The 55,541-nt window shown below is 43.5% G+C and carries 66 protein-coding genes and 2 riboswitches (1 of these 68 running past the window's edge); of the genes, 19 read left to right on the top strand and 47 right to left on the bottom strand.

Annotated elements, in window-relative coordinates; all coding sequences use genetic code 11:
* Together ABWP14_RS06945 and ABWP14_RS06940 are read right to left on the bottom strand one after the other, a co-directional pair.
* Positions 1-16, bottom strand: the beginning of a protein-coding gene (locus ABWP14_RS06945) for a complex I NDUFA9 subunit family protein (protein ID WP_353202244.1). It extends 893 nt beyond the left edge of the window; 16 of the gene's 909 nt are visible here — the first part of the coding sequence; it begins with the start codon at positions 14-16; its stop codon lies off the left edge, out of view.
* Between the two features lie 28 nt (positions 17-44).
* On the bottom strand, positions 45-2,003 hold the full coding sequence (locus ABWP14_RS06940; RefSeq protein WP_353202243.1) for a lytic transglycosylase domain-containing protein: 1,959 nt from the start codon (positions 2,001-2,003) through the stop codon (positions 45-47).
* An 80-nt stretch (positions 2,004-2,083) separates the two neighbouring features.
* Here ABWP14_RS06940 and ABWP14_RS06935 point away from each other — a divergent pair, with 80 nt between their 5' ends.
* Positions 2,084-2,701: a 5-formyltetrahydrofolate cyclo-ligase gene (locus tag ABWP14_RS06935; RefSeq protein ID WP_353202242.1), complete on the top strand. Its 618-nt coding sequence runs from the start codon at positions 2,084-2,086 to the stop codon at positions 2,699-2,701.
* Here ABWP14_RS06935 and metF read toward each other — a convergent pair.
* The 3 genes from metF to metK all read right to left on the bottom strand — a co-directional run bounded on the left by metF (position 2,684) and on the right by metK (position 6,395).
* On the bottom strand, positions 2,684-3,520 hold the full coding sequence (gene metF / locus ABWP14_RS06930) for a methylenetetrahydrofolate reductase [NAD(P)H] (RefSeq protein WP_353202241.1): 837 nt from the start codon (positions 3,518-3,520) through the stop codon (positions 2,684-2,686). The genes ABWP14_RS06935 and metF overlap by 18 nt on opposite strands.
* A gap of 28 nt (positions 3,521-3,548) precedes the next feature.
* The gene (ahcY, locus tag ABWP14_RS06925) at positions 3,549-4,994 is read right to left on the bottom strand and encodes an adenosylhomocysteinase (protein ID WP_353202240.1); all 1,446 of its coding nucleotides are present in this window, start codon (positions 4,992-4,994) and stop codon (positions 3,549-3,551) included.
* Positions 4,995-5,055: 61 nt separating this feature from the next.
* A riboswitch (S-adenosyl-L-homocysteine riboswitch) is annotated at positions 5,056-5,161 on the bottom strand.
* 67 nt (positions 5,162-5,228) lie between these two features.
* The gene (metK, locus tag ABWP14_RS06920; RefSeq protein ID WP_353202239.1) at positions 5,229-6,395 is read right to left on the bottom strand and encodes a methionine adenosyltransferase; all 1,167 of its coding nucleotides are present in this window, start codon (positions 6,393-6,395) and stop codon (positions 5,229-5,231) included.
* A gap of 202 nt (positions 6,396-6,597) precedes the next feature.
* Between metK and ABWP14_RS06915 the strand changes: the two genes are divergently transcribed.
* On the top strand, positions 6,598-7,479 hold the full coding sequence (locus ABWP14_RS06915; protein ID WP_353202238.1) for a lysophospholipid acyltransferase family protein: 882 nt from the start codon (positions 6,598-6,600) through the stop codon (positions 7,477-7,479).
* A gap of 173 nt (positions 7,480-7,652) precedes the next feature.
* On the top strand, positions 7,653-8,507 hold the full coding sequence (gene dapF, locus ABWP14_RS06910) for a diaminopimelate epimerase (protein WP_353202310.1): 855 nt from the start codon (positions 7,653-7,655) through the stop codon (positions 8,505-8,507).
* A gap of 13 nt (positions 8,508-8,520) precedes the next feature.
* On the opposite strand, the gene pyrE is transcribed toward dapF, so the two are convergent.
* The gene (pyrE, locus tag ABWP14_RS06905) at positions 8,521-9,189 is read right to left on the bottom strand and encodes an orotate phosphoribosyltransferase (protein ID WP_353202237.1); all 669 of its coding nucleotides are present in this window, start codon (positions 9,187-9,189) and stop codon (positions 8,521-8,523) included.
* An 8-nt stretch (positions 9,190-9,197) separates the two neighbouring features.
* Between pyrE and ABWP14_RS06900 the strand changes: the two genes are divergently transcribed.
* The gene (locus ABWP14_RS06900; RefSeq protein ID WP_353202236.1) at positions 9,198-9,980 is read left to right on the top strand and encodes an exodeoxyribonuclease III; all 783 of its coding nucleotides are present in this window, start codon (positions 9,198-9,200) and stop codon (positions 9,978-9,980) included.
* A 9-nt stretch (positions 9,981-9,989) separates the two neighbouring features.
* On the opposite strand, the gene ABWP14_RS06895 is transcribed toward ABWP14_RS06900, so the two are convergent.
* The 12 genes from ABWP14_RS06895 to gatC form a co-directional block, all read right to left on the bottom strand.
* Positions 9,990-11,312 carry an AmpG family muropeptide MFS transporter gene (locus ABWP14_RS06895; protein WP_353202235.1) on the bottom strand — a complete coding sequence of 441 codons (1,323 nt, stop codon included), beginning with the start codon at positions 11,310-11,312 and terminating at the stop codon, positions 9,990-9,992.
* 4 nt (positions 11,313-11,316) lie between these two features.
* Entirely contained in the window at positions 11,317-11,910 is a 594-nt protein-coding gene (gene metW / locus ABWP14_RS06890; RefSeq protein WP_353202234.1) for a methionine biosynthesis protein MetW, read from the bottom strand.
* A complete protein-coding gene (gene metX, locus ABWP14_RS06885; RefSeq protein ID WP_353202233.1) occupies positions 11,907-13,046 on the bottom strand; it encodes a homoserine O-succinyltransferase MetX in 1,140 nt (379 codons plus the stop codon). The genes metW and metX overlap by 4 nt, the downstream gene beginning before the upstream one ends.
* Complete coding sequence (slmA, locus tag ABWP14_RS06880) at positions 13,043-13,693, bottom strand: nucleoid occlusion factor SlmA (RefSeq protein ID WP_353202232.1); 651 nt, start codon at positions 13,691-13,693, stop codon at positions 13,043-13,045. The genes metX and slmA overlap by 4 nt, the downstream gene beginning before the upstream one ends.
* Before the next feature lie 9 nt (positions 13,694-13,702).
* Positions 13,703-14,605, bottom strand: coding sequence for an acetylglutamate kinase (argB, locus tag ABWP14_RS06875; RefSeq protein ID WP_353202231.1), 903 nt, complete (start codon positions 14,603-14,605; stop codon positions 13,703-13,705).
* Positions 14,606-14,617: 12 nt separating this feature from the next.
* Positions 14,618-14,995 (bottom strand): RNA polymerase-binding protein DksA, encoded by a 378-nt coding sequence (gene dksA / locus ABWP14_RS06870; RefSeq protein WP_353202309.1) that lies wholly within the window; start codon positions 14,993-14,995, stop codon positions 14,618-14,620.
* A gap of 229 nt (positions 14,996-15,224) precedes the next feature.
* The gene (locus tag ABWP14_RS06865) at positions 15,225-16,265 is read right to left on the bottom strand and encodes a CobW family GTP-binding protein (RefSeq protein ID WP_353202230.1); all 1,041 of its coding nucleotides are present in this window, start codon (positions 16,263-16,265) and stop codon (positions 15,225-15,227) included.
* A gap of 65 nt (positions 16,266-16,330) precedes the next feature.
* Positions 16,331-17,332 carry a tyrosine recombinase XerC gene (locus ABWP14_RS06860; protein WP_353202229.1) on the bottom strand — a complete coding sequence of 334 codons (1,002 nt, stop codon included), beginning with the start codon at positions 17,330-17,332 and terminating at the stop codon, positions 16,331-16,333.
* Positions 17,313-17,987 (bottom strand): DUF484 family protein, encoded by a 675-nt coding sequence (locus ABWP14_RS06855; RefSeq protein WP_353202228.1) that lies wholly within the window; start codon positions 17,985-17,987, stop codon positions 17,313-17,315. The genes ABWP14_RS06860 and ABWP14_RS06855 overlap by 20 nt, the downstream gene beginning before the upstream one ends.
* Positions 17,988-18,021: 34 nt before the next feature.
* Positions 18,022-19,491, bottom strand: coding sequence for an Asp-tRNA(Asn)/Glu-tRNA(Gln) amidotransferase subunit GatB (gatB, locus tag ABWP14_RS06850; RefSeq protein ID WP_353202308.1), 1,470 nt, complete (start codon positions 19,489-19,491; stop codon positions 18,022-18,024).
* Positions 19,491-21,008: an Asp-tRNA(Asn)/Glu-tRNA(Gln) amidotransferase subunit GatA gene (gene gatA, locus ABWP14_RS06845; RefSeq protein WP_353202227.1), complete on the bottom strand. Its 1,518-nt coding sequence runs from the start codon at positions 21,006-21,008 to the stop codon at positions 19,491-19,493. The genes gatB and gatA overlap by 1 nt, the downstream gene beginning before the upstream one ends.
* Entirely contained in the window at positions 21,005-21,298 is a 294-nt protein-coding gene (gatC, locus tag ABWP14_RS06840; RefSeq protein WP_353202226.1) for an Asp-tRNA(Asn)/Glu-tRNA(Gln) amidotransferase subunit GatC, read from the bottom strand. The genes gatA and gatC overlap by 4 nt, the downstream gene beginning before the upstream one ends.
* A gap of 61 nt (positions 21,299-21,359) precedes the next feature.
* Between gatC and ABWP14_RS06835 the strand changes: the two genes are divergently transcribed.
* From ABWP14_RS06835 to rodA, 5 genes are read left to right on the top strand one after another with little or no spacing between them, the layout of a single operon-like run.
* Positions 21,360-22,403 (top strand): rod shape-determining protein, encoded by a 1,044-nt coding sequence (locus ABWP14_RS06835; RefSeq protein WP_353202225.1) that lies wholly within the window; start codon positions 21,360-21,362, stop codon positions 22,401-22,403.
* A gap of 24 nt (positions 22,404-22,427) precedes the next feature.
* A complete protein-coding gene (mreC, locus tag ABWP14_RS06830) occupies positions 22,428-23,357 on the top strand; it encodes a rod shape-determining protein MreC (RefSeq protein ID WP_353202224.1) in 930 nt (309 codons plus the stop codon).
* Positions 23,354-23,878 (top strand): rod shape-determining protein MreD, encoded by a 525-nt coding sequence (gene mreD / locus ABWP14_RS06825; RefSeq protein ID WP_353202223.1) that lies wholly within the window; start codon positions 23,354-23,356, stop codon positions 23,876-23,878. Before mreC ends, mreD begins: the two co-directional genes overlap by 4 nt.
* Positions 23,879-23,886: 8 nt before the next feature.
* Positions 23,887-25,794 carry a penicillin-binding protein 2 gene (gene mrdA / locus ABWP14_RS06820; protein ID WP_353202222.1) on the top strand — a complete coding sequence of 636 codons (1,908 nt, stop codon included), beginning with the start codon at positions 23,887-23,889 and terminating at the stop codon, positions 25,792-25,794.
* Positions 25,776-26,927: a rod shape-determining protein RodA gene (gene rodA, locus ABWP14_RS06815; protein WP_353202221.1), complete on the top strand. Its 1,152-nt coding sequence runs from the start codon at positions 25,776-25,778 to the stop codon at positions 26,925-26,927. The genes mrdA and rodA overlap by 19 nt, the downstream gene beginning before the upstream one ends.
* 69 nt (positions 26,928-26,996) lie before the next feature.
* On the opposite strand, the gene ABWP14_RS06810 is transcribed toward rodA, so the two are convergent.
* The 3 genes from ABWP14_RS06810 to ABWP14_RS06800 form a co-directional block, all read right to left on the bottom strand.
* On the bottom strand, positions 26,997-27,317 hold the full coding sequence (locus ABWP14_RS06810) for an HU family DNA-binding protein (protein WP_353202220.1): 321 nt from the start codon (positions 27,315-27,317) through the stop codon (positions 26,997-26,999).
* Positions 27,318-27,392: 75 nt separating this feature from the next.
* On the bottom strand, positions 27,393-27,758 hold the full coding sequence (locus tag ABWP14_RS06805) for a DUF8785 domain-containing protein (protein ID WP_353202219.1): 366 nt from the start codon (positions 27,756-27,758) through the stop codon (positions 27,393-27,395).
* A 137-nt stretch (positions 27,759-27,895) separates the two neighbouring features.
* Positions 27,896-28,192: a DUF167 domain-containing protein gene (locus tag ABWP14_RS06800; RefSeq protein WP_353202218.1), complete on the bottom strand. Its 297-nt coding sequence runs from the start codon at positions 28,190-28,192 to the stop codon at positions 27,896-27,898.
* A gap of 22 nt (positions 28,193-28,214) precedes the next feature.
* Here ABWP14_RS06800 and can point away from each other — a divergent pair, with 22 nt between their 5' ends.
* The 4 genes from can to ABWP14_RS06780 all read left to right on the top strand — a co-directional run bounded on the left by can (position 28,215) and on the right by ABWP14_RS06780 (position 32,266).
* On the top strand, positions 28,215-28,880 hold the full coding sequence (gene can / locus ABWP14_RS06795; RefSeq protein ID WP_353202217.1) for a carbonate dehydratase: 666 nt from the start codon (positions 28,215-28,217) through the stop codon (positions 28,878-28,880).
* A gap of 7 nt (positions 28,881-28,887) precedes the next feature.
* Positions 28,888-29,775 (top strand): LpxL/LpxP family acyltransferase, encoded by an 888-nt coding sequence (locus tag ABWP14_RS06790; RefSeq protein ID WP_353202216.1) that lies wholly within the window; start codon positions 28,888-28,890, stop codon positions 29,773-29,775.
* A 67-nt stretch (positions 29,776-29,842) separates the two neighbouring features.
* Positions 29,843-30,580 (top strand): pseudouridine synthase, encoded by a 738-nt coding sequence (locus tag ABWP14_RS06785; protein WP_353202307.1) that lies wholly within the window; start codon positions 29,843-29,845, stop codon positions 30,578-30,580.
* A 117-nt stretch (positions 30,581-30,697) separates the two neighbouring features.
* On the top strand, positions 30,698-32,266 hold the full coding sequence (locus ABWP14_RS06780) for a peptide chain release factor 3 (protein WP_353202306.1): 1,569 nt from the start codon (positions 30,698-30,700) through the stop codon (positions 32,264-32,266).
* On the opposite strand, the gene ABWP14_RS06775 is transcribed toward ABWP14_RS06780, so the two are convergent.
* Positions 32,263-32,496 carry a hypothetical protein gene (locus ABWP14_RS06775; protein ID WP_353202215.1) on the bottom strand — a complete coding sequence of 78 codons (234 nt, stop codon included), beginning with the start codon at positions 32,494-32,496 and terminating at the stop codon, positions 32,263-32,265. The two genes, ABWP14_RS06780 and ABWP14_RS06775, sit on opposite strands and share 4 nt — an antisense overlap.
* On the bottom strand, positions 32,493-32,717 hold the full coding sequence (locus ABWP14_RS06770) for a DUF2798 domain-containing protein (RefSeq protein WP_353202214.1): 225 nt from the start codon (positions 32,715-32,717) through the stop codon (positions 32,493-32,495). The genes ABWP14_RS06775 and ABWP14_RS06770 overlap by 4 nt, the downstream gene beginning before the upstream one ends.
* 127 nt (positions 32,718-32,844) lie before the next feature.
* On the opposite strand from ABWP14_RS06770, the gene ABWP14_RS06765 reads away from it, so the two are divergent.
* Positions 32,845-33,027, top strand: coding sequence for a hypothetical protein (locus ABWP14_RS06765; protein ID WP_353202213.1), 183 nt, complete (start codon positions 32,845-32,847; stop codon positions 33,025-33,027).
* Positions 33,028-33,062: 35 nt separating this feature from the next.
* On the opposite strand, the gene ABWP14_RS06760 is transcribed toward ABWP14_RS06765, so the two are convergent.
* Complete coding sequence (locus ABWP14_RS06760) at positions 33,063-33,935, bottom strand: DMT family transporter (protein WP_353202212.1); 873 nt, start codon at positions 33,933-33,935, stop codon at positions 33,063-33,065.
* 140 nt (positions 33,936-34,075) lie between these two features.
* Here ABWP14_RS06760 and ABWP14_RS06755 point away from each other — a divergent pair, with 140 nt between their 5' ends.
* Positions 34,076-34,471: a GNAT family N-acetyltransferase gene (locus ABWP14_RS06755; RefSeq protein ID WP_353202211.1), complete on the top strand. Its 396-nt coding sequence runs from the start codon at positions 34,076-34,078 to the stop codon at positions 34,469-34,471.
* 21 nt (positions 34,472-34,492) lie between these two features.
* The gene (locus ABWP14_RS06750) at positions 34,493-35,137 is read left to right on the top strand and encodes a histidine phosphatase family protein (RefSeq protein WP_353202210.1); all 645 of its coding nucleotides are present in this window, start codon (positions 34,493-34,495) and stop codon (positions 35,135-35,137) included.
* Between the two features lie 62 nt (positions 35,138-35,199).
* On the opposite strand, the gene ABWP14_RS06745 is transcribed toward ABWP14_RS06750, so the two are convergent.
* Complete coding sequence (locus ABWP14_RS06745; RefSeq protein ID WP_353202209.1) at positions 35,200-35,388, bottom strand: hypothetical protein; 189 nt, start codon at positions 35,386-35,388, stop codon at positions 35,200-35,202.
* Between the two features lie 182 nt (positions 35,389-35,570).
* Positions 35,571-35,674, bottom strand: a riboswitch (glycine riboswitch).
* Between the two features lie 143 nt (positions 35,675-35,817).
* Complete coding sequence (locus ABWP14_RS06740; RefSeq protein WP_353202208.1) at positions 35,818-36,606, bottom strand: substrate-binding domain-containing protein; 789 nt, start codon at positions 36,604-36,606, stop codon at positions 35,818-35,820.
* A gap of 305 nt (positions 36,607-36,911) precedes the next feature.
* Between ABWP14_RS06740 and ABWP14_RS06735 the strand changes: the two genes are divergently transcribed.
* A complete protein-coding gene (locus ABWP14_RS06735) occupies positions 36,912-37,607 on the top strand; it encodes an outer membrane protein (protein WP_353202207.1) in 696 nt (231 codons plus the stop codon).
* Between the two features lie 213 nt (positions 37,608-37,820).
* Here the strand turns inward: ABWP14_RS06735 and ABWP14_RS06730 are convergent, their stop codons facing one another.
* The 8 genes from ABWP14_RS06730 to ABWP14_RS06695 form a co-directional block, all read right to left on the bottom strand.
* Positions 37,821-38,204 carry a hypothetical protein gene (locus ABWP14_RS06730; protein ID WP_353202206.1) on the bottom strand — a complete coding sequence of 128 codons (384 nt, stop codon included), beginning with the start codon at positions 38,202-38,204 and terminating at the stop codon, positions 37,821-37,823.
* An 11-nt stretch (positions 38,205-38,215) separates the two neighbouring features.
* Positions 38,216-39,046, bottom strand: coding sequence for a Dph6-related ATP pyrophosphatase (locus ABWP14_RS06725; protein WP_353202205.1), 831 nt, complete (start codon positions 39,044-39,046; stop codon positions 38,216-38,218).
* Positions 39,043-39,876, bottom strand: coding sequence for a CgeB family protein (locus ABWP14_RS06720; RefSeq protein ID WP_353202204.1), 834 nt, complete (start codon positions 39,874-39,876; stop codon positions 39,043-39,045). Before ABWP14_RS06720 ends, ABWP14_RS06725 begins: the two co-directional genes overlap by 4 nt.
* Positions 39,877-40,278, bottom strand: coding sequence for a nuclear transport factor 2 family protein (locus ABWP14_RS06715; protein WP_353202203.1), 402 nt, complete (start codon positions 40,276-40,278; stop codon positions 39,877-39,879).
* A gap of 91 nt (positions 40,279-40,369) precedes the next feature.
* Entirely contained in the window at positions 40,370-40,627 is a 258-nt protein-coding gene (locus ABWP14_RS06710) for an EF-hand domain-containing protein (RefSeq protein WP_353202202.1), read from the bottom strand.
* Between the two features lie 49 nt (positions 40,628-40,676).
* Positions 40,677-41,384 (bottom strand): haloacid dehalogenase type II, encoded by a 708-nt coding sequence (locus ABWP14_RS06705; protein WP_353202201.1) that lies wholly within the window; start codon positions 41,382-41,384, stop codon positions 40,677-40,679.
* 24 nt (positions 41,385-41,408) lie between these two features.
* A complete protein-coding gene (locus ABWP14_RS06700; RefSeq protein ID WP_353202200.1) occupies positions 41,409-41,855 on the bottom strand; it encodes a hypothetical protein in 447 nt (148 codons plus the stop codon).
* A 151-nt stretch (positions 41,856-42,006) separates the two neighbouring features.
* Entirely contained in the window at positions 42,007-42,702 is a 696-nt protein-coding gene (locus ABWP14_RS06695; RefSeq protein ID WP_353202199.1) for a fumarylacetoacetate hydrolase family protein, read from the bottom strand.
* Between the two features lie 169 nt (positions 42,703-42,871).
* On the opposite strand from ABWP14_RS06695, the gene ABWP14_RS06690 reads away from it, so the two are divergent.
* Positions 42,872-43,858, top strand: a complete 987-nt coding sequence (locus ABWP14_RS06690) for a Bug family tripartite tricarboxylate transporter substrate binding protein (RefSeq protein ID WP_353202198.1) — start codon at positions 42,872-42,874, stop codon at positions 43,856-43,858.
* A gap of 73 nt (positions 43,859-43,931) precedes the next feature.
* On the opposite strand, the gene ABWP14_RS06685 is transcribed toward ABWP14_RS06690, so the two are convergent.
* From ABWP14_RS06685 to ABWP14_RS06645, 9 genes are all read right to left on the bottom strand, one after another.
* A complete protein-coding gene (locus tag ABWP14_RS06685; protein ID WP_353202197.1) occupies positions 43,932-44,405 on the bottom strand; it encodes a cupredoxin domain-containing protein in 474 nt (157 codons plus the stop codon).
* Complete coding sequence (locus ABWP14_RS06680; protein WP_353202196.1) at positions 44,392-44,781, bottom strand: hypothetical protein; 390 nt, start codon at positions 44,779-44,781, stop codon at positions 44,392-44,394. The genes ABWP14_RS06685 and ABWP14_RS06680 overlap by 14 nt, the downstream gene beginning before the upstream one ends.
* Positions 44,782-45,082: 301 nt before the next feature.
* Positions 45,083-45,751 carry a glycosyltransferase family 2 protein gene (locus tag ABWP14_RS06675; protein ID WP_353202195.1) on the bottom strand — a complete coding sequence of 223 codons (669 nt, stop codon included), beginning with the start codon at positions 45,749-45,751 and terminating at the stop codon, positions 45,083-45,085.
* A gap of 137 nt (positions 45,752-45,888) precedes the next feature.
* Positions 45,889-46,257, bottom strand: coding sequence for a phosphate-starvation-inducible protein PsiE (locus ABWP14_RS06670; protein WP_353202194.1), 369 nt, complete (start codon positions 46,255-46,257; stop codon positions 45,889-45,891).
* A gap of 200 nt (positions 46,258-46,457) precedes the next feature.
* Positions 46,458-47,567: a dienelactone hydrolase family protein gene (locus ABWP14_RS06665; RefSeq protein WP_353202193.1), complete on the bottom strand. Its 1,110-nt coding sequence runs from the start codon at positions 47,565-47,567 to the stop codon at positions 46,458-46,460.
* Between the two features lie 145 nt (positions 47,568-47,712).
* On the bottom strand, positions 47,713-47,994 hold the full coding sequence (locus ABWP14_RS06660) for an HU family DNA-binding protein (protein WP_028818776.1): 282 nt from the start codon (positions 47,992-47,994) through the stop codon (positions 47,713-47,715).
* Between the two features lie 171 nt (positions 47,995-48,165).
* Positions 48,166-49,008, bottom strand: coding sequence for a hypothetical protein (locus tag ABWP14_RS06655; protein ID WP_353202192.1), 843 nt, complete (start codon positions 49,006-49,008; stop codon positions 48,166-48,168).
* Positions 49,009-49,192: 184 nt separating this feature from the next.
* A complete protein-coding gene (locus ABWP14_RS06650; RefSeq protein ID WP_353202191.1) occupies positions 49,193-49,504 on the bottom strand; it encodes a helix-turn-helix domain-containing protein in 312 nt (103 codons plus the stop codon).
* A 67-nt stretch (positions 49,505-49,571) separates the two neighbouring features.
* The gene (locus ABWP14_RS06645; RefSeq protein ID WP_353202190.1) at positions 49,572-51,017 is read right to left on the bottom strand and encodes a sensor histidine kinase; all 1,446 of its coding nucleotides are present in this window, start codon (positions 51,015-51,017) and stop codon (positions 49,572-49,574) included.
* A gap of 240 nt (positions 51,018-51,257) precedes the next feature.
* Here ABWP14_RS06645 and ABWP14_RS06640 point away from each other — a divergent pair, with 240 nt between their 5' ends.
* Positions 51,258-52,124, top strand: coding sequence for a DUF6268 family outer membrane beta-barrel protein (locus tag ABWP14_RS06640; RefSeq protein ID WP_353202189.1), 867 nt, complete (start codon positions 51,258-51,260; stop codon positions 52,122-52,124).
* A 56-nt stretch (positions 52,125-52,180) separates the two neighbouring features.
* Here the strand turns inward: ABWP14_RS06640 and ABWP14_RS06635 are convergent, their stop codons facing one another.
* The 4 genes from ABWP14_RS06635 to ABWP14_RS06620 form a co-directional block, all read right to left on the bottom strand.
* Positions 52,181-53,221, bottom strand: a complete 1,041-nt coding sequence (locus tag ABWP14_RS06635) for an NAD(P)H-dependent flavin oxidoreductase (RefSeq protein ID WP_353202188.1) — start codon at positions 53,219-53,221, stop codon at positions 52,181-52,183.
* A gap of 156 nt (positions 53,222-53,377) precedes the next feature.
* Positions 53,378-53,815 carry a CBS domain-containing protein gene (locus tag ABWP14_RS06630; protein WP_353202187.1) on the bottom strand — a complete coding sequence of 146 codons (438 nt, stop codon included), beginning with the start codon at positions 53,813-53,815 and terminating at the stop codon, positions 53,378-53,380.
* Between the two features lie 165 nt (positions 53,816-53,980).
* Entirely contained in the window at positions 53,981-54,481 is a 501-nt protein-coding gene (locus ABWP14_RS06625) for a DUF2165 family protein (RefSeq protein WP_353202186.1), read from the bottom strand.
* Between the two features lie 130 nt (positions 54,482-54,611).
* Complete coding sequence (locus ABWP14_RS06620) at positions 54,612-55,463, bottom strand: LpxL/LpxP family acyltransferase (protein WP_353202185.1); 852 nt, start codon at positions 55,461-55,463, stop codon at positions 54,612-54,614.
* Between the last annotated feature and the right edge of the window lie 78 nt (positions 55,464-55,541).

Genomic DNA, 55,541 nt, shown 5'->3' with positions numbered 1-55,541 from the left:
GAATGTCGTATTTCATTTGAGACCTTTTTATTAATGGGGTATCTTTATGGTAATTCAGTTTGGGTGGCGGTCTTGGGGGCAATCGTGCCAAGTCGCTGCTTCAATGATTGTTCTTTTCCATGCATTACCGATGAATAGTAATTTGCATTTGAGAGTACGTTTTTTACATAGACACGCGTCTCAGTGAAGGGAATGGTTTCAGCAAAGATGGCACCTTCAGTTGGACTAGTTAATTTTTCTCGCCACAGCTTTGAGCGGGATGGGCCTGCGTTATATGCCGCAGATGCCAAGACCCATGATCCATCCAAATCTATCAACACCATATTTAAATAGTTGCTGCCTAAAGTTAAATTCGTATTGGTATCGCTTAATTTGTCATTGGTGTAATTAGTCATCCCAATTTTCTTGGCAACATACTTAGCCGTATTAGGCATGACCTGCATTAAACCAGATGCTCCCACAGAAGAAGATGCATTAATGATAAAACGAGACTCTTGACGAATAAGGCCATAAGCCCAAGCTAAATTTAAATCGATCTGCCGTGCAATAGGAGATAACTCATCTCGAAAAGGAGTTGGATAGCGCAAACTAAAATCATGCTCTTCCTTTGTACGGTCAGCAGTATTAACAACACGATCATACAAATGAATACGTTTGGCATATTCCGATGCTGCAAGTAATTGCTTATCAGTCATATTGCGCAATTCCCAATTCCACTCTCGATTACCCTCGAAGCGCAAATTCATGGCATAAAGCCGCTCACCCCTAATGAAACCTTTACGACTTGCCATCGTATCGATTTCTTGATCACCAACCTTGGTTCGTGCTGGAGCTTGATTCGATTTACCCAGCTCTTCTCGTGCAAGTTGGCCATAAAAGTTGTATTGGTTTTCTATCAACTCAAAACTCTCTTTGGCTTTAGCGTCCTGACCCTCAACTTTTAAAGCGCGCCCATACCAGTAGGTCCAAGCAGGATCTCGACCTCTCACTACAGGATTCATACCCTCAATGGCATTCTTGACTAAGGTCCAATCTTTGGCGCGTAAGCCTGCTCGCACTTTCCATTCCTGACTTTCAGCGGATAACAATTCGTTGTATCCAAGCTCTTGTTGGAAACGATAAGCATCATCAGCCTTAGGATCTAATTTCTTTGCTAGGAATTGGCCAATCACACCCCACGCTACTGCTTGATTCTCTTTGCTATACCGAGAAGCGCTCTGAGAAAAATCTCGATACGTCTTGGCAGGGTCTGCTTTTGCAGCCTTTACAATCTCGGTAATTGGATCCTCACCACCAAGGCGCCTAGCCATAGTATCAAAGCCTTTTTCACTCGCAGCTCGCCCAATTGCTTTAGCCTCACTTGGAGTCATGCCACCAGCAGCAACTAATGAAGGAACCAACTCTTGGCATGCCTGTCCAAAATAACTAGGATCTAATAACACCGAACGCGAATCTATTGCCAACTTTGTGGGATTTTCACCTTGAGATAATTTAGAAAGTAAGGAATAGCATTTCACTTGAGTGTCATCATCTAAAACAAACTTGGCATACTCTGAATCAAAACGTGCCCAGTCTTTTCTCTTACCCAAAACCAATAACCAATCATTACGCATACGATCAGCCAAAGCTGTACCTTGGTATTGATTCAAAAATGCTACTACCTGAGCATCCGCACTATAGTCACCTCTTGGGCCGCCAGCACTATCAAACATTTGGGGTTTGATGCGAAAGTACGCCACGTAATCGTCAAATGGATAGTTCACTAGATTGCTTGCAAGTTGCTGGGCCCGAAACACATCATTCTTTTTTGCTGCTTCACGCAAATCAATAAACATCCGGTCTGCATCAGTAATCTCTATCGAGGCTACCTTACTCTCGTAGGACTTCGGTAGTTTGGGCTTTTTTATTTTTTCAGCAAAAGCGCTATTAGCAGCTAAAGCCAGGCCCAAAATGAGGGCTCCCGCGATGCGCTGATATTTGCTTTTCTGAACAGCAGACTTCATATTCACAATCTAGCCCTATATATTTACTTGGTGGTAAGGTACTTACTATAAATGGTAATTTTCGCCTGATAATCATAGATATGCACGGTAATTCGCCAAAAACTCTAAGGCAGGATTTGTTAAGACGACGCAAAGAATTTGCGGCCGGGGAAAATCATGCCCGTACAACTGAAAACCTGATCGCAAAACTCAATCAATTCCTAATCGGCGCTGGTAACTCCTTGCAATCTATCGCCCTTTACTGGCCTATTCAGGATGAAGTGGATTTACGTCCCGCCTTATTAGCATGGGCAAATTCAGAATCGAATAGACAGCTAGCCTTGCCATTTGCGCGTCCTGACAAGCATCTCGATTTTTATCAATGGCAATATGGTGATCGCCTCATCCCCAGTCAGCACGGGGTACCAGAGCCCGATCCAAGCAATTCCAAAAGACTAGCCTTCACCCCAGATTGCATTTTGATCCCTTGCGTAGGGTGGTCTAGCTCAAATCTTGGCTTAAATACACACTACTGGCGTCTAGGGTATGGCGGAGGATATTTTGACCGCACCTTAGCTCAACTGAGAAAGGATAAGCCAACCCTAATCTGTATCGGGATTGGCTATGATTGGCAAAAATTAGATGATGCTCAGTGGACAGCCCAAACACATGATGAGCCGCTCGATATTCTGATTACCGAATCAGGGATTTTTCGTTAAATCCAGATTATCAGCAATCGCTAAAATTGCGTCTGCTTGATTTAAAGAATAGAAATGCAGCCCAGGAGCACCCGCTACTAAAAGCTGATCACATAAATCAGTTACTACCTCTTCACCAAAAGCACGGATCGAGGCAATATCATCTCCATATGACTGGAGGCGCAAACGTATCCAGCGCGGAATCTCTGCACCGCAAGCATCAGAAAAACGCAGCAACTGAGTACTATTTGTAATGGGCATAATGCCAGCGATCACCGGTTGTCCTGCACCTAGGTGATAAGCTTCATCCACAAAGCGAAAATAAGCATCACTATTATAAAAGTACTGAGTAACAGCTGAATTTGCCCCTGCCTTCATCTTCTGCACAAAAAAATCAACGTCGCTCGCAGGAGATTTAGCTTGAGGATGGGTTTCTGGATAGGCAGCTACGTCAATATGAAACCAATCGCCCGTTTCAGCACGAATAAATTCAACCAATTCATTGGCATGATGAAACTCTCCGTACTGACCCATGCCAGAAGGCAAATCACCACGCAAAGCCACAATCCGTTTAACACCTAAGTCTTTGTACTGCTGTAATATTTGACGAACACTATCTCGAGAACTACCCACGCAAGATAAGTGTGGCGCTACAGCAGCACCAGCCGCGTGAATTTCACTCACTACTTTTAAAGTGCCAGACTGTGTAGAGCCACCAGCACCAAAAGTCACAGAATAAAACGCGGGCTTGAGAGTTTCACTCAAACACTCGCGTACGAGATGCAACTTCTTCTCGCCTTCAGGCGTCTTGGGCGGGAAAAATTCGACGCTTAATTCCATGATCTTGGGCCTATTTTTCTAGAATGGGTTAATAACGATAGTGGTCGGTTTTGTATGGGCCTTCCTTCGTTACGCCAATGTAAGTAGCTTGCTGATCTGACAATTCGGTTAACTCGGCATTCAAGGTCTTCAACTGCAAACGGGCTACTTTTTCATCCAAGTGCTTAGGCAATGTATAAACACCGACGGGGTATTTATTTGTGCCAACCGCACTCCATAATTCAATCTGCGCAATCACTTGATTGGCGAATGATGAGCTCATGACATAAGAAGGGTGACCAGTTCCACAGCCCAAATTCACTAAACGGCCTTTTGCCAAAATGATGATGCGCTTTTCAGGCAAGCCATTCGCTGCTGGGAAAATCACATGGTCAACTTGTGGCTTAATTTCTTCCCACTTGTATTTTTCGATACCAGCAACATCGATCTCATTATCAAAGTGGCCAATATTACAAACAATCGCCTGATTCTTCATTTTCGCCATATGATCATGGGTAATAACATGGTAGTTTCCAGTTGCTGAAACAAAAATATCGGCTTTATCAGCGGCATAATTCATGGTGACAACACGGTAGCCTTCCATCGCCGCTTGTAATGCGCAAATTGGGTCTACTTCAGTTACCCACACCTGAGCAGATAAAGCACGTAAAGCTTGTGCAGATCCCTTACCAACGTCGCCGTAACCACACACCACAGCCACCTTACCAGCAATCATGACGTCCGTTGCGCGCTTGATCGCATCAACTAAAGATTCACGGCAACCGTATAGGTTATCGAACTTACTCTTTGTTACTGAGTCGTTCACGTTAATTGATGGGAACTTCAATTCGCCTTTTGCAAACATTTGATACAAACGATGCACGCCAGTAGTCGTTTCTTCTGTAACGCCTTTTACTTTTTCTAAGCGAGTGGAATACCAAGTTGGATCTTGTGTTAATTTTTTCTTGATAGCAGAAAATAAAATGGTTTCTTCTTCGCTGGTTGGATGATTCAAACAGGCTTGGTCTTTCTCTGCGCGCGCGCCAAGATGCAATAGCAGAGTGGCATCGCCACCATCATCCAAAATCATATTGGTATAACCGCCATCAGCCCATTCAAAAATGCGATGCGTAAAGTCCCAGTATTGCTCCAAGGTTTCACCCTTGATAGCGTATACAGGGGTGCCATTAGCAGCAATTGCAGCAGCAGCGTGATCTTGGGTTGAGAAAATATTGCATGAAGCCCACTGCACTTCAGCACCTAGTGCTTCTAGCGTCTCAATCAGTACTGCTGTTTGGATGGTCATATGTAATGAACCAGTAATGCGCGCACCACGAAGGGGCTGCCCTGCAGCAAACTCATCACGGATGGCGATCAAACCAGGCATCTCCGTTTCTGCAATGGCAATTTCTTTACGGCCAAAGTCAGATAGAGAAATATCGGCAATTGCGCAACGAGTTGCAACAAAATTATTCAAGTCAGTTACGGTATTCATTAATGCTCCAGCTAATAACGATCCAATGCTGGAGTAGAAACTCGCTAGCCATTGAATCATGGGTTAGCGAGCGCGGTTGCAATGAGTAAACCCCGTTTAGGAACCTACTCCCTTCAAGCCTGGGGAAGTACTGGGATTCAGCACTCCTTGCAACGCTCCTTGAAGGTATGGAGAAATTGTAATCAATTTCTCCATATTTTGCTTCAAAACAACTCAATACTGCCTACTTGATGCTCAGAGCCCAGCAGCTGCGCGTAATGCTGGCGCCTTATCGGTCTGCTCCCAAGTAAATTCTGGCTCCTCACGACCAAAATGGCCATAAGCAGCGGTCTTACGATAAATAGGACGCAACAGGTTCAACATCTTCACAATGCCTTTTGGACGCAAGTCAAAGTGATCCGATACCAATTGCGCAATCTTTTCATCTGACACTTTTCCAGTGCCAAAGGTGCTCACCATCACAGAAGTGGGCTTAGCAACGCCAATCGCATAGGAAATCTGAATTAAGCACTTACTTGCTAAACCTGCAGCAACAATATTCTTAGCAACATAGCGACCTGCGTAGGCAGCGGAACGGTCAACCTTAGACGGATCCTTGCCTGAGAAAGCACCTCCGCCGTGAGGAGCAGCACCACCGTAGGTATCCACAATAATTTTACGGCCAGTTAAGCCACAATCGCCTTGTGGCCCGCCGATAACAAAACGGCCAGTTGGATTCACTAAGAAGTTAATCGCGCCTTTAATTAAATGCTTAGGCAGTACCGGTTTGATGATTTCCTCAATGACTGCTTCTCGCAATTTTTCAAGGCTAATATCTTCATCGTGTTGGGTTGATAAAACAACTGTATCAATTGAATCGGGTTTGCCATCAACATAACGTAAGGTTACTTGTGACTTAGCGTCAGGACGCAACCATGTCAAACGACCATCACGGCGCAATTGAGATTGACGCTCAACTAAACGGTGCGATAAATGAATTGGCAAAGGCATGAGCTCTGCAGTCTCATCACACGCATAGCCAAACATCAAGCCTTGGTCTCCGGCTCCTTGATCCAAACCATCGTCATGCGCCTTATCAACGCCTTGAGCAATATCAGGACTTTGCTTGTCATAAGCTACTAGCACTGCACAACCTTTGTAATCAATACCGTAGGCAGTATTGTCGTAACCAATTTCACGCAAGGTATTGCGTGCTACTTGAATGTAGTCAACGTTAGCGTTAGTAGTAATTTCGCCAGCTAAAACAACAAGGCCAGTGTTACACAAGGTTTCTGCCGCAACACGTGCAGTAGGGTCTTGAGCCAAGATGGCATCTAAGATTGCATCAGAAATTTGGTCTGAAACTTTGTCGGGGTGACCTTCAGAAACAGATTCTGAGGTAAAGAAGTAATCGTTTGCCATTGCATATTCCTTAAAAAATTAACACAATCAATTGGACAACTCGACGTGCCAGGAACCACAACGGCGACGCTTTAGCAGTATTTTTGAATCGCTCTGCAAGTTGTCTTAACTCAGCGATAAGTGAATTTTATCTGAAAAACGTCAAATCCACCAAGTCCCAATCAAATTTGGCCCTTACGTCATCATTGAATATCATTAGGAGGTGCGAAAACCCCTACAAAAACTGAGCCTCAATCTGATTGCTGGGCTTCCCTTATCAATCGTTCAGGTAATTGGCGCCTCTTTGGGGGTCTTGGCGTACTTAGGGTCTCGCCAATATCGCTCCCTCTTTCGCCCTCAATACCAAGCAGTTGTAACTGCTAAAAACCTGCCTTTTAAGTTATGGGGGGCCATTAGAGCATCTGGAATGCTGTTTTCTGACAGCTTATGGATTTGGCGTAACCCGCAAAAAGCACTCGCTTTAGTGGAAGTGCAAAACTGGGATTTAGTCGAGGCGGCCATCAATGAAGGTCATGGACTAGTGATGTTGACCCCGCATCTGGGTGGTTTTGAAATTATTCCCCGTGTCTTGGCGCAGCATTTTCCAGCAACCATCCTTTACAGGCCATCACGCCAAGATTGGTTAAATGAAGTGGTTGAGGAAGACAGAGCCTATCCCAATATGCACTTTGTACCAACGAACTTAAATGGGGTTCGTCAAATGACTCGCGCTTTAACTCGTGGTGAGGCCATCGGCATGCTTCCCGATCAAGTGCCCAGTGGGGGTGAAGGAGTATGGGTGCCATTCTTTGGGCGACCCGCATACACCACGCCGCTACCCGCACGTTTAGCTAACCGAAACAACACACCAATAGTGATGTTTACTGCCAAGCGTAAAGGCTTAGGTCAGGGCTGGTTAATGCAAGCCACAAGACTCTTGCCTTTATCAGAAGATGCGACGATTGGCGCCGCTGAAATGAACATCGCCATTGAGCATGCGGTCTTAGTTGCACCCGAACAATTCATTTGGTCCTACAACCGCTACAAGCATCCAACTGATGCAGAATTACCTCCATCACATCCGTCTCATGCCCAGCAAGACTGAGCGCGTCAGAGAATGGATTCATCGCCGAGCTTGTTCGCCAAAGACCAGCAGAGTAATATTGAGTTCATAAGCGTTTTAAACATAGACCGCCTAGTGAACCCAGCCTTTACAAGTAAACGGAAATACTTTTGAGCACAACTTCAAGGATCGCACGCAAGCTTCGCTTCACCAAAATGCATGGAGCTGGCAATGACTTTATTGTGCTCAATGGAATCGATCAAGATCTCAGTGGTATCACTCGTGAGCAATGGCAAGCCTTAGCGCATCGTCAATTTGGTATCGGCGCCGATCAAATTCTGCTGATAGAAAAAGCCACTCGCCCAGATGCTGACTTTCGCTATCGTATTTTTAATGCTGATGGCGGCGAAGTAGAGCAATGCGGCAATGGTTCGCGCTGCTTTGTCCGCTATGTATTAGAACATGGGCTATCCACTAAAAATCCACTGCGGGTGGAGGTAGCTCATACCATTCTGACTCTTACATCTCAAGCCGATGATCAAGTTGAAGTAGATATGGGCGCTCCTATTTTTGAACCTGCTCTTATTCCCTTTAATCCTGAGGGATTAGCAAGTTTGCAAGAATTTCATGAAATGCTGTATGCCCTTGCTCTTAAATCGCCTGCTGAACATGACGATTGGGTCGCCGTATTGTCGATGGGAAACCCCCATGCTGTCCAAGTGGTAGGCGATGTCGATAGCGCCCCCGTTTTAGAAGAAGGCCCTGCGATTGAAAATCATCCTGCTTTTCCAAATAAGGTGAATGCAGGGTATCTGCAAATCATCAACCGCAATGCAATTAAGTTGCGCGTATATGAACGTGGCGCCGGCGAAACCTTAGCTTGTGGCACCGGTGCTTGTGCAGCTGTGGTTTCAGGAATTCGTAGAGCCTTACTCGATTCACCAGTCACAGTCCACACTCGTGGGGGAGATTTACAAATAGCTTGGGGTGGAATGGTTGATGATGTAGCACAAGCAGTGATCATGACCGGCCCTGCGACAACCGTGTTCGAGGGTGAAACAGAAATCTAAAGAGTACTTCTGTTTAGATGCCGAACTGCTCTCGATAGGCTTTAACTGCTGGTAGATAGGCTGTCAACTCCGTATCGCTTGAGGCAGTTAAAAAAGACATTAAGTCGGCCAAGTTCGCAATTGCAATCACGGGCAAAGCAAACTCTTCTTCAACCGCCTGTACCGCAGACTGATCACCAAGCTCAGTTGCATTGCCAGAGCGCTCCATGCGATCTAAGGCAATCAGAACAGCCGCAGGCTCTGCCCCTGCTCCACGAATGAGGTCAACAGATTCGCGCACAGAGGTTCCGGCTGAAATGACATCATCAATGATCACTACTTTGCCCTTAACAGGAGCACCAATGAGTGAACCACCTTCACCATGGTCTTTGGCTTCTTTGCGGTTATAGGCAAAGGGCACGTTGATTCCATCATCTGCTAAAGCGATGGCAGTAGCTGCTACCAGTGTGATTCCCTTGTAGGCAGGCCCATACAGCATATCGAATTCAATCTTCGATTCTTTTAAGGCATTAGCATAGTAACGACCTAATGCACTTAATCGTGTTCCATCGTTAAAACCACCGGCATTAAAGAAATAAGGTGAAAGTCGTCCCGCTTTGGTTTTAAACTCCCCAAACGACAAAACCTTTGCCTCTAAGGTAAAACGAATAAAGTTATCTTGATTAGAATTTTTTGAGCCCATAGGACTACATGTTACGCATCATTTCCGCGAACCTCAACGGTATCCGTTCTGCAGTTAAAAAAGGCTTTTTGCCATGGGCGGCAAAGCAAAAAGCAGACTTCATTTGCATGCAAGAGCTTAAAGCTCAACAAGATGACCTGGAAGATGCCATTCTGAACCCAGATGGTCTGTATGGCTTTTTTCATCATGCCGAGAAAAAGGGCTACAGCGGCTGCGGGATCTATACCCCGCACAAACCAGACGAAGTACTTTATGGCTATGGCAACCAAGAATTTGATGCCGAAGGTCGTTATGTTGAGGCGCGCTTCAAAGGGCTTTCTATCATCTCGGTTTACATGCCCTCAGGTTCGAGTTCGCCTGAAAGGCAAGAAGCTAAATACCGCTACCTCGATAGCTTCTTACCCCACCTCGTCAAGCTCAAGAAATCCGGGCGTGAGATTGTTCTGTGCGGCGATGTAAATATCGCTCATCAAGAAATTGATCTTAAGAACTGGAAAGGTAATTTGAAAAATTCTGGGTTTCTACCAGCAGAGCGCGCATGGCTTACCAATTTATTTGACAAGGTGGGCTATGTGGATGTGTATCGCAAGCTAGAACCTAAAGCAGCGGAGTCTTGCTACACCTGGTGGAGCAATCGCGGTCAAGCCTACGCCAAGAATGTTGGGTGGCGCATTGATTACCATATCAGCACGCCTGGTATCGCTAACTCTGCCAAAAAAACAGCTGTGTATAAGGATGAGCGCTTTTCAGATCATGCGCCTCTGATCGTAGATTACGACTGGAAAATCTAACTCTTATTACTAGTCAGAATCTTTTTTAATCTGCACTACTTTGAAATGAATCGTCGCCCAAATTAATAAGAGCACAGGTGCACCAATAATGGCAGTGCCATAGAAGAATGCTGGATAACCAAATGAGTCTACAAAGACACCGGAAAATCCAGCTAACCACTTGGGAAGCAACAACATCATCGAGCTAAATAAAGCATATTGCGTGGCTGAATAACGAATATTGGTTAGTGCTGACAAGAAGGCTATAAAGGCTGCGCTGGCAATGCCAGAACTCAGATTATCTGCTGAGATGACCCAAATTAAGCCTTGTAAATCATGACCTTGGGTTGCTAACCATGCAAACAGTACATTACTGAGGGCCGACAGTACTGCCCCCAAAAATAAAATTCTTAGGACACCAAATCGTAGCGTTAAGACGCCGCCTATAAAAGCACCGACTAAAGTCATGATGACGCCAAACACTTTACTGACTGCTGCAACTTCATCTTTGGTGTAACCCATATCTACATAAAAGGGGTTGGCCATAATACCCATCACGACATCGCTAATCCGATAGATCGCAATCAAAGACAGAATTAAAATAGCATGCCAATGATAACGGTGAATAAATTCGGCAAAAGGTTCAATTAAAGTTTGGTGAAGCCAAGCTTTGGCATTACGTGCTTTGGGAAGATCAACACGAGCAGGCTCTTTACTCAACAGAGTAGTCAGAACACCAACACCAATAGAGGCGGCCATGCAAAGATACGCAAACTGCCAAGCGCCTGGATCATAGGTTCCCGAACCAGCTTCAGCACGAGCAGCCAGCCATAAAACGCCTGCACCGGCCCAGATTAAAGCCAATCGATACCCAGTTTGATAAGTGGCTGCAAGCGCAGCTTGATGATCGCTATTGGCAGATTCAATGCGAAATGCATCCAATGCAATATCTTGTGTGGCAGATCCAAATGCAACCAATAGTGCACACCAGACCACCATGTTTAACTCAAGCTTTGGATCAACGCTAGACATTCCTACCAGCCCAATCACAATTAATGCTTGAGCAAAAAGCAACCAACTACGCCTGCGGCCGAATAATTTGGTTAACACCGGAATTTGCAGGCGATCCACCAAAGGCGCCCACATCCACTTGAAGGCGTAAATCAACCCAACCCAAGTGAGATAGCCAATAGTGCTTCTATCAATACCGGCTTCACGCAACCAAAAGCTGAGCGTTCCCAGTATGAGTAAAAGTGGTAGACCTGCAGAAAAGCCTAGAAATAACATCCGCAAACAGGGCCATTCAAGGTAAACCCGAAAATCTTTTAACCAAGAATGGACTGCTTTGGGCACGATGCTAGGCACTACGAATACGGAACAGCGCCAAACTACCAAAGAAATTAGGCAAGAGAGTCACTTGTCGACCCTCGTGCAAAATACATTGATCTAATATTTGCAAGCCAATGCTGGAGGCTAGCTTTTCAAAATCTTCAACCGTGAGTACACGTACATTAGGAGTGTTGTACCACTGATAAGGCAAGCTCTTAGAAATTGGCATACGGCCCAATCCAACCGCCATACGATGGGACCAATGGCCAAAGTTTGGAAAAGAAATAATGGACTCCTTTCCGACTCGCACTACCTCACGCAGGATTTTTTCAGTTTGATGGATCGTCTGAAGGGTTTGCGAGAGTACCACTGTATCAAAACTGCTATCTTCAAAAAGAGCCAAACCGCCTTCCAAGTCCTGCTGAATAACGTTCAAGCCTTTTTGCACGCAAGACAGCACGCGCGCATCATCAATCTCTACCCCATAGGCATGTACTGGTTTTTGTTTTTGTAAAAATTCCAAAAAACTGCCATCGCCGCAACCCAAGTCTAAAACCTTAGAATTTGGTGCAATCCAGTTCGCTATTGCAGTAAAGTCAGCACGAATATTCTTGGTGATCATGACTGAACCTCAAGCATTTGCTCAAAATAAGCACGTACAAGGTCGTGATACCTCGGATCATCCAGCAAGAAAGCATCGTGGCCATGAGGTGCATCAATTTCTGCATAACTCACTTCACTCTTATTACTTAGAAGCGACTGCACAATCTCACGACTACGATCAGGCGGGAAACGCCAGTCTGTAGAAAAACTCACTACTAAAAATTTAGCCTGTACTTCAGCTAAGGCACGATCCAGACTGCCCTCATAGCGACGAGCAGGATCAAAATAATCCAGAGCTCGGGTAATTAGCAAATAGGTATTAGCATCAAAGTAGGTTGAAAACTTATCGCCCTGATAACGCAAATAACTTTCAACTTCAAATTCCACATCAAAACTAAATCGGTAGTCATTAGACTCACCATTGGGTCGCTGTAACTCGCGCCCAAATTTTTCAGCCATATCATCATCAGACAAATAGGTTATGTGTCCAACCATACGCGCCAAGCGCAAACCACGCTTTGGTACTACGCCATATTCATAGTAGTTGCCCCCATGAAAATCAGGGTCAGACAAAATAGCATTGCGCGCTACTTCATTAAAAGCAATATTTTGTGCACTTAACCTAGGGGTAGAGGCCACTACTACGCAATGATCCAAGCGTTTGGGGAACTGAATGGCCCAAGCCATAGCCTGCATACCGCCTAGACTTCCACCCATCACTGCAGCAAATTTACGAATTCCTAATTTATCAGCTAAGCGTGCCTGAGTATTGACCCAGTCCTCAACTGTAACAACCGGAAAGTCAGCGCCATAGGGCTTTCCAGAGACTGGATTAATACTCATTGGACCCGTTGATCCAAAGCATGAGCCCAAATTATTAACACCTATGACAAAAAAATGATTGGTATCGACTGGTTTACCAGGGCCAATCATGTTGTCCCACCAACCAATATCTGTTGGGTCGTTAGGGCTAGGGCCGGCAACATGATGTGACGCATTTAATGCATGGCAAACTAATACAGCATTACTTTTATCAGCATTCAATTTGCCATATGTTTCAATCACTAAATCATAGCCAGATAACATGGCGCCACTCTGCAAAGGTAGTGGCTCGGCAAAGTGGATAGTATTTCTAGAGAGATTTAACTCGCTCATTCTGAAAGAAGGATGCGCAAACTAATATCGGAGGCTTCGGTTGGCAGCTTCTTAAAGCCGCTACGCGCAAATCGATGCCAGCGCCCTAAAACATAGCCCATCAACATCGCAGCTCGGATGCTGACCTCTTCTGGGCCTACTTGCGCCCATGCACCCCCTTGGGTTTGAGCAATCCGCAATGCTTGTTTAAGTGAAGTCTCAACCCGATCTAGTACCTGAGTAATACGTTCTTGTAAGCGATCATCTTCCTGTAACAATGCATCACCCAATAGAACTCGAGTCATTCCAGGATTCTTTTCAGCAAAGAATAAGAGCATTTGTAAAATACCGCGCGCCTGCGCAAGGCCAGATTCTTCTTTTTGATTGATTTGGTTTATCAAGCCAAAAACAGTTTGCTCAATAAAAGAAATAAGGCCTTCAAACATTTGCGCTTTACTTGCGAAATGGCGATATAAGGCTGCTTCAGAAACTTGAATTTTGGCAGCTAGGGCGGCCGTTGTTACGCGCTCTCCTTTGGGGTTTTGCAGCATTTCTGCAAGTACTTGCAAGATTTGCAAGCGACGTTCGCCAGGACGTGGGCGCTTGCGTGCCTTACCAGCATCAGCAATACCGTCATCAATATCTTTGGGCTGTAAAGATTCGCGCATAGTCTCTACTTATCTTGAACGAATCATGGTTCCGAATGCTTGCTCGGTCAAAATCTCTAACAACAAGGAGTGTTCAATTCGCCCGTCGATGATATGAACCGAATTCACACCACTCTTGGCGGCATCCAAGGCTGATGAAATCTTGGGCAGCATGCCTCCAGAAATCGTGCCGTCAGCAAACAGAGCATCGATCTCTCGTGCAGTTAAGTCAGTTAAGAGCGTACCGTTCTTATCCATCACGCCTGGAATATTAGTCATCATGACCAATTTCTCTGCATGCAGAATTTCAGCCATCTTCCCGGCAACTAGGTCAGCGTTAATGTTGTAGGCTTGGCCCTCTTCACTAAAGCCAATAGGGGAGATGACTGGAATAAAAGCATCGTCTTGCAAGGCTTTAACAACTGCTGGATTAATTGCATCAATCTCGCCGACGAAACCTAAATCAATCAAGCCACCAGGGTTCTTTTCATCAGCAACCAACATTTTTTTAGCACGAATGAGTCCGCCATCTTTACCTGTCAAGCCAACTGCCTGACCACCAAAGTGATTAATGAGCATCACGATATCTTGCTGCACTTCACCACCAAGAACCCACTCTACAACTTCCATGGTTTCTTCATCGGTGACACGCATACCCTGAATAAAAGTTCCAGTCTTACCAATCTTCTTTAACGCCTCATCAATTTGTGGGCCACCGCCATGAACTACTACAGGATTCATGCCTACTAGCTTAAGCAAAATGACATCGCGCGCAAAACTTTCTTTGAGGCGATCTTCTATCATGGCATTTCCACCGTACTTAATCACAATAGTTTTACCGTGATAAGAGCGGATGTAAGGCAAAGCCTCAGCAAGAATCTCTGCCTTTAATAAAGGAGAGATGTCACTAATAGTAGGTAATGGCTTAGTCATCGCAGCTTGAATTTATTCGCCAAATAATTTTTGACGGAGTTCGCGACGCTCTTGGGCCTCAAGAGATAGGTTGGCGGTAGGCCTCGCAATTAAACGATTCAGGCCAATAGGCTCACCTGTTTCTTCGCACCAACCATAGTCACCAGACTCTATACGAGCCAATGCTTGCTCTACTTTTTTCAGTAACTTACGTTCACGATCACGCGTCCGCAGTTCTAAAGCGTGCTCTTCTTCAATTGTTGCGCGATCGGCTGGATCTGGCACCAAAATATTTTCACGAAGATGTTCTGTGGTCTCTGAAGCATTCTTCAAAATGTCATTCTTTAAGGTCAACAACTTTTGACGGAAAAAATCTAACTGCCCAGCATTCATGTAGTCCTTTTCGGACATCTTAAGCAATTCAGCCTCAGTGGAAGGTCCACCCTTGTGGGCCTTAGGACTCGTTGCCTTAGTGCTTGTTTTTGCTGTAGTAGTTGTTTTTGTTGCTGTTTTTACCGTCATTTCATTCTTTCCTGGATTTGAAGCATTATTGCCTCATTCTGCCAAAGTTTTACAGCCCCTCAATCAATATTGTTCAATATTCATCAATAATGACCATGGCGGCGGATTGTACCCGAATCTACTGCACCAAACATCCCTCAAGCCCTGCCAATAAAGTGTCTTTAGGTAAATCAATGCCAATGAAGACCATCCTGGTTTGTTTGGGCTCAACACCCCAGGGGCCAGCCATATCGCTACCCATCATCTGATGAACCCCCTGGAAGACCACTTTTCGGTTGCTACCCTTGACATAGAGAACGCCTTTATAGCGCAGCATCTTCTCGCCAAAGACTTCCAAGATACCCCCTAAGAAGTCTTCTAACTTTTGATGATCAAAGGGTTTATCACTACGAAAAACGAATGACTGGATACGATCTGTGTGCCCTGCATGGCCATGATGATGGTCATGGCTATGATCATGCCCACAAGTGCTGTGATCATGATCATGTTGATGGTTATCCTGCTCCAGGAAATGGGGGTCAATATCTAATTTGGCATTGAGGTTGAAGCCTTTGAGATCCAAAACAGCATTCAGAGGTACAACCCCTTTAGAAATACCAGTAATAGGGGCCCTTGGGTTCATATTCATCAAACGATTACGTAAAGACTCTACTTCGGCGGGCGTCACCAAATCTGTCTTTGTAATAAAGATTTGATCTGCAAAGCCAACTTGACGTTGGGCCTCTTCATGCTCAGTCAGTTGTTGTGGGCCATGCTTGGCATCCACTAGCGTGACAACGGCGTCTAAAACATAATGATCTGCAACGTCATCATCCATAAAGAAGGTTTGCGCAACCGGCCCCGGATTAGCAACGCCTGTAGTTTCAATCACGACCCGATCAAAATAAATCTTTTTGTCTTTGCGCTGCTCCCATAGTGTATTTAGAGCCTCCACAAGATCGCCACGAATGGTACAACAAATACAACCATTACTCATCTGGACGATATTTTCTTGATTGTTTTGAACCAGAATATCGTTATCAATATTTTCTTCGCCGAACTCGTTTTCAATGACCGCAATTTTTTTGCCATGCTCTTCTGTAAGAATGTGCTTTAACAATGTAGTTTTGCCGCTGCCTAAAAAGCCCGTCAAAATGGTTACTGGAATTAATGCCATCAACGATCCAATCAAAATCTAAAAAAATGCATGCCCAAAGCGGGAAATCTTGTATCTTACCGAGTTCCTCAACCTTTACCAGCCTTTGCACGTGGATGGGCTTTATCGTATGCCTGAGCTAGGTGCTGGAAGTCAAGAGAGGTATAAATTTGGGTACTCGCAATGCTGGCGTGGCCCAACATCTCCTGAACGGCACGTAAGTCCTGGGATGACTGCAATACATGGCTTGCAAAGCTGTGTCGCATCATATGGGGGTGTACATGGGTTGGCAAGCCAGCGCGGATGGCTAAAGTACGCAACCTTGCCTGAACAGTACGCGGGGAAAGTCTTTTGCCGGTAGCAGACAGAAATAAACCGATAGATTGTTCTGGGTAACTTCCTGCATCTCGAACCTCTCGCCATGCCAATAAAGATTTCATGGCTGGCCCTCCAACAGGCACGGAGCGCCTTTTACCTCCCTTACCCAAGACGGTTACTTCAGCCGCATCCCAATCTAACCAACCGGCAGATTCATGCTGGCGATCTTTGCTTTGCATAACATCTATGCCTAGTAGCTCTGAAAGACGCAAACCCGATGAATAGAGCAAATCAATCATGGCTGCATCTCGGATGGACTCCATATCTTTTTTTTCATTGGCTTCTGTTAGCGCCTGATTTACTAGGGCTAGTGCTTGCTCAACTGATAAAGCTTTTGGTAGAGATTTGAGTCGCTTAGGTGCCTTAACATCATCTACTGGATTAGCAATCAGATTTTTTGTCACCTTTCCGGCACGTGCATCACGTCTGGCATCTTTCTCAGTTAACCATGAATACCAACCACGCCATGCAGAGAGCGCCCTAGCGATACTTCGAGACGATTTACTTTGAGAGTGCAAACGACCGGCCCAACGACGCACATGGCCATTAGTCACTCTTAGTAAGTCGATTGAGTCTTCCTGTGCAAAATTTTGTAGTTCACTTAAATCTAATCGGTACGCAGTCAGCGTATTTTTAGAAAGTTGACGAAGCACATGCAGCTCATGCAAATACTCTTGCATGAGGGGGTGTAAGTCAGTCGACTGTAACTTCATATGCTTGGATACGATCCAAAGCTGCTGCTGTTAATTCAGCAATCTGGCGTAAATAGAATGCGCCCATATCAGCAGTAAAGCGTGTTTCATCCTTGCTGGCTAACAATAGGACTGCGGGAGATTGATTTATCCCGATGCTTTTCCCTAAAGGCAAACCAATTGCAACCATGCTGTGCCATTCGGGATCAATATTAGTCTGACTAGCCAATAAATCGACACTTGCTGCGGCTAATTCTTTAGCTGATCCACACAAAGGAGCATCAATCCATGGGCCAAAAGCAGAATTGGGAGAAAGTAATTTCGCCGCATCAACTTCAAATACTTCAGCCAATCCGACAGTAATCGCTGCCTCAATATCCGCTTGCTTATTTGCCTTCATCATGCGCAATAGCCAGGCCACTAAACTTTGTTGGGTTTTATCGTTACGAGTTCCAAAGTGCAGCATCTCACTTAAACGTCGATTGAGCTCTTGATTTTGAGTGCGCAAAACAGTCATTTGACGCTCTTGCAAAGAAATAGCGCGATCCTCATGCGGATGTTTGATCCGAATTTCATTAAAAAGATCCGCATAGCGCTCAAAAAATGCGGGGCTTGCACGCAACCATTCAGCGACTAATTCTTCTTGCTCTGCTTGTTTTGGATCAATTGCACTCATTTATTTCTTTCTTGATTTTTTGCAGTCGAATGTATCAACCTAATTTTTTACGTAACAGCTCATTCACTTGGCCAGGATTTGCCTTGCCCTGAGAAGCTTTCATGATCTGTCCAACCAGGGCATTAAAGGCTTTCTCTTTGCCAGAACGAAACTCTTCAACTGACTTCTGATTAGCTGCCAGCACTTGATCAATAATTGCCTCTATTGCGCCGCTATCGTTGATCTGCTTCAAACCCTTGGCGTCAATCATTTGATCCACTGAACTGATGGCCTTAGCAGCAACAGCCTCTTCCCACTGGAGGGCAAAAATATCTTTAGCAATCTTATTGGAGATCGTTCCGTCTGCAACACGAGTCAGCAGGGGCGCAAAATGTGCTGCCTTGAGTGGTGCATTTGCAGTAGCAATTCCTGCACGGTTTACAGCAGAGGCGAATTCACCAGCGATTAAATTAGCGGCTGCCTTAGCCAATGGCTTGCCAACGATTGCCAATACCTCTTCAAACACTTTGGCAGTGTCACGATCTTGGGTTAACAATTGGGTATCGTAGGCACTCAAACCATACTCAGCCTGCCATTGCTCACGAAGCTGGGCAGGAAGTTCTGGCATTTGATTGCGAACTTCAGCTATCCATGCATCATCAATGACTACCGGTAGCAAATCTGGATCGGGGAAATAGCGATAGTCATTTGCGTCCTCTTTACTTCGCATACTCCGAGTTTCCTGGCGATCAGGATCGTACAAACGCGTTTCCTGCACCATAGTACCGCCATCTTCAATCAGCTCAATTTGACGACGTACCTCATACTGAATCGCTTCTTCTAAAAAGCGGAAAGAGTTCAAGTTTTTAATTTCACAACGCGTACCAAACTCTGTCTGGCCTTTAGGGCGCACTGATACGTTGGCATCACAGCGGAAAGATCCTTCTTGCATGTTTCCGTCGCAAACTCCGAGCCAAACTACTAAGGTATGTAAAGCCTTGGCATAAGCCACTGCTTCAGCTGCGCTGCGCATGACAGGCTCAGTCACAATCTCAAGAAGCGGCGTGCCCGCTCTATTGAGATCAATGCCACTAGAAGCTTCTCCGTGCGGGCCAATATAGCCCTCTTCATGAACTGACTTACCGGCATCTTCTTCCATGTGGGCGCGAGTCAGTTGAACTACTTTGACCTCGTCACCAACCAAAATTTCAAGATGTCCGCCTATGACAACCGGAATTTCCATCTGACTAATCTGATAGCCTTTTGGTAAATCAGGATAAAAATAATTCTTGCGCGCAAAGATGCTCGTGGGTGAAATCTTTGCATCCACCGCCAAACCAAAACGAATAGCATGCTCTACTGCTTGACGATTGAGTACAGGTAAAACGCCAGGCAAAGCTAAATCAACTGCACAGGCCTGTGTATTGGGTTCAGCTCCAAAACGGACGCTTGCGCCACTAAATATTTTGGACTGAGTTTGTAACTGTGCGTGAGTCTCTAGACCAATGACGACTTCCCATTGCATCATGCCACCCCACTTGCTTGACGTAAATGCCAATCACTGGCTTGCTGATATTGATGAGCAACCTGCAATAAGCGCGCCTCACTAAAATAGTTACCAATCAATTGCATGCCAATCGGTAAGTTGTTTGCATTAAACCCACAAGGCACACTCATCGCCGGTAAGCCTGCCAAATTGGTTGAGAGCGTATAAATATCCTCTAAATACATCTGCACTGGGTCTTTTGACTTTTCCCCCAAGCGCCAAGCTACATCAGGAGCTACGGGCCCAAGGATAAGATCGCACTCTTTAAATGCTGCCTGAAAATCCGCCGCAATAATACGACGAATTTTTTGGGCCTGTAAGTAATAAGCATCGTAATATCCATGGCACAAAACATAGGTACCTATCAAGATGCGGCGCTTGACTTCAGCTCCAAAACCTTCAGTACGTGACTTTTGATACATGTCACCGAGATCTTTGTACTCGCTAGCACGCAGGCCGTAACGCACACCATCGAAACGACTTAAGTTGCTCGAAGCTTCTGCTGGAGCCAAAACGTAATACACCGGAATAGATAGCTTCGTCTTCGGCAAGCTTACTTCGACTAGTTTGGCGCCTAAATTTTCTAAAGCCTTAGCTGCCTCGTTTACTGACTGCGCAACATCACTTGCTAAACCTTCTGCAAAAAATTCTTTTGGCAGTCCTACCCGCAATCCTTCTAATGGTTTTTCAGAATGGGTATTGCTTTCTTGCCAAGCTTGATTGAGATAGCGCCCATAATCTTCGCCAGAGTCAGCGAGTGATGTGGAGTCGCGAGGATCATGGGAAGACATTGCGGAAAGTAGTAGTGCGCAATCTTCAGCAGATTTGCCCATGGGACCTGCTTGATCGAGCGAAGAAGCGTATGCAATCATGCCGTAACGAGAAACGCGCCCATAAGTAGGCTTAATGCCGGTAAGGCCACAAAATGCAGCAGGCTGACGAATTGAGCCACCAGTATCGGTACCAGTCGCAATTGGGGCCAGACCAGCAGCAACGGCGGCAGCGGAGCCGCCGGAAGATCCGCCAGCAACATGCTCAATATTCCATGGATTTAAGACGGGTCCATACGCAGAATTTTCATTGGATGACCCCATGGCAAACTCATCCATATTGGTCTTGCCAAGACAAACCATGCCTGCTCCATGGGGATTTGATTCGTCAGGAATACCAAGATTTGAAACTACTGCAGCATCAAAAGGACTCTGATAACCAGCTAAGATTTTGGAGGCTGCTGTGGACTTCCAACCTCGAGTTACAAAGACATCCTTGTACGCCAGCGGAATACCGGTTAACTTGCCCGCCTTACCTGCAGCAATCAATTTATCTGCCTTATTTGCTTGCTCTAAGCTTAAGTGAGCATTCACATCAAGGAAAGCATTCAAGCGCTTTCCTGCCTCAATTCGATCTAAAAAGTACTGTGTAAGCTCAGCACTAGAAACCTCTTTAGCGGCCAATGCTTTAGCCATTAAGGTGATAGGGGTGTTATGCCAACTCATTCAATCACCCTCGGCACCAAGAAATACCCCTCTTGCTGAGCGGGTGCTGACTGCATATTTTCAGTCCGATGATCAGACTCAGTCACTTGGTCTGCCCTCAGTGGCTGAGCTAATTCCCGCAAAAATAGAATCGGGTGAGCAAGTGGCTCTAGGCCTGATGTATCAACGGCCTGCATTTCTTCGACCAATGAAAAAACAGCCTGTAGTTGAGGTAAAAGAGCCTCAGCTTCTGCCTGACTTAACTCAAGTCTGGAAAGGTGCGCAATGCGCTGAACATCATCTAGTTTCATGGGGCGCTGGAGTATCATTCCTATATATTTTTATTAACATCTACTATTTTCCCACTACATCATGTTTGGTTTTTTTCGTAACTACTTTTCCAATGACCTAGCCATCGACCTAGGAACTGCCAACACTCTAATTTACATGCGTGAGCGGGGTATTGTCCTCGATGAGCCCTCTGTTGTGGCAATTCGCCAAGAAGGTGGTCCAAATGGCAAAAAAACCATTTTGGCAGTTGGAAAAGAGGCAAAAGCGATGTTGGGTCGTGTTCCCGGAAATATTGAGGCAATTCGCCCTATGAAGGATGGCGTTATCGCCGACTTCACGATTACCGAACAAATGCTCAAGCAATTTATCAAGCTTGTGCATGAAAGCAGGCTTTTAAGGCCGAGTCCACGGATCATCATTTGTGTTCCTTGTGGATCTACCCAAGTTGAGCGTCGTGCCATTCGTGAATCTGCATTAGGCGCTGGTGCGTCACAAGTATTTTTGATTGAAGAACCGATGGCCGCAGCAATTGGTTCTGGTCTGCCAGTTTCAGAAGCCGCAGGTTCTATGGTGGTTGATATCGGTGGTGGCACAACTGAAGTTGGCGTCATGTCATTGGGCGGCATGGTTTACAAAGGCTCGGTTCGCGTTGGTGGCGATAAGTTTGATGAAGCTATTACAAATTACATTCGTCGTAACTATGGCATGCTTATTGGTGAGCAAACCGCTGAGTTGATTAAGAAAACGATTGGCTCTGCATTCCCTGGCGGAGAAGTACGCGAGATAGAAGTAAAAGGTCGTAATCTTGCCGAAGGTATTCCACGTAGCTTTACCGTAACCAGCAATGAAGTTCTCGAAGCGCTGACTGATCCATTAAATCAAATCGTGACTGCAGTTAAAGCAGCTCTCGAACAGATCCCCCCTGAGTTAGCCTCTGATATTGCTGAGCGCGGCATGATGCTGACTGGCGGCGGAGCCCTATTGCGTGACCTTGATCGCCTTTTGCTAGAGGAAACTGGCTTGCCAATTCATGTGGCTGAAGATCCTTTAACTTGCGTCGCTCGTGGTTGCGGTATTGCTCTCGAGCGCATGGATAAGTTAGGCGGAGTGTTCTCGCACGAGTAAGCGACATACACGTCGACCAGGGAATTGCAACATAGCGCTCCACCTCTTTTCAGACAGGGCATTCCGGCCTTACTTAAACTGATTGTCTGTCTATCGATCAGCATTGCACTAATGCTGATCGATTTTCGCTTCAAAGCTCTTGATCCAATTCGCAATAATGTAAATTGGATTTTGCGCCCTCTTGAATACGTCATGATGATGCCGCGTAGCCTTTATGAAGCAAGCTCAGAATATTTCACTACACGTGGAACACTGGATAATGAAAACCAAACCTTAAAAGTTCGGCAAGCTGAACTCTCTTTACTCGCAAATCAATCTGAATTTTTGATGGTGGAAAACCAAAATTTGCGAGAGCTAATGTCCTTGCAAAAACAAGTTCCCTTTAAAACACTGCCTGTTGAAATTCTGTTTAATCCAAGTAATCCAATCTCACAACGTATTGTGATTAATCGTGGCAGCGAAGAAGGGCTGAAGCTTGGCAACCCAATTGCTAATGACGCTGGCATTTTGGGGCAGGTAGTTCGTCTTTATGACCATTCAGCTGAAGTGTCATTATTGGAAGATCGCGATTTCGCTGTGCCAGTCCAAGTGGCCCGTAATGGCTTAAGAGCAGCTGTTTTCGGGTCTGGACGAGGCAATCCACTGGAATTGCGTTACTTACCCGTCGCGAGCGATCTAGAAGTAGGTGATATTTTGCTGACCTCAGGTATCGATGGCGTATACCCACCCGGTTTTGCAGTTGCGGTTATCAGCAAAATAGAACGCAATCTCGACAAGAACTCGTCCAACGTATTTTGCACGCCGATTGCTCCAGTGAATCGTTATCGTCAGGCCTTGGCTTTTTTGTATGACCCCAAAATAGATACTAAAGCTCCTAGCGAGACGAATAAAGCAGGCGCTTCTTCAACAAATACTCCAGGTCGTCGGCAAACTCGTGCGCGAGGAATGCAATGATTGATCTAGAGAGCGGCTACATTCTGCGTCCGGTTAATCCGCTATTTATCTATTTCAGTTTATTTTGCGCGCTTTTACTCAATCTGCTTCCTATTGGAAACTACGGTTGGGTACCTGACTGGCTAATTCTCTGCATTGTGTTTTGGAATATCCAACAACATCGCTACGTGAATGTTTTCACAGCATTTATTCTTGGATTGATGATGGACGTACACAATTCAGACTTGCTTGGGCTGCATGCTTTTTGTTATTCACTAGTCGCTTACGTTGCCGTTTCGTGGCACAGAAGAATCGTAGCGCTGACAGTATTTTCACAGGCCTTGCATCTTCTTCCCATTTTTTTATTAGTTTCTTTATTTCCAGTCCTAGTGCATTGGATACTAAGTGGAAGCCTTTACTGGTCGGGCTTAACGGCTGCCATACAGGCTTTGATTGAGGCACTACTGTGGCCATTAGCCAATCGCATTTTGCTGGCACCTCAGCGACGTCCCAGAGATGTTGACCATAATCGGCCACTCTAAGAAACAGAATGGTTTCTTTTAAAAAATCTAATCTCAGCTCATTTCAAGAGCGCATTCATATTGCGACTTTATTTGTCACGTTTTGTTTTTTACTTTTAGTTGTTCGTTTAGCATGGCTGCAGTTGGTAAGTCATAACAAATATCACTTGCTTGCTGAGAGTAACCGTATTGCCTTAGTGCCTGCGCCGGCAAATCGTGGACTCATCATTGATCGCAATGGCATTGTGATCGGTAGAAATTATTCTGCACTGACCCTCGATGTGAATGCTGGGGAGGTAAAGGGGAATGTAGATCAGTTAATTGACGATCTTTCTCAAATTGTGCTGATATCTCCTCGGGACCGACGTAACTTCAAGAGATCTTTGGAAGATTCCAGAAATATGGGGACTTTTCCCTTGCGCTCCATGTTAACCGAAGCAGAAACAGCCCGATTTATGGCGAATCGCTACCGCTTCCCGGGAGTAGAAATCCGCGCCAGGAGCTTTAGAGAATATCCCTATAACGATCTCGCCTCACATCTCCTGGGGTACATTGGCCGCGTTTCGCAAAGAGATAAAGAGCGGATGCAAACTGAAATTGAAGGGGCTAAGGCGGATGATCCTGATGCATTGCAAACGTCTTTTCTTTCTGGCATTCAATATGTTGGAAAAATTGGTTTGGAGCAAAGTTATGAAAGTATCTTAAGGGGCGTACCTGGATATGATCAAGTAGAAATTACTGCTGGTGGAAAGCCAGTGCGCACTTTAGCGAGCTCGCCATCGGTACCAGGCAAAAACGTTATCCTCTCGGTTGATATCAAATTGCAATATTTGGTTGAGCAGTTATATGGCAATTTTCGTGGTGCATTTGTTGCCATCGAACCAGAAACCGGTGACGTACTTGCATTTGTTTCCAAACCCAATTTCAATCCCAATGATTTTGTGGAAGGCATTGATTCAGTGACGTGGAAAGAATTAAACGATTCCCCACAAAAACCTTTATATAACCGTCCACTCAAAGGAATCTATCCTCCTGGCTCGACTTATAAACCCTTTATGGCCTTGGGGGCCCTGGAAAATAAGAAGCGTACGCCATCACAAAGCATTTCTGATCCTGGGTACTTTGAATTTGGTAACCACACTTTTCGAGACGATAAAAAAGGTGGTCATGGCGTCGTTGATATGCAAAAGTCTATTGTTGAGTCTTGCGATACCTACTATTACCTATTGGCTAGAGATATGGGCGTTAACATGATGCATGACTTCATGAAGCCCTTAGGTTTTGGCCAAATCACCGGCATCGACCTAAATGGTGAAGCTAAAGGAGTGCTCCCATCAACAGAATGGAAGAAAAATACCTTCAAAAAGCCAGAACAACAAAAATGGTACGAAGGCGAAACGATTTCTTTAGGCATTGGTCAAGGCTATAACTCTTTTACTATTTTGCAATTAGCCCACGCTATGGCAAACGTTGTTAATAATGGCATTGTCATGAAGCCCCATCTTGTCAAAGCGGTCGAAGACCCCTTTACACGTAAAAGAACTTTAACTACACCAAAAGAAAGTTATCGCATTAACTTTAATCAAGAGAATATTGAGGTAATCAAAAAGGCAATGGTTGAAGTGAATAACTCAGGTACCTCTGCAACTGCATTTAAAGGCATAAGTTATACAGTAGGGGGGAAAACAGGAACATCGCAAGTCTTTAGTTTGAACTCGAAAGAATATAACCACAGCTCTACGGCAGAATTCTTACGGGATCATGCCTTATACGTAGCATTTGCTCCCGCAGAAAAGCCAACTATTGTCATCGCTTTGGTGGTAGAAAATGCTGGTTTTGGCGCGCAGTACGCTGCACCAATCGCACGCAAAGCCTTAGATTTTTATATTGAAGGTAAATGGCCTAAGGAGGTTCCAGAATGGAAAAGGGCTCCGTAAAGAAAATAAAATCTGTTTTCTATGGCCTATTTTCTGGTCTTGACCGCCAGCTAGGCTTTATTCTACTTGGCTTAGCAGCTACTGGTTTTTTTACATTTCTATCGTCAAGTCAAAATACTCCTGCACTCATCACCGATGAATTACGCAATCTTGCACTCTCATTTGCAGTAATGTGGGTAGTTTCTCGCGTTCCTCCAAAATGGCTCGAGATGGCTGCGGTGTGGATTTATAGTATTGGTATAGCCTTACTCATTGCGGTGGCTGTATTTGGTTTAATTAAAAAGGGTGCGCGACGTTGGATAAACCTTGGCATCGTCATCCAACCATCAGAGCTGATGAAAATTGCTATGCCTTTAATGCTGGCATGGTACTTTCATAAACGTGAAGGGATTCAAAATGCTTGGGACTATGCTGTAGCAGCAATCATTCTCGCAATTCCTGTTTTCCTAATAGCGCGCCAACCTGATCTTGGAACTGCTTTACTAGTATTTGCAGCTGGGCTATATGTCATTATCTTGGCAGGTTTGCCCTGGAAATGGATTCTGCCTTTTATTGTATTAGGTGTTATTGGCATTCTTCTCATCATTATTTTTGGCAGTACTATTTGCGCTCAGGATGTTATTTGGCCATTAGTACACAACTATCAAAAAAATCGTATTTGTACACTACTAGATCCCAGTAGTGATCCACTAGGAAAAGGATTTCATACTATTCAGTCGATGATTGCAATTGGATCTGGGGGATTCTTTGGTAAAGGCTGGTTCCAAGGTACACAAGCACATTTAGAATTTATTCCAGAAAAACATACTGACTTTGTATTTGCGGTCTTCTCTGAAGAATTTGGATTTATAGGCAATCTCGTTTTGCTTGGCTTATTTTTTGCTTTGATTAAAAGGGGTCTTGCAATCTCTGCAAGTGCGCCAAATTTATTTACGCGCCTCTTGGGTGCCTCAGTTACGATGATTTTCTTTACATATGCGTTTGTCAACATTGGCATGGTTAGTGGATTGCTTCCCGTTGTAGGAGTACCGCTACCTTTTATCAGCTATGGCGGAACAGCGTTGGTGACATTGGGGTTCGGGGCTGGTATCTTAATGAGTATTCATCGACATCGTCGCTTGGTACAAAGCTAATTCAAACCTTAATCTTTCATGAAATAAAAAAGCCCGGCAAGCCGGGCATTTTTATTAACAAAGCAGAAATTACTTCTTACGCTTGTTAACTGAATCTTTAAATGCTTTGCCGGCAGAAAACTTAACAGTCTTAGCAGCAGCAATTTTGAGTGGCTCACCAGTTTTTGGATTACGTCCCATACGTGCAGCACGCTTACCAGAGGAAAAAGTACCGAAGCCGATCAGTTGTACTGAATCGCCTTTAGTAACTGCTTTAATGATTTGCTCAATAGCTGAATTCAATGCGAATTCAGCTTTGGCTTTTGAGATCTCCGCGTCGTCAGCAATCGCTGCGATTAGTTCGGCTTTGTTCAAGTGAAGCTCCTTATAGATATTGATGTAGGCGCACATTGCGCTTACATTATTTTAACCACAAAAAATTACAAAAATAAAGCTGCATTACAACAATATTAAAACCACTGCTGATTATTCATCCAAAACAAGGACATCGGAAACGAAATATTCTGTATCTCCAAAGCAGCTCGTAGGTAGGCCAATATGCTGTTCATATTTTAGTGCTACTTTTTTTCCTAGATTAGCATTTATTTTTTGTGCGACCGAGTCTTCGCGCACCGTAAAAAGGAATTTTTCCGACATAGTTCCTGGCATTGAAACAATGGCTAATTCACCCTCCCATGTTTTGCATATAAAACCACGGTGAGAGAATTTTTGAACATAGCCTGCTCGCTCACCACTTCCATAACTCCATGTCAGCATCAACCAGGTATAGCCTGCGAGACCAACTAAGCCAATTAAAACAAGGCTTAAGAGCCATTTTGTAAAGCCATTCATGCGATATTCTCCCTAGTTACTCATCCACACTAACCCTTATTGGGCGCTTAAATGCCCCATTTAAGTATATTCGCACTGCCTACTGGCGCTTATTTCATCAGCAAGTCAGCGACATCACAAAGCAAATGAATCAAGATTTATGGCTTCAGAATCTGCACAATTTGCTCAGGACTAATCGGCCCCCAAATTTCTAAGCACTTTTTACGGCTATTTTGACCAGAAATAAACTGAATCTGCTTTTGTGGGACTTTGAGCTGTTTAGATAACCATGCCAATAAAAGCTCATTGGCCTTATTTTCCAGGGCTGGAGCTTGCAGAGATATCTTCAAACAATCGCCATAAGTACCGACTGTTTTAGTTTGCTTAGCCCCAGGCTGGCAATGCAAATTTAGGATAATTCCGGTAGGGGTTTGCTTTAACCAAATGGGCGTCATTAAAGTACTTTAAACTCAATACATGATTATGAAGAATTCCATGGCATTAGAGCACCTATTTGCAAATAATCGCGAATGGGCAGATGAAATGATTGCCAAAGATGCCGATTTCTTTAAGCGTCTTGTCAACCAACAAGCTCCCGAATACCTTTGGATAGGTTGCTCTGATAGCCGTGTACCCGCTAATGAAATCGTCAATTTGCTTCCTGGAGAGCTATTTGTTCATCGTAATGTTGCAAACGTTGTCGTGCATACTGACTTAAATTGTCTCTCAGTCATCCAATTTGCAATTGAGCTACTGAAGGTTAAACATATTTTAGTAGTGGGCCATTATGGTTGTGCAGGTGTTCATGCTGCCCTGAGCGATCGCCGCATTGGACTAGCAGACAACTGGCTACGGCATGTCAAAGATGTTCACCAAAAGCATGAGCGCTACCTCGGTGAGGTGCTAGCCACCCCAAAACGTCAAGACCGTTTATGCGAACTCAATGTCATTGAGCAAGTTGTCAACGTATGTGAAACCACTATTGTTAAAGATGCTTGGGCCAATGGTCAAGATCTAACAATTCATGGCTGGACCTACCGACTAGATACTGGGATCGTGAACGACTTAGGAATGTCCTGTAGTTCTATAGAAGAAATGAAAAAGCGTTACGCTAAAACACTCATACGTTACGACGACGAGTAAAGCCAGATTGCTAAAACCCATTGTTAATTATGCTGGGCTAGGCTTTTTAAAGCTTGTGTCATTGTTGCCCTACAACGCTATAGTGGCATTTGGTCATAGCCTAGGATTTATCGCCGCCCGCGTCCCCGGAGAGCGTAATCGAGTTGTGAAGACTAATCTTCAGCTCTGCTTTCCTGAATATGATGCTGCTGAAATTGATCGCCTAGCTAGAAAGCACTGGCGCTTACTAGGCCGCAGCATTGCTGAGAAAAGCCTTATTTGGCTTGGTAATATCCAGCAATTAAGTAAGATGATCGAGGTCAAGTCAGCGGTTGACCTTTCCAGTAGAAAACCCCGCATCTTAGTCAATATGCATTTCACTGGAATTGAAGGTAGTATTATTTTGAGCGCCCTCGCTAAAGAAAAGAATTGGCCGCGCACTTCTGGATTTTTTCAAAGAATGAAAAATCCCTTCTTTAATCAAAAAATGATCGACTGGCGTAATCGCTTCGGGGGTAACTCAATTGATCGCCAGGGCAATTCAATCGAAATCATTCGAGAAATACGTCGGGGCAGCTTTATCATCATCGCCCCTGATATCGATTTAGGATTGAAGGATTCTGTATTTGTTCCTTTTTTTGGCATTCCAACAAATACGATTACTGCAGTTTCACGATTGGCAAGAATTACGGGCGCTGAAGTTTGTTTGATGACTACCACTTTAAAAAAGGATGAATCAGGCTACCTTTGTGAAATTTCAAAGCCCTTAGAAAATTTTCCAGGGTCAGACCCTATAGCGGATACGGCTCGACTAAGTCAATGTTTTGAAAATGAAATTCGCTTGCGACCTGCTGAATATTATTGGGTCCACAAGCGCTTTAAAAATCGCCCTCAGGGTGAAGCAAACCCCTATTGAGCTTTTTCAAATCAAGACTTTTTCTTTCAATGGCTAAGAAAGTACACTAATGTCGGATAATGCAGTGATGGAAGAAAAAGTTCGTGTCTCCAAACTCTTATCTGAATTAGGGCTTTGCTCACGTCGTGAAGCAGATGCCTATATTGAACAGGGTCTAGTGACTGTTGATGGTGAAGTCGTTAATGAACTAGGGGTCCGCGCATTTAGACATCAAAAGATTGCATTGCAATCAGTAGCAAAGGCCCAACAGGCATCGCGTATCACCGTCATTCTAAACAAACCCGTAGGCTTTATTTCTCACTATGATGACGAGCAAGAATATGAACCAGCTGCCTCCTTAATTACCCCAGATAACTACTTTGCAAGCCCCTTGGATAAAGGTAAAAATCCGCGTTTCAATACGAAGGGTCTTGCCCCAGCTGGCCGCTTAGATATTGACTCGAGTGGTATGCTGGTCTTAACCCAAGATGGTCGAGTAGCCAAGTTATTAATCGGCGAAAGCAGTCCAATTGAAAAAGAATATCTAGTACGTGTAGAAGGCATGCTTTCATTTGAAGATTTAGATCGCCTCAGACATGGACTTTCGCTAGATGGTGTTGCACTGAAACCAGCTCAAGTAAGCTGGCAAAATGAAGATCAACTACGCTTTGTATTGCGCGAAGGTCGCAAACGTCAAATTAGACGGATGTGCGAGATGGTTGGATTAAAAGTGATTGGTCTAAAACGCGTCAGAATGGGTCGAATCTCTTTAGGGCCACTTCTACCTGGGAAGTGGCGATTTTTAAAGCCTGGCGAACAGTTTTAAGTAAGGCTGCCCGCTTATAATGCTGTCCAAACCCAGTTTAATAAGCGCAGAAATACCATCGATACCAACATCCCAAGCGCTCCAGGAGCAGAAGTATTACGACGCCGTAGCTTTGCTATCATCTCTCACCCAGATGCGGGCAAGACAACGCTTACGGAAAAATTGCTGCTCTATGCAGGGGCCATTCAAATTGCGGGAAGTGTAAAAGCTCGCAAAGCAACACGACATGCTACATCCGACTGGATGGAGATTGAAAAGCAGCGGGGGATTTCAGTGGCTAGCTCGGTAATGCAAATGGAATATCGTCATTGCATTATTAACCTTCTAGACACACCTGGACACCAAGATTTTTCAGAAGATACTTATCGTGTATTAACTGCCGTTGATTCTGCTCTGATGGTAATTGATGCAGCTAATGGTGTTGAATCTCAAACATTACGCTTGCTCGAGGTTTGTCGAGCCCGCAATACGCCTATTGTTACCTTCATCAACAAGATGGATCGAGAAGTAAAGCCACCAATGAAGCTGATGGATGAAATTGAATCAGCCCTTGGCATTGAAGTGGTGCCCTTTACATGGCCCGTTGGGATGGGTAAATCTTTCGCGGGTGTGATTGATATTGCTAACTCGCAAATGCGCATGTTTAAAGCCGGCGAAGATCGTGTTACCGAAGATTCACATGCCATTATTGATATTCATGATCCAGCCCTAAAAGAGCGCCTTGGTAGCGATCTCGAAAATGCTTTAGCTGAAGTAGACTTAATTAAAAGTGCCATGCCCGCATTCAATCGAGAGGCATTCTTAGCAGGACATCAATCGCCTGTATTTTTTGGCTCTGCAATTAATAACTTTGGTGTACGCGAAATTCTCAATACCTTAGTTGAATTGGCGCCATCACCGGGACCACGAAAAGCACTGCAGCGAGAAGTCATCCCTGCTGAAAGTAAATTTTCAGCAGTGGTCTTTAAGATTCAGGCCAATATGGATCCGGCACATCGTGACCGCGTCGCTTTCTTGCGCATCTGCTCAGGCCACTTTCAACGAGGTATGAAATTAAAAATTTGCCGCAATAATAAAGAGATTCGTACAAACAATGCTTTATCTTTCCTATCGCAAAGACGGGATATTTTGGATGAGGCTTTCCCTGGCGACATCATAGGCTTGCCTAATCATGGCCTCTTGCGACTAGGCGATACCCTCACAGAGGGCGAACAACTACAATTTACTGGTTTGCCCTTTTTTGCCCCTGAGATTTTCCGCATGGTTGAATCTGCAGACCCATTGCGCACCAAACAATTAAGAACCGGCTTAATGCAATTAGGTGAAGAGGGTGCTATTCAAGTATTTCGGCCTATGGGAGGCGGCATCATGCTACTGGGCGCATTTGGCCAATTGCAGTTTGAAGTGGTAAGTCATCGCCTTCAAACCGAATATGGGGCTGAAGTGCGCTTATTACCAGCTAGATATAGTCTGGCTCGTTGGGTAAGCTCGGATGATCCTGTGGCATTGAAAAAATTCACACAAGAAAATATACATCGCATGGCTGAGGATGTTGTCGGTGCCGCTGTTTTCTTGGCAACCCATAAGTCAGAGCTAGTGGTTGCACAACAACGCTGGGAATCCATTCAATTTCATGCTCTAAGAGAGCATGCCGGCTTAATCTATCAATCTGAATTAGCTGGTTAACGCTGCATCTTGCAGTCGAAGACTGCTACAAACTGAGTATCGCTACTTCTATAGGCGGCCATCTTGCCAAACTGTGCGCAATAAGCCTTTGCATGGACTGTCAACTGTTCAATCGACTCGCCGTTACTATTCAGAAAAGTAACGTGATTCGCGTCTGAAGCATCGGTAAATACAGCAGCACATGAGGCCAAGCAGGTTACAGCAAGCGATATCAATAAATAAGCCTTCATTTGAACCTCTCAGCAAGGGCGCTTGTAATCTTACTAGCTAAAGGCTTATGGATCACTATGCAAACTATCGCTACTGGATAAACCAGCAGCCAAACTTCTAGCCACTCCCAAAAGAAATTGCTAGTAAAGCCGGTATGGACAGCAGTCGTGACCAGCGTAATGCTAACTGACATTAAGAAGCCCATGACAATAGAAAAAATGAAGTCTGGTAGATTAATCATGCCCTAATCATAGCAACTATCTTTTTAGCTGTTATTCTGAATGATGATCACTATTCTGCGCCCTAGATAGGGAAATCATGTCAAAATAGCTCACAGATCTATCATTCAATCACTCTAGGAAAATCAAATGGCTGTAAACCAAAACCAAAAGAATCGAAAAAGTAATCCCATGCTCACCAAAACTGGGAAGACGCGCTTAGGTCCTCTGAATCTTGCTCAACTGACCAAGTTATTAGAGACCAGCACTAAACCAAAAGAAAAAGATAAGATTCAGCGGGCACTAAATAAGCTCACTGTGGCATCAGCCTAAATACCAAGCCCCGCACTCTCGGGGCTTTTTAATATCTAGGCCCTCTTAATTAACGTTCTTTTTCCTAATATCACCGTAGACACAACTAAAACTGCAAAGACCACATTCATCCATGTGAGCGAGTCGCCCAGTAAAATACTCGCGACGATCAAGGTGCAAAATGGCTGTATTAACTGCACCTGACTTACCCGTACAATGCCTCCAATTGCAAGACCCTCATACCAAAAGAAAAATCCGAGGAACATTGGAAAAAGGCTTAGATAAATAAATATGGACCACGCAAAAGCACCAACATTTAGATAGGCAGAATCAAAAGTCAAATAACTAAAAACAATATTGGCGGGTAAAGAAATCACTAAAGCCCAAGAAATGACTGCGCGAGGATTCATTTTTCTTGAAAGCTCACCACCCTCAACATAGCCTATACAAGCACAAATACCTCCGAGTACTAGCAATACGTCTACCAGAGTAAAACTGCCGGAACTTTTTAAAAGGGCATAGGTGACCACTAAAGCTGCCCCTAATATAGATACCATCCAAAATCCTATTGATGGTCGCTCCCCAAAGCGAATTGCCCCAATCACGGTAGAAGCTAAAGGCATCATGCCAAGAATCACGGCACCATGCGATGAAGATCCGTATGCCATAGCGACAGTTGTCAAAATGGGGAAACCAAAAACGACCCCTAAGGCAATTACGACAAGCTTACCAATATCGGCCTTAGCCAACATAGGCTCTTTAAGAATAACAAGGTAAGCTAATGCAAGCGCGCCTGCGAGAGTAGCCCTGCCAAATGCAATGAAATATGGATCAAAACTGAGTACCGCGATCTTAGTTACTGGCAAAGTCAGACTAAAAATAAGAATGCCCACAAATCCAATCAGCATTCCCTTAGTCTCTTTATTCACTATTACCCTTTTAGTCTTATTCAATAGATTGTATTAACAAACTTCTCAATGGGCCTGTAATATATGTTTGTTGATGAAAGAAGTGCCCACATTGATGCTTTATTTACCTCCCCTATGGCAGCAGCACCCAAGGAATCAAGATGATTACTTATCGTGATGAGGCCCAGATTACCGCGGCACAGGCCATTGATCTCTATATTCGCTCAAGCCTTGCTGAACGCAGGCCTGTAGATAATCTACAAACCTTTAAGTCGATGCTTAAACATGCCAATCTCACCATCACCGCCTGGGATGGTGATCAATTGATAGGCATCTCTCGGTCCTTGACCGACTTTGCTTATGTCGCCTACCTGGCAGACCTAGCAGTCGATCAGAAATACCAACAGCAAGGTATTGGGAAAAAACTCATTGAAGAAACCCAAATACACCTTGGGCCAGACTGCATGATTGTGTTACTAGCAGCCCCTAATGCAAATGATTACTATCAACATATTGGCTTTGAGCACAATCCGCGAGCATGGACGCTAAAGAAATAAATTAACCTTTATGATCTCGTTATGAATACAACTCGCTTTTGCTTAGTGCGTCATGGGGAAACCAATTGGAATGTTGAGGGCCGCTTACAAGGCCACACTGATGTCGACCTGAACAAACGTGGAATTACTCAAGCAGCCCAGATGGCGAAGGCTATCAAGGCGATTAATCTCCAATTTGATGTGCTCTACACCAGCGATTTGCAGCGTGCTGCTAAGACTGCAAATGCTATAGAAAAATTATTTAATACAAAGGCTATTGTTGATAGCTCATTAAGAGAGAGGCATCTCGGCGCATTTCAGGGGATCACGACCAAGGAGGCTCCACAGTTTGACGCTGAACTTTGGAAAAGTCATATCAGCAGAGATATTCATCAAGAATTACGTGGCGGTGAAAGTATTGCCCAGCTTGCACTGCGCGTTCAAAAAGCTCTTGAAAAAATTCGCCTACAACATCTAGGTCAAACCATTTTGGTGGTGAGCCATGGCGGTACCCTTGACATGATGTATAGGCTCGCCAGTAATCAAGCTCTTGACGCTGAAAGAGCAATCTCTGTGCCTAATGCATCATTGAACTGGATTAGTCACGATGGCAGCTCGTGGAAAGTAGATCGCTGGGCAGATACTAGCCACCTCGATACGCTCGCTCTAGATAACTTAGACCTATAGCCCTGAAAATCAAATACGCCACTGCAGTGACCTGAAGTGGCGTATTGATTAGGACACTGGCCTTATTTAAGAGAATGCTTTGCCTGTTCAGAGGCACAGAAATCCACAATCACATCAGCAAAATTTAAATACCGTACATTGCTTTTTCTAAAGCTATCAAGCTCTGAAGTAAGAAGAGATGCTTGGGCTTTAAATCCAGCGTCCTCATAGCCTGGATGATATGGGGCCTCTTCAACAAATTTGTTAGTCATGTGTTTTTCCTTAAGTTAGCATGCGCCCAATTGCAAAAAGCTATTGAGCAAAATGAATCATGTAAATGAACTTAAACCCACTGATGTAGGTCGCTATAAATTACCAACTTATGTCATTAGAGTGTGCATACAAATTCTCCCAAATACAGCCCATCAGATACATGAAATCCATGTAGATGGATGCCGCTCCCCCTGTCCCTGATACCTGAGAGATTCACACTAAGCCTAGCTTAGTGCTTGCTCCTTCGGTGCGCCATAAAGATGGCGACTCTCCAGACGGCTATTTAGGATAAGCAGTACCTTCCTGGTGGATACCTGAGCGTTCATGGGAGTTTGCGCCTTCGGTGGAGGGATACCCCTCACTCTCCTGCTTTGATAAATTATATCCTGATACTTATAAAAAATTGCTAGTTTTATCGTCTTTTGAGCCTACCAAGGCAAGGCTGGTAGGACAGGCTTAAGTCCCGCCTTTTGAATCGTGGGCGCTGCTTTAGGCGACGCTAGAAATGCAATCAAATCTCGAGATGCGGCTAAGTTAACTGCGCCATTTGTAATGCCCGCGGAAAATAAAACCGTCTTTTGGGCTTCCGGGGGTAGCTCCCCAATAAAATCTACCCCGGGGATGGGCAGCAGTTCGCTCACTTGCTGAAAGCCTAATTCTGCTTCACCTCTAGCCACAACGGAAGCAACTCGCTCGCTATAAATCTTTCTGGCCGTTTTATCCATTTGCTCTGCAATGCCCATTTTAGGAAATAATTCGGTAGATAAATACACGCCACTAGCACTGGCAGAGTAAGCAACCAACTTAGCCTTCAGCAAAGCTTGCCTTAGGCCTGCCATAGTGCTGATATCCGGTTTAGGTGCGCCACTTTTGACGACCGCCCCCATTACGGAGGCTACTAAATCTACCCTGGTGCCAGACTGCACAGCACCACTTTTTATAAAACCCTCCAAAGCAGGGCTTGCCAAAATCAGTACATCAAACTTTTCTCCGCGTCCCAATCTTGTAGGAATGGAATCGGTAGCAGCCCCCATTGAGGACCCATATGAAATGATGACCTTATTAGGAGATTGCTTTTCATATTCAGGAACCAAAGTTTTTAATGCTTCAGCAAAAGCCCCCGAAGTAATGACCTGAATATCAGCAGCAAGTGCACTGCCTAAGAGTAAAGTGCTAAGAAGAAAAGAAAATGCTGTGTTTTTAAAAGCGTTCATCATATTTTTAATCAACCGTTATTTTTTCCGATTTTTAACCAGCTTTGTCCATTCTGCCGCTTGTGCTTCAATAAATTTTGCTACCTAGGCTGCCAACCTTTTCCTTGACTTCAGAAGACATCAGCAATTTTGAAATTACATCTGAAATGATTACCAGAATTTCTGTTGATGCGGTAACTAGCATCACACTCATTCATGCCTGAAATACTACGCCTAAATCCAGCGCCCTAAGGATGGTTTTTCTTGGTCAATAATGATGTATATTCATTTTCTATAGGCAATTAGTATCACTTCATCAGGAGACGTCAATGCAAATTCGGTCCTTTGTTTATAGTTCGATCTTGTGCTGTATTTCATCCGCCACACTTGCACAAAACTCAAAATTTTCTGGTCCCTATGCGCAATTTGGTATTGGCTATCAAACTGCATCGCCTTCTTTTTCCAATACAAGCCTAAGTGCAGTAGGGCAGACTCTTACGCCGACTGTTTCCGTTTCAAATGCTAGCGGCTTTACTGGCACAGTTGCAGCAGGATATAACTTTTTCTCAGGCACGCCCTTATTGCTAGGGCTAGGCATTGAATACACCCCATTTCCAACTTCGAATGCGACTGCCTCTGCAAGCTATAGCGGGAGCGTCGGTACTTATCAAGACTCCGCCTCAGTCCGTGTCAATAACTCGTTAAATATTTTTATAGCCCCAGGATTGGCGCTGGATCAAAACAAGCTTTTATATGGCAAGGTGGGCTATACCGGCTCAAGCGCCAATGGCGTAAATACCGACTTTTATATGGGCGGCACCAGCCTTGGTTTTGGTTATAAACAGATTATTAGCGAAGGCTTTTATGGATTTGCTGAATATAACTATGTTAACTATGGAAGCCTCAATCGCTCACTCAGTGGTAATTTAAAAACATCCGCAAACGTCAGCGTTCCAGCCACACTTAATTCAACCGTCACTGCCACCTCCACAAACCTACTATTTGGCTTGGGCTACCAGTTCTAAGTTAATGACCAATACAAGCAACTGGCATATCTCCAATTGGAGTGCCAGGAACGCAATTGACACCCTTAGGCGAATAGCTTCTTGCAAGACAGCCGCTTAAAAGAAGCGTGAATAGCAGTGTTATCAACAGTAGGGGTCTTTTTTTCATGTCGGCACTTTACAGGGTGAGGTTGAACTTAAGGTAGATTAAAAAATAGAGTATTGCAGATATTTTCAATCTTTGCTGATGCGATCTTTTGCATGCAGAAATAATTTTTTGCCGGTGATATTCAAAGCCAAAGAAATGATTGCAGTAAAAATACCCGTGACAATTGCTTCTGTAGCAAAGCCCCCAAAGTGACTTGGGTGCACAATCAAATCAGCAACAAATACTGTAGCGCCTGTGATTGCAGCAACAATATATTGATTGTTAAACCAGCGACGAGAAAAAAGGGAGAAAATTAATACCCCAAGCCCAGTCAGAAAACCTGTTTCAAGCGCCTTTTGAAGGTGTCCCATGGTGGCTAACCAAATATTGCCCTGAACCATAACCAATAAGCAAGCTGGGGTAGCCTCACAAAACAGAGTAATGAATAATTTAAATTTTTGAGCAAGCATATTGACTCATATTAATATTTTTTCCAGCCCTTAGGAAAAACTAAAGTATGAGCCTCGCCATTTTCTAGCATGGCGTCTAAGCCGATCTCTTTAATCTGCTGCACCAGCTCTTCTGTATAGGGTGTTCCTACCGCCAATACTTCTTTCGGCATTGTGAGCTCTGATGAAAGAGTAATCTCCAAATCCATCGTTTTTTGTAATTGCCACAATTGACTTAAGAGCCCTTCATAAGGAAGACCAAAAAGGGGGGTGTGGATAAGATATTGAGGCCAAGTATCGACACGCCACTGACGAATACTCTCTAAATGCAGGTCGCCAAAGACCAAACGACCAATCTGAGCGCCTGTTTGCGTAACAATTAAATTGAATGCCTCCTCAATGCTCGTCTTGTAATCTGTATTGGGAAATAATGGTACGAGACATAAGGGTAGCTTTAGAAATTCTGCTTGCTTTGCAATGTTTTTAATATGAATATTTTGAATTGAGACTCTGCTAGTCAATGCGCCAAAGCTTGTTAGTAGGATGACCTTCTTTTTCTCCTGAAGCAAGTGCTGTAAGGCCAATAAACTATCTTTACCACCAGACCAAAATAAAATATCGACACTCTCATCACTGCCAGACCAATTCATGAGCGCGGGCGCAGAAAATGACTGCTTGATAAGATTGGGATCGCCAACATTAATATGGCCATAAGGGCAATGCCTACAAGAATTTCCACAACAGGCGCCTTGCTTCAGAAGGGTCTTGCTCGTCAGAACCTGATATCCCGAGCTAGGATCTATATAGGTATCGCGTCCAGCATTACAGGCCGCCAGGTGCAGACTATCAATGTCAGCGTTCAAGCTAAAACCTCTTGAGTAAAATGAGATTGAGGATATCGAGCAATCGAATCAAACGCCTTTAGCTGTAATTGCTCCCTGAGTTGCTCGTTATGTACTAGCGCCACGCAGTGGCTTACCAGATCTTCATATTTCGAAGCACAAATACCATCTTTATAAATAGAGTCTATTGACGTTGCCTCATTGACCTCTCCAACAACTGCTACAGAATTAGTGAGCAAATAGAAAACTCTGATAATCTCAAAAATTTGCGATTCGTAATAATGGTGATTTAACACTACCTTGGAGCGCTCTATCCATTGATCTCGCTCTTGACCATAGACGCCGAATAAGGCTTTTACCTTAAGCCCTTTGAGCTCGAGCTCATCCAAAATTGCTTTTCTTCTTTCATTTATTGAGCCATAAAATAAGACATCAATATCTTTTGGTTTACCTAAATCAAGTCGAGCAAGCTCTTTCTGATAACCAATTTTTAAAAGCTTTGTTTTATCTATTCCAAGTTGTGTAAATTTTTCGATATTTTTGGGACTGTAATCCCATATCTGAAAATGTTTTGCCCAAGCAAATATGGGTTTATTCCAATCCGTTTCGCCGTATACCTGCTCTGTGTTGAGCAAAATAGTAGAAGCTGGAAGCTCAGAAATAAATCTAGGATCTAGGAGGTGACAACCAATCAAGATATTGGTGGCATTAGGGTCAGGATTATTAAAGCCAAAGCTTGCCTCATACCCAAGATCTTTTAATGAAAAGTGCAGCAACTCACCCAGCTCTAAAAAAGCATAAGAGTGTATGTAGTTATCTGGCTGAACTAAGCAAATATTAAATCGAATCATTTAGGCCTTATCGGGACTCTTTTGGGTTATGAGGTCCGCATAGGCAATGCATAAGTACTGACCATCCACCATTTTCCAAATACTTAAGCGAGGTGAATAATCTGGTGACAACTCTTTACCATCTTGATATTCAAGTGCAGCAAGCCAAAAGCTCACGACCAGGTTATCTCCAGATTGAGTAATCTTAAAGTCTTTAAATTTAACCGGCCCAAGATTCATCGCCTTCATTAAAGTCATGGCGCTTTCACGATCACAAGCCCCATCCATGCCAACAAATTGACAGGCTGGATCTAACATCCGCTCCAGTGCCGTCCAATTTTTATCTTGTATGTATTGAACTGAAAGACGCTCTAATTTCTCGGCTAAATTTTCAAGCCCACTCTGAGACATTAGCTGATTCATATGATTCCCTCAATGTATTGGGATCATCATACAAGACTCCATACTAATGAAGTTAAGCAGTGGGATAAATTAAAACCGCTCTATCAACAGATTAAAACTTGAGCAAAGTCCATTCGCTCAGATTAATCTTGCCATCCTTATCTTTATCTGCAGCATCAAAATTGAGAGTTGGGATGCCGGCCTGCTTCGCTTCTTTGCGAGAAATGTGACCATCTTTATTTTTATCAATCACAACGAATGAACGAGGAGGTGGATTTGTTTTACTGATATCTGGCGGGGTTGGTGATTGAGCCATCGTTAACGATGGTGACAGAAAAATGACTGCTAATAAAACGCCTTGAATATTCATTGCTACCCCATTCTTGTCTGCGTAAAGTACTTAGTAGCATATTACTACCTTAAATAATTTCTAGTACCTTGCTTAAGGAACGGCCTTCATAGTTTGGCCTGTCTCCAATCTCTTCATATGGATGTCCAAGGCGATTCACCCAAAATACATCGAAACCAAACCACTTCGCCGCTAGGGCGTCCCAAGCATTGCTAGAGACAAATAAAATTTCATTTTTACTGACGGAAAATTCTTTTAATAGAAGCTCGTAGGCCTGTGGAGCTGTTTTAAATAAACGAACATCCTCAATGGTCACGACCTTATCTAAATAAGGCCTCAAACCGTTACTTTGCACTACTGTTGCCAGCATATCTTTACTGCCATTAGATAAAATAGCAGTAGAAAGGCCTCTTTCTTTAATACTCTTGAGCACCGTTAAGCTGTCATCATAGCCCGTGAGCTTGGCATACTGATCCATTAAGCGCTTTTCGTTTACCGCGTTGAGCTCTAAACTCATTCGCTTACAAACATAGTGCAGTGATCGTATCGTTAAGTCCCAAAATGGCAAATAGTATTTACTGCCGGAAGGGCTGGGATCACTCAAGGTAACTAGGCGGGTATATTCAATCTGTCGATCACGCCACATTAAAGTTAATGCTTGCCCATGACCTGGAAATAATTCTTCTGCTAGTTGCGCCATGGAGTAAACATCAAATAATGTCCCATAAGCATCAAAAGCAATGAGCTGATACTTACTAGACCCTGCAGCGGGATTCATTGCCTCTACCATCTAACTCCATCACTACTTTTTAGACTTATATTTTTGGATAGACCCTTTTAAATCAGAGTATTCCTCGCAACCAAAAGTGCAAGCTTTATCTAATCTGGCCAATAGTGCCTCAGCCCCAGGCAAATCATTATTCATTAACTTTAGCTCTCCGTAATACTCGAGAGCCCCGCGATGCGTTGGATTTATTTTTAATGCGGCTAGATAATATTTTTCAGCACCAATTAAGTCAGGCGGCTGTTTTTTGCGAAGACTGTAGCCCAATAAATTATTCCAATCAGCTGAACTGGTTTCATTAGCGTCCTGTAATTGCTTTATAGCCTGATCGTATTTTTGAGCCTTAATGCTTGCCCTTACATCAGTTAACCAAATCGAGCCTGGCTTAGCAGGCTCTGTATCTGCCGCTTGAGATAGTCCAATCGTCAAAAAGAGCAATAGAAGGATGGGGAATATTTTTTTCATTTGAGCGCCTATAGAGAAGAATATGTCTTTATAAACCGATTCTGTAATTTCTGCCAAAGCCAGGGCAAAAGAAAAAACCACCCGAAGGTGGTTTTGCGCATACATGATGTGCATATGCAAAAGCATTAAAAAATGATCCCAGAGCTCCTAATTATTCAATAATCCGAACGATTAAATCTGGAAGTCCGTCGACATGACCTTTAAGAACATCGCCTTTTTTAACTGCAGCTACGCCTGCTGGCGTTCCAGAAAAAATCAAATCGCCAGGCTCAAGCGCGAATAATGTCGATAAGTAGGCAATAGTATCTGGCACATTCCAAATAAGCTGATTTAAATCACCCTCTTGACGTAACTCATCGTTGACAAAAAGTCGTACGGCACCATTGCTTGGATGGCCGCATTGACTAACAGGCATCAAGGCAGAACAAGGTGCAGACTGATCAAATGCCTTGCCGGTATCCCAAGGGCGACCCATTTTCTTTGCTTCACCCTGCAAATCACGACGAGTCATATCTAAACCAACCCCATAACCCCAAACATGGTTAAGAGCCTCTCCAGGAGCAATGTCTGTGCCACCTTTGCCAATCGCCACAACCATTTCAATTTCGTGATGAACATCCTTCGATAAGCTTGGATAAGCCATATCCTGACCGTCTGTCACGATCGCAGTAGCTGGCTTCATAAAAAAGAAGGGGGGCTCTCGGTCGGGGTCATGTCCCATTTCACGAGCATGATCTGCGTAATTTCGCCCAACACAAAAAATTCGATTTACTGCAAAACGGCGAATATCGCCTTCCACAGGAATGGAATTCACTTTAGGGGGATCAATCACAAATTCGGTGCTCATTACTGTTCTCTCCAGGTTAATTAAATGTTCTCTATTGGGGTTCTAGTTTGAATAAAAGATATGGTCCCCTACCAAAAAGTGACTATACCAAATTGGTGGTGGGTAGCCAAAGATTATGCTATTTTAGTCAGGCGACTTTTCCCAAAATAACAATTAGGAGACTAATGCAATGAAGCGTAAATTATCCAGGCTCATAGGCCTTTTTTTGACTGCAGGCATCTTGGTTGGCTCACCCCTGCTAGCCCATGCCCAATCTGATTATCCCAATAAACCCATACGTCTTATTGTTGGCTTCCCTGCCGGAGGCTCAACTGACATTGTGGCACGCGTCGTTGCACAAAAATTAGGCGAGCGTTTAGGTCAGACTATTATTGTCGAGAATAAAGGCGGTGCTGGTGGCACGATTGGTACCGATGCTGCTGCTAAGGCGGCTCCAGATGGCTACACTCTCACACTGGGAACAACCAGCACAATGGCAGTGGCTCCTGGCGCCTACTCTAAGCTTGGCTATGATCCAATCAAGAGCTTTGCCCCAATCTCCCTCGTGGCTGTGACTCCCTACTTGTTGGTAGTTAATCCACAAGTTCCCGCTAACTCCTTGGCTGAATTGGTTGCATTAGCTAAAAGTCAACCAGGTAAATTGAACTTTGCATCAGCGGGTAATGGCTCTACTACCCAGCTTGCAATGGAAATGCTCAATGATGTTACTGGTATGAAGATGACTCACATTCCTTATAAAGGCAATGCCGATGCAGACTTAGCCATCGTCTCTAATCAAGTGCAAGTTCTCTTTGGGTCCATGCCAGCCTTACTACAACACGCTAAAGCCAATAAACTCCGTGCGCTTGCCGTAGGGAGTCCTAAGCGCTCACCAGCGTTACCAGAGATCCCTACCGTTGCAGAGCTAGGTTACCCTGGATTTGAAGCGGCCTTATGGCTGGGAGTATTAGCGCCAAGCGGAACACCTAAGCCTATTATTGATAGACTGAATAAAGAACTAGTCGCTATTGCGGCAACGCCTGATTTCAAAGCAGCGATGGATAAAAATGGCGCAGATGCTACCAGTAATACGCCCGAACAATTTGCAAGCTTAATACAAAATGAAGTGGGCAAATACGGCAGTATCATTAAAAAGCTCGGGATCAAACTAGACTAGTCCCAAGACAAATGAATCCGATGCACATTCTTTAAACACAATGTGCATCGGCATAAATGTCCTATAAATAAATCTAGTGCTTCTGCGCTACTACATTAATAACGCCCTTCATTCCAGCTTCATAGTGACCAGGCTCAAAGCATGCCATAGCGTATTGCCCGGGCTTTTTAAAAGTCCAAACTAATTCTGCTTGTTGTCCTGGTTTAGCTGAGATTTCATTTGTATGGTGATGCCCTTTGGTATTGGGGTTGGCCATCTCTTTAGCGTGAGCGATGATCTCTTTTTCTGTGCCAATCACCAGCTCATGATCTACCTTGCCCTTATTAACCAAAATGATGCGAATGGGCTCGCCTACCTGTGCTTCCCATGTTGCGGGAGTAAAACGCATAATGTTATCAACTTCTATACGAACCTCTTTCATTGATCGGGCAACTACTTGTGCCGGAGCTCCATGATCATGACTATGACCATCACCGCCATGCTCATTAAAGTAGTAAAAGGAATATATTGATGCCGCAATAACAATAACTAAGCTAGTTCCCCCCATAAATCAAGGGCGCCTTTACTTTTATCTTGCCCTTACCTTCCATCAAATACATGGCCAATAGAGACATGGCAAAGCCAACCGGAACTACCCAAGAACTTCTAGCGGGAGAGTCTGGAAAATGCTGGAGTCCTCCAGTAAAGAAGCCCAAACCAATTGAGGCAACAATGCCAATCAACAAAATATCTGTCCAACTATGATCTTTATCGGGATTAGCAATCTTTTCTAGTGTGCCGCCAACGAGATAAATGACGACTCCAAATATAGCGGTCCAGATGGCTCGCTCGCCACTAAAAAATCCATGCGTAATAGCACCAGCAGTAAAGCTAATACCCGTGTATTTACAAAGAGATGAGATATGACTAAGTGGAAAATTCATTCTTTTATCTTAGATGATATTGCCCAACAGAATCATTAAGACAGCAAATGCCCTTTAACTTACTGGGTCTTTTTAAGATTAGCAATTTCTTTGTTAATTTACTGAAGTATCGACTTGTCTGATGAGATCCAATGACCCCCTAATTGATTTAGATCAAATAGAGAAAAAGTCTCGTTTTAAAAGACATGCTCACTTAGCTAATAAAAAACCACCCGAAGGTGGTTTTAGAGCTTCTTGGTGGCCTCGGGGAAAATTAACAGGACCAACCTTACATGCTCTTATTTATTGAATCTTTATCTAATCACTCTTCAAGGGCGTAGCTGACTTTAAACTCCTGTGTACGCGATGCCTCATGAGAATATTTCAAAAAATTTTCTCGATGTCTTCTGTAGAATAAAAGTCCCTCTTTGAGACTAGCCACTGTCGCATCTTGTTCGATCATCTTGTCCCATAGGTTCCAATCTTCTTGGGGATGAGCGCCATCTTCGTAGCGTTTCTTATAGCCAATTTTTTGCCCAAACGACGTGCGGTACATCATTGACCCATGGTGCTGATCTTGACGATCCCAATATAAGTCGCCCTGGTAAGACTGGGTCTCACCGGGCACCCGAACTAATATTTCTTCTTTTAACTCACCTGTAACAACAATGTCGTATGTGACAATATCTGCGCTGGCTTTTGATAACAACTCGATTGCGTCTGAACGCAGCCAATTATCAGCACCTATGAATAAAACATACTCTGTATTGATCTGAGATAGTATGTCTTGAAAGTTATCCACAACACCTAAATTTTTAGGTCTCAATATATATTCAATTTCAGGATATAGGCTTGGCAAATGATTGCAATCTAAGCCGCCATCATCAACAAATAAAATCCTTGCGGGCGGAGTAGTTTGGGAGAGCAGTGACTCGATGCAATGCGCTGCAAGGTGTCCGTATCTGTAGGAGGCAATAACGACAGTAATCATATTAAGTAGAATTAGAGCACGAAATTATGACATTAGGGCTCATAAAATCTAGGCCGCCGAATTCTCCACCCAGACCAAAATTAAAGCCTAATCAACCAGGGTCCGCAGTTCGCTTAATCACCTTAATTCATATGGTGCTAATCATTCTCTTTAGCTATATTGACACGACTAATAATCCAGCAAGCTCCAGCAATCATGATGATCGCCCCGCTCTCATAGAGCAAGATTGCAGGATTTCCATCCTTACCCTGAAGAATAATTAATCTACTCAATGCAGTCATTGCAATAAATAAAGGTATGGTGATTGGAATGCGATGGCTAGAATAAAAGGCTGCCAACATACCAAGTACCTCGGCATAAATAAACATGAGCAAGAGGTCCTGCAGCTCAACACGACGATTTTCAATAAGAGAAAAAATTTCTTGGCCCATTGCAGCAACAGTAAAAATTGCAATAATAATTAGAAATAATTTTTCGACTAAGCCAATAATATTTTTTACATTCATACGCTGACCTTTTTTAATTTGGAATTCGACTACGCTAATCGCTTAATCTGTCTAAGTAAAACATGAGCAATGATTTCTAATAAGATACCTCAATAAAAGCCATTTTAAAAAAATGGTTGTGAAAAAATATCCCCTGGAAGGAGTATCCTACATACCATTGCGCGGTTTGAAGAGCTTAACTGGTATTTCTAGCTCATTGACTACCAAACCACATAGTCATCAACGGCATATAACTTACATTTAGCGCTTGCTTTCTTTTCACACCTACTTAAGGCGCTCGCTAAGGGATCATCACTGCCATACTCCCACCCATAATTCTTAGTTTCACTAATAGCAAATGCCTTTGGAAAGGGTTTTTCTAAAAATAGGCTGTATGCTTTTCTCATCGAATCTGTTGAATAGGGAATTTTTTCAAGCTCCCCAATTTCAGCAAAGTGGGTTTTAGATGGGGCTTCCGTGCGCGGTAAAGGCTGAAACTGAGGGTTAACAACTTTAGAAGACATGCCAATAGACTCAAGAAACTTTGTAAGGTAGGGCTCCCAAATGGCTCTCCCATCATTGCTTGTAAATAATAGATGTGAGTCACTGCCAAAAGTTCCATAGGCTACAAATTGAGACTGAGGATTTCCTGCCCTGTAACGCTCAAACATAGCGTCTGAGGTTTGCCTAGAAAAAAAGGAGTCGTTATCCCCGTAGAACCATATTGTTGGGACTTTAGTTGCCTTGCCAAAATCCTCAGCCGTACGATATAGATCTGACTGCCAACCGCCACAACTTTCATTTTTTAAGCCACCTGCAAAATTTACTAGGCCTTTAACAGATTGGTCTGGCTTGCTGGCGCCATAAGCTAGGGTTGTCCAACCACCATGCGATTGGCCAACTATTAATGTCTGGACTTTATCTACATAAGGAAGTCTATGAGCATATTCAATTACAGGCTGAATATCTTCAGCTTGAAGTAAGCCATTTGCTTTCATTGAACAAGATCCATCAGAATAATTTCCACCCGATTTTGAAAATCCTTGGCGCATTGGAACAAAAACTACATAGTTCCGTTCTAAGAAATATCTTATTGGCGATAGAGGTCTATAGCGATTCTGAAAGTGTGAATTTCCAAAGCTTTTCCCATGATTAATAATTACCAATGGGAATGGCCCATCCCCATTCGGTTTAAATATTGTTGTTTCAAGAGGAATCGAACCAATCAACATTTTTTTTGGGACAAAAATCACCTCTTCATTCAATTGCGTTGCCGCCAATAACTGAAGGGAAAAGAGTGCAGACAGGAGGCAAAAAATTAGTCGAATCATTTCAATGATTTTGCTTTAATTAATCATTATTGGCAAAGGTCTTGCCTGCTAACCTATAAATAAAAAAACCACCCGAAGGTGGTTTTGATGATTCTTAATGACCCAGAGCGAAACCGTGCTGAGCCAAGGATCTCTAATCTAGTAATTACTTACGCTTATTAACTGCATCCTTAAATGCTTTACCAGCACCAAACTTAACAGTCTTAGCCGCTGGAATCTTAAGCTCGGCACCAGTCTGTGGATTGCGTCCGATACGAGCTGCACGCTTGCCAGATTTAAAAGTACCAAAGCCAATTAACTGAACATCGTCACCTTTAGTAACGGCCTTGATAATTGTTTCAATTGCTGCGTTAAGGACCCGATCTGCGGATGCTTTAGAAATTTCTGCATCGTTGGCAATCTTTTCTACTAATTCTGATTTATTCATTCTTTTCTCCTAGGGATTTTTTATTCAGCCTACATTGCCAATTTAGCAAGAACCAGCTCACCCATAATACCCAACCTCAAATAAAAAAACCACCCACAGGTATTTTTAGCGATTTTTGGTGGCTTGGCGCGGAATCTAAGAGGGCCCCAGAATGCCTGATCCTTGAGGAGGCTACTCCCCAACACTAGATTGAACTTGGCCCGTTTTAATCCACTGAATAAGGGCTTTTGAGGTCGCCTCCTCCCTACCTCCCATTGAATGTAGGTGGGTTCCGCCACAAACATCCCCCGTACCCTCACCACCCTTTACGGTGATTAAATTATTTTTTGAGTATGCCAAGACGGTTGAGTATGGGGTGTAGACACATTGATCATCGCCATGATGAATATTTAGAACTGGGGCCTTTAATGAACCCACGTCAAATGACTCAGCAGAGTAGCCATAGGCCCGCATGCGTGGACTTGCTACCGTCTGAGCAGCCGAATGAATGCTACCCATGATTTCATTTCCTAGATTTTTAGCGAGCCATTTTGATGAGATTGTTCCGTAGCTGTGTCCCATTATATAAAACTTAATTATTCCATACTTTTCTTTTAACACCGCCATGATCTTTTTGGCATCATCGGCATGTTTCATAGAAGAGCGATAGTCATCATTACAAGCTAGCGGAGTGTTTCCTGGAGCAATTCGATTTTCATCGCTTGGGCAATCCATCACCACTAAGGCTATGCCTGTCTGAGCAAACAGATCGGTATTGTTTTGTAAGTAGTTTAAGTTTCTTTTCCAATCATTTTCTGTCTTGATATTAGCAATACCAGACCAGCCGCGATAAAACATTAATGCTGTATCTGATGAAGTTGAAGGCTTCAAAAGAATTGCCCTTTGAACAACTGGAGATTTGGAAAAAACGCCGAACTCTCTACCAACATCTGCCTCTATCAAAATAGGGGTCATTGTTTGGGCAGCGACTTGATTAAAGCATACCAAGATACAGACGCTTAATAGCCATTTCATTTAAGTACCCTTAGTTTATATGGATAGATTTAGAAGACAACAAACTCTACCTCATTCTTGAAGAATATTCCTCACCAGTCGGGATTTTTTAGCAAACAGTAGGAGTGGCATTTAGGCAATAAAAAACCACTTTAAGTTTTCACTAAAAGTGGTCAAACCCGTAGGAGCGGGTAGGCCGAAATAATTATTTTTTTCTTAAAAAGACTGGGATAAAGACCTCATCGCTTTGCGCGTTTATTGTTGTGTTCCCAGAATACTGTCTCCCCGCATTACCCAATTCAACATCTAATGCTTTTGCGTAAACCTCGGCATTACTTAAAGTATTTTGAGGTACTTGTTTGAATCCAAGTAATTCACCATTCTCAATACGAACCAATTCTGAAATTGCTAAGCCACAAGTGCCGGCAACTGCAGGCAAGGTCAGTCCATGAGCCTCTCGAGCATTACGAAGACGCCTGCCCACTTGCCTAAAAGATTGAATTTCTGCTAAGTTCATAAGAGCCTATACAAATATAGGGCTCTATCGTCTCTCCCGTGGAGGCTCTAGTCAATTAGCTTAGTGGCTAACTAGATGGAAATTTAATGACAAACTTAGCGCCAGTACCAACAGCGTCTTCGTAATAGATCGAACCACCATATCTAGTGACAATATGCTTACAAAGCCATAGGCCTAGGCCCATTCCCGTCTGCTTGGTAGTGCTCAATAGCTCAAAGAGATGTGGTTTGAACTCAAGGGCAACGCCTGTGCCATTGTCCGAAATACTTAATTGAACTGACTTACCTGTTTTAATCGCCTCTATAGCAATACGACACTGGAGAGTTCCTGAATTAGCTAAGGCCTGAATTGCGTTATTCAGTAGATTTAATATAACTTGCTCGATTTCAGATGGGTTCACCATGATCACCAAATCATCATCAACTCGAAGTTGAATTTGAATGTTCTTGCCCTTAAGTTCAGGCTTAACAATATCCAGGACTCTTGAAATCAAATCACCCAATTGAACTACTTGAGCATTGGATTCGCCTTCTGTAAATATGGATCTTAAAGATTTGACAATCGTCGCGGCTCTCTTATTATCCTGCTCTAGAGAATCTAAAATCTCTTTACCTAATTCAGGATTGAGCACCCCTTTTTCCAATTTCATTTTAAGAAATTGGATATTGAGGTTTGAGGCACCAAGCGGTTGATTGAGTTCGTGAGCAATCGATGCCGATAAAGCGCCAGTCGCTGAAGTCTTATTGGCTTTTAGTAGGCCGTAAATAAGTCGCTCTTTTTCTTTTAAGAGTTCAGTAATTTTTTCATTTTCTTCTTTAGCGCTCCTTAAGGAACTGGCAATTAGATTTTCTTTTTTAATCTGTCTTTCTAAATAAAAACTGCCTAAGGCCACATAGACTAGTATCGTACTGCCATAACCAATCCATAAAAGGGTTAAGGCTACAGCGTCTTGAGCATATAGAAAGAAATTAGTTTGAGTACTTGCAAACAATACCCAAACGGTTCTACAAGTTTCTCCAAGCAAAGTAAATACTGATAAAAAAATTAGCCACCTTACCAATATCGTTCGGTCTGTCTTGTAGTACTTTAGTAATTCCCATACTTGCCATATCAAAAATAGCTCTTGTGTAATGGTTATTAAAGCCACACGTTGTTTAAAGGTCCCTGGTATTACTCTCAAGTAGTCATAGAAAAAGTAAACGAATACTGGAATGATCCACAAAAGCAAAGCTTGAATTTTGGTAAATGGGCGTTGATTCCAAGAGCGATATAAGAATATGAGAAGAAAAACCGAAACAATAAATGAGGTATTGGCTATTGTGAGAAAAAACTGATGCGTCCACAAGGCAATACCAAAACTAAAAGAGGATAGGGAAAAAAGTCCTAGGCTTAAGGGCCAATAGATGCTGAATTCACTTTCTCTATTGGCGCGATATTGATGCAGGGCGTTTAAAAATAATCCCAAACCAATTAGCGCAAAAACAATAAAGAAAATTTGATTGGCTGTTTCCATGATCTAGATAGTACTAAAGATTATTAATAATGTTGTTTTAAACTACATCACAAAAACTAAACCTCCAGATGGGTCCATTTAAGGGGTTCTTCTTGAGGGTATACCCAAGATAAATTGAAGGGTAAATCCTCTTTTGAATTTCCATTAATATTAAACAAATTCGCCCCCCGAAAGTTCAAAGGCATGAAAATCTCAACTCACCATAAACTATTTTTGGTTACAGCAATCTTAAGCACACCCATGGCACTAGCTCAAAACTTTGGGCCACAAAATCTTCCTGTTGGTTCAGTAGTGACCTCTTTAAATGTCAATGCGATTAACCAATTTAATACCAACATTAGTTCGGGTGGCAGCTTTAATTGGCAAGATGCTAATGTAAACCTGAATAATCGCTACCAACTTGATACAAATTCAAGCATTGGACTAAATTTGCGAGATGGCTATCAAGATTGGTCTTGGAGCAATCCTAGTGGCTATAGAAATAAAACGCCATGGAAGGGGATTCAAAGCCCTGGCATAGGGCTAAGCTATTTTCAAAAGCTTGATGCAGGGTGGAGTGCTGGATTTGCCCCGACTGTTGATTGGGTTGCTGAAAATGGTGTTGGAACGGCAGGGTCTGCTACGTATGGTGCCATTGCTAGTGCTGCCAAAACATATTCCAATGATTTGACTATTGGTCTTGGTACGGGCGTATTTCGTCAAGTTGATAAAACAAGGGTGTTTCCTTTCCTTTTAATCAATTGGAAGATCAATGATAAGTGGACCCTAAATAATCCTCTGCCAGCAGGTCCATCCGGTGGTGCTGGACTTGAGCTCTCCTATGCATTGGCAAATAAATGGAATATTGCTGGAGGTGCCGCTTATAGATCCTATCGCTTTAGATTAAGCAATTCTAATTACACACCCAACGGCATTGGTCAAAACACTTTTATTCCAGTCTTCACTCGCTTGAGCTACTCAGTAGATCGAAGCACTAGTGCTAATTTATATCTAGCAGCCAATGTCGGCGGAAGACTATCTGTGACAGATGTGAATGGTGCCACGCCCTACAACACAAATTATCAAACAGGCCTTGCGCTAGCTTTTTCTATAACCACTAGGTTTTAGCGTTTCTTGATGGGCCCGGTCGGAGTCGACCAAGCGTAAGAATGTCTGATCGTATTTTAGCTAAGAGCAATAAAAAGCTCCTCTTTTAAGGCTAACATCAGATTCTGAGCGTTGAGCTTTCTCGTTCTGGAATAGTCTTGTCCAGCCCATAAACTTTGATATTCACCATTGTTGGTTCTTCCTGCCAATTGTCTTAGCGATATTGTCATCGTATTTTGTATTGGAAAAGGCAAAACCATTTTGCCCTCCATCATTCGAATAAATTCGTTGTTTATACCTCGAGCAGGTCTTCCTGAAAATCCTGTCGTAAATACTGAGCCTTTACTATGGTGATTCAGTAAATACTCTTTATGGGCGGGCGAGGCGCCTGACTCCTCACAACATAAAAAGGCTGTTCCCAGTTGAGCGGCTACAGCACCAGACTTCAAAGCATTAGCTATATCTACCCCATCCATTATTGCGCCTGCTGCAACAATAGGAATTGAACAATTCCCCACTAATAGCTTAGTCAAATCAATCGCGCTTAATTTTTCATCCTCCTCATCAGGATTAAATATACCCCGATGTCCACCCGCCTCAATACCTTGCGCCACAATAAAATCAGCGCCAGCTTTTTCACCTGCCTTTGCCTCTTTAAGACTTGTCGCAGTAATGCCAACAGCAATTCCTAATGAATGCGCCTTTTCAATGACACTCAGCGATGGAATTCCAAAATGGAAAGTTAGAATTTCTGGGCAATGTTCCCACACAGGATTCAGTTGCTCCTCAATATCAGGATAAAAAGGGGCCTCTGGTATCGAAACTAAATACTCAGCTTCAATAAGTAAACTTTGTATTGCTTCAATGGCCTTTTCTTGAATGGCTTGTTCTGGTAAATCAACTGGACTGAACACAAAAAAGTTGGCGTTAATGGGGCCATTTGTTAAAGCTCTTGTAGCAGTTAAATCTTCACTGATTTTTTGTGGGGTGCTGTATGAGAAACCGAAACTACCTACACCTCCAGCATTAGAAACCTGCGAAGCAAGTCTTGGGTTATTGATGCCGCCAGCCATGGGCGCCTGAATAATCGGGATGCTTAACTTAGAAAAGTTGAACATGGCTACTTCATTCAGTATCGTTTAAAAAGTCATTATATGAAAAGAGCATCTTATACATAAAAGTTCAAATGAAAAAATCACCCGCAGGTGGTTTTGGTGTTTCTTGGTGGCCCTGGGCGGAATCACCTGGGAATAAGAATCTATCTCTTCTAAAGGCTAAGCACCATGGCCATTAATATAAGTTTCTAAAAACTTGATCTGACTACCTTGAAGCTCAATAATACTTTTTACCAGATCTCCAACAGAAATCACTCCAACCACTTTATTGTTTTCCACCACAGGCAAATGTCTAATATGTTTGTGAACCATTATTGCCATACACTCCTCTAATGAGTTAGATGGCATCACAGTTAGTGGGTTCACTGTCATTATTTTTGAAACGGCAACTTGTTTTGGATTATTGTGCGGCAACAGCACTTTTATAGCGCAATCACCCTGTGAAACGATCCCCACTAAATTACCATCATCAATAACTAAAATAGCCCTTACTCGATGATCGCGCATCAGCATCAAGACATTTTCTACGCTATCACCCGATCGGACAGAAAAAAGGGTGTTAGCTTTTTGTTTAATAACTTGTTTTACTGTTGTCATAAAATTAAAAACCTAATAGATTCTAAGATGCTTCATTATTTTTTATTTGAACATACATTATATTCTGAGCTGTCATCCCAACCAAAGAAAAAACCACCCGAGGGTGGTTTGAGTGTCTCTTGGTGGCCCGGGGCCGAAATGAGCAAGGGCCTAGGATGCCCGACTCTATTTCTGATCGTTTTCAGATTCAGGCATTGCGGTCAATAGCAATGTAAACATAATAAGGACAACAAAACGGAAAGCTGCCTCTACACCATTCCACTTCTCAGATTGCCACATACAAAACCATTCGCCACCAACAACAATAAAACCAAAAAACCACAGTAAAAAACCAGCTAGACAGCCAAGATAAACCCAATTCTTGGCCCTAGTAAATGCGACCGAGGAATGAATATTTTTGAGTAGGCTAATAGCGCCTATGAGCAAGAGAATTCCTGTTAAAAATTCAGCAAATATGACTAGTCCGTAAGCAAGACTCCAAACCAAGGGGTCGAGAATGGCTCGGTACTTCAAAGTATTGCCTGGAAAAACTGTATCCATAGAAAGGGTGTGCTGAACAAAAGCGTAATTAGAGCCGTAGTCCATGACATTATTCAAGCAGACTAAAAGAGCGAAAATGGCAAGCGAAAAACAAATAATGGATTTACATACCCGAAGAATGTTCATCTCAGAAAACTCTATAAAAATTCATAAGAACCCATTCTACGACTCCAATCATTCAAATGGAAAAATCACCTGAAGGTGATTTTGGTGTTCTTGGTGGCCTTGAACGAAATCAAGCAAGGCAGAGGATGATTTATCCCGCTGGGACTGGTTCTGAGCCAGACGGTTTCTTGTATCGATTGTAGGACCACATATATTGATTGGGCTTGGAAAGAATACTTGCTTCAAAGAATTGATTCATAAGGGTGGCAGCCATTACTGAACACTCCGGATATCCCCCTGACATCAGATGATGCTTGATTTCCCAGCCCCGCCCAAAACTCAATCTTTCTGCACTCACAAACATCGTGGCTACTTCATTTTTATGCGTTAGCTTGATTGGCAATGTAGTTGTATAGGCGTATTGATTAAAGAACTTAGCCCACACACCATCGCCCTTGCTGGGGACTTGATCAGCCAAGATGCCAATGACTTCACCATTTTTTAATGCTCTCTTCATTTTTCGAACCCCGCCCAAGTTTGCTTCAACAAAGTCTATTTGAGAATGCTGCCGAGATTTAAGCATTAATTCATTAACCCAGGGCTTTCTCGCTGGCCTATACATTACTGTAGCCTTGATGTGCGCGGCAAAAAATCGCGGCACTATTTCAAAACCACCCAAATGTGAGGCTAAGATAATGAGCCCTTTTCCATTTTTAGCAAGACCAATAATTTGTTCTAAGTTAGCTACTGTTACTTTATCTATAGAAGATTTTGGATGTCGCCAAATCCAAAGAGTATCCGCAAACATCATCCCTGACTCGGCGGCCACTTTCCAGGGGGCTGGCTTAAATCCAGCAATGCTAGCCGCGTTTCGATGATTCTCATTTAACCGTTTTCGATACCGAGAAGAACTGAAATAGGTTAATAAACCAATAGCGGCACCGATGCCTTGAAGCATCACTAGCGGAAGAGAGCTAAATAGCCTTAGTAAAAAATACAACATTGGTTATTTTAGACTCTATTAATAAAAACCACCCGAAGGTGGTTTTGGTGTTTCTTGGTGGCCCGGGGCGGAATCGAA

Source organism: Polynucleobacter sp. (assembly GCF_040400325.1).
Classification (GTDB): Bacteria; Pseudomonadota; Gammaproteobacteria; order Burkholderiales; family Burkholderiaceae; genus Polynucleobacter.
This window is presented reverse-complemented; position numbering and strand designations above follow the sequence as displayed.

Coding starts and splice junctions, on each gene's coding strand:
- ABWP14_RS06720 (WP_353202204.1), bottom strand. CDS start 39,876: ATGATTCGATTTAATATTTGCTTAGTTCAGCCAGATAACTACATACAC.
- ABWP14_RS06695 (WP_353202199.1), bottom strand. CDS start 42,702: ATGAGCACCGAATTTGTGATTGATCCCCCTAAAGTGAATTCCATTCCT.
- ABWP14_RS06900 (WP_353202236.1), top strand. CDS start 9,198: ATGTTACGCATCATTTCCGCGAACCTCAACGGTATCCGTTCTGCAGTT.
- ABWP14_RS06705 (WP_353202201.1), bottom strand. CDS start 41,384: ATGAATCCCGCTGCAGGGTCTAGTAAGTATCAGCTCATTGCTTTTGAT.
- ABWP14_RS06730 (WP_353202206.1), bottom strand. CDS start 38,204: ATGCTTGCTCAAAAATTTAAATTATTCATTACTCTGTTTTGTGAGGCT.
- ABWP14_RS06665 (WP_353202193.1), bottom strand. CDS start 47,567: ATGATTCGACTAATTTTTTGCCTCCTGTCTGCACTCTTTTCCCTTCAG.
- can (WP_353202217.1), top strand. CDS start 28,215: ATGATTATGAAGAATTCCATGGCATTAGAGCACCTATTTGCAAATAAT.
- ABWP14_RS06745 (WP_353202209.1), bottom strand. CDS start 35,388: ATGACTAACAAATTTGTTGAAGAGGCCCCATATCATCCAGGCTATGAG.
- dksA (WP_353202309.1), bottom strand. CDS start 14,995: ATGTCCGAAAAGGACTACATGAATGCTGGGCAGTTAGATTTTTTCCGT.
- ABWP14_RS06785 (WP_353202307.1), top strand. CDS start 29,843: ATGGAAGAAAAAGTTCGTGTCTCCAAACTCTTATCTGAATTAGGGCTT.
- gatC (WP_353202226.1), bottom strand. CDS start 21,298: ATGAAACTAGATGATGTTCAGCGCATTGCGCACCTTTCCAGACTTGAG.
- ABWP14_RS06935 (WP_353202242.1), top strand. CDS start 2,084: ATGCACGGTAATTCGCCAAAAACTCTAAGGCAGGATTTGTTAAGACGA.
- ABWP14_RS06740 (WP_353202208.1), bottom strand. CDS start 36,606: ATGATGAACGCTTTTAAAAACACAGCATTTTCTTTTCTTCTTAGCACT.
- ahcY (WP_353202240.1), bottom strand. CDS start 4,994: ATGAATACCGTAACTGACTTGAATAATTTTGTTGCAACTCGTTGCGCA.
- ABWP14_RS06765 (WP_353202213.1), top strand. CDS start 32,845: ATGGCTGTAAACCAAAACCAAAAGAATCGAAAAAGTAATCCCATGCTC.
- ABWP14_RS06805 (WP_353202219.1), bottom strand. CDS start 27,758: ATGAATGGCTTTACAAAATGGCTCTTAAGCCTTGTTTTAATTGGCTTA.
- ABWP14_RS06700 (WP_353202200.1), bottom strand. CDS start 41,855: ATGAAAAAAATATTCCCCATCCTTCTATTGCTCTTTTTGACGATTGGA.
- ABWP14_RS06710 (WP_353202202.1), bottom strand. CDS start 40,627: ATGAATATTCAAGGCGTTTTATTAGCAGTCATTTTTCTGTCACCATCG.
- ABWP14_RS06735 (WP_353202207.1), top strand. CDS start 36,912: ATGCAAATTCGGTCCTTTGTTTATAGTTCGATCTTGTGCTGTATTTCA.
- gatA (WP_353202227.1), bottom strand. CDS start 21,008: ATGAGTTGGCATAACACCCCTATCACCTTAATGGCTAAAGCATTGGCC.
- ABWP14_RS06685 (WP_353202197.1), bottom strand. CDS start 44,405: ATGGGGGGAACTAGCTTAGTTATTGTTATTGCGGCATCAATATATTCC.
- rodA (WP_353202221.1), top strand. CDS start 25,776: ATGGAAAAGGGCTCCGTAAAGAAAATAAAATCTGTTTTCTATGGCCTA.
- ABWP14_RS06660 (WP_028818776.1), bottom strand. CDS start 47,994: ATGAATAAATCAGAATTAGTAGAAAAGATTGCCAACGATGCAGAAATT.
- ABWP14_RS06630 (WP_353202187.1), bottom strand. CDS start 53,815: ATGACAACAGTAAAACAAGTTATTAAACAAAAAGCTAACACCCTTTTT.
- ABWP14_RS06770 (WP_353202214.1), bottom strand. CDS start 32,717: ATGATTAATCTACCAGACTTCATTTTTTCTATTGTCATGGGCTTCTTA.
- metX (WP_353202233.1), bottom strand. CDS start 13,046: ATGAGCGAGTTAAATCTCTCTAGAAATACTATCCACTTTGCCGAGCCA.
- slmA (WP_353202232.1), bottom strand. CDS start 13,693: ATGCGCGAATCTTTACAGCCCAAAGATATTGATGACGGTATTGCTGAT.
- ABWP14_RS06670 (WP_353202194.1), bottom strand. CDS start 46,257: ATGAATGTAAAAAATATTATTGGCTTAGTCGAAAAATTATTTCTAATT.
- metF (WP_353202241.1), bottom strand. CDS start 3,520: ATGGAATTAAGCGTCGAATTTTTCCCGCCCAAGACGCCTGAAGGCGAG.
- ABWP14_RS06620 (WP_353202185.1), bottom strand. CDS start 55,463: ATGTTGTATTTTTTACTAAGGCTATTTAGCTCTCTTCCGCTAGTGATG.
- ABWP14_RS06855 (WP_353202228.1), bottom strand. CDS start 17,987: ATGAGTGCAATTGATCCAAAACAAGCAGAGCAAGAAGAATTAGTCGCT.
- pyrE (WP_353202237.1), bottom strand. CDS start 9,189: ATGGGCTCAAAAAATTCTAATCAAGATAACTTTATTCGTTTTACCTTA.
- metK (WP_353202239.1), bottom strand. CDS start 6,395: ATGGCAAACGATTACTTCTTTACCTCAGAATCTGTTTCTGAAGGTCAC.
- mrdA (WP_353202222.1), top strand. CDS start 23,887: ATGGTTTCTTTTAAAAAATCTAATCTCAGCTCATTTCAAGAGCGCATT.
- ABWP14_RS06650 (WP_353202191.1), bottom strand. CDS start 49,504: ATGAACTTAGCAGAAATTCAATCTTTTAGGCAAGTGGGCAGGCGTCTT.
- gatB (WP_353202308.1), bottom strand. CDS start 19,491: ATGCAATGGGAAGTCGTCATTGGTCTAGAGACTCACGCACAGTTACAA.
- ABWP14_RS06635 (WP_353202188.1), bottom strand. CDS start 53,221: ATGTTCAACTTTTCTAAGTTAAGCATCCCGATTATTCAGGCGCCCATG.
- ABWP14_RS06690 (WP_353202198.1), top strand. CDS start 42,872: ATGAAGCGTAAATTATCCAGGCTCATAGGCCTTTTTTTGACTGCAGGC.
- ABWP14_RS06680 (WP_353202196.1), bottom strand. CDS start 44,781: ATGAATTTTCCACTTAGTCATATCTCATCTCTTTGTAAATACACGGGT.
- ABWP14_RS06655 (WP_353202192.1), bottom strand. CDS start 49,008: ATGAAATGGCTATTAAGCGTCTGTATCTTGGTATGCTTTAATCAAGTC.
- ABWP14_RS06625 (WP_353202186.1), bottom strand. CDS start 54,481: ATGAACATTCTTCGGGTATGTAAATCCATTATTTGTTTTTCGCTTGCC.
- ABWP14_RS06860 (WP_353202229.1), bottom strand. CDS start 17,332: ATGAAGTTACAGTCGACTGACTTACACCCCCTCATGCAAGAGTATTTG.
- ABWP14_RS06755 (WP_353202211.1), top strand. CDS start 34,076: ATGATTACTTATCGTGATGAGGCCCAGATTACCGCGGCACAGGCCATT.
- ABWP14_RS06715 (WP_353202203.1), bottom strand. CDS start 40,278: ATGAATCAGCTAATGTCTCAGAGTGGGCTTGAAAATTTAGCCGAGAAA.
- ABWP14_RS06800 (WP_353202218.1), bottom strand. CDS start 28,192: ATGACGCCCATTTGGTTAAAGCAAACCCCTACCGGAATTATCCTAAAT.
- argB (WP_353202231.1), bottom strand. CDS start 14,605: ATGACTAAGCCATTACCTACTATTAGTGACATCTCTCCTTTATTAAAG.
- metW (WP_353202234.1), bottom strand. CDS start 11,910: ATGATCACCAAGAATATTCGTGCTGACTTTACTGCAATAGCGAACTGG.
- ABWP14_RS06640 (WP_353202189.1), top strand. CDS start 51,258: ATGGCACTAGCTCAAAACTTTGGGCCACAAAATCTTCCTGTTGGTTCA.
- ABWP14_RS06810 (WP_353202220.1), bottom strand. CDS start 27,317: ATGTGCGCCTACATCAATATCTATAAGGAGCTTCACTTGAACAAAGCC.
- ABWP14_RS06750 (WP_353202210.1), top strand. CDS start 34,493: ATGAATACAACTCGCTTTTGCTTAGTGCGTCATGGGGAAACCAATTGG.
- ABWP14_RS06645 (WP_353202190.1), bottom strand. CDS start 51,017: ATGGAAACAGCCAATCAAATTTTCTTTATTGTTTTTGCGCTAATTGGT.
- mreD (WP_353202223.1), top strand. CDS start 23,354: ATGATTGATCTAGAGAGCGGCTACATTCTGCGTCCGGTTAATCCGCTA.
- dapF (WP_353202310.1), top strand. CDS start 7,653: ATGCATGGAGCTGGCAATGACTTTATTGTGCTCAATGGAATCGATCAA.
- ABWP14_RS06835 (WP_353202225.1), top strand. CDS start 21,360: ATGTTTGGTTTTTTTCGTAACTACTTTTCCAATGACCTAGCCATCGAC.
- ABWP14_RS06775 (WP_353202215.1), bottom strand. CDS start 32,496: ATGAAGGCTTATTTATTGATATCGCTTGCTGTAACCTGCTTGGCCTCA.
- ABWP14_RS06940 (WP_353202243.1), bottom strand. CDS start 2,003: ATGAAGTCTGCTGTTCAGAAAAGCAAATATCAGCGCATCGCGGGAGCC.
- ABWP14_RS06675 (WP_353202195.1), bottom strand. CDS start 45,751: ATGATTACTGTCGTTATTGCCTCCTACAGATACGGACACCTTGCAGCG.